Source organism: Cryobacterium gelidum (assembly GCF_004403985.1).
GTDB lineage: Bacteria > Actinomycetota > Actinomycetes > Actinomycetales > Microbacteriaceae > Cryobacterium > Cryobacterium gelidum.
Genome location: NZ_SOHL01000028.1, coordinates 1 through 48446, shown reverse-complemented (window position 1 = coordinate 48446; position 48446 = coordinate 1). Strand labels below are relative to the sequence as shown.

Genomic DNA, 48446 nt, shown 5'->3' with positions numbered 1-48446 from the left:
CAAATCGGCTACTCCGTGGCCGACATCCTCGCCAAGTGCCTCTACGGCCTGATCATCTACCGCATCGCACGCATGAAGTCCTTCTCAGACGATCAGACCTTCGCCGACTCCGAACTATCGCTGGAAAACATAACAGGCCTCAAACGATCCACCACCAACAACTAGTTCACCGAGAGTCCCCCGTCGCAGGGCCTGCCTGGCTGAAACCTGGTCATGCAGGCTCCATGTGAAGTGACTGCTCTCCGCAAAATGTTGCGCAATGTCATATTCTGGCGGCAGACCGCACGAAGGTGTTCATTCGCTGCCTATGCTGGCTGGTGATAACCAAAGTGGACGTCTTGAGGCCGGCGACAACCGACTGCGGAATGCCGGCGTCGACTGTTGTGACACCCTTCGATATATCTGAAACCTCGGCAGATCCCGCCACGGATTCCCTGCCCGATACCGATACCGATACCGATACCGATACCGATACCGATAAATGATGCCCTCCATCACCCGCCGGTGGTCTTAGACCGGACGACGACGGCACCAATGGCTCGATCCGAGACCACTCAGAGTCAGACAACACGGCAATACGAGACAAACGCCAACTCTGCCAGAAACCCTCACCCGGCTTTAGGGGACACGACCTAGACCGGCTCCCCCGACGTCCGGGTCGTCGTGACGTTATCGCCGGCCGCTTCCTCTTCACGCTGCTCGTGGTACGGCGCCGTTCCGGAGAGCCGAAGCGTCGCCAGGAAGCCGAGCACGAGGAACCCAGCCGCGGCGAAGGCCGAGTACCGGGTGCCGTCACTGAAGGCCTCCCGCGCGGCATCCGCCACAGCCGGGCTCTGCGCTTCCAGAGCAGGGATCGCGGAGCCGGCACTGTTCACGACCGCGTCGACGATCTGCGTCTGGGTCTGGGCCGGCAGGCCCGGCACGGAGGACAACTTCGCATCGAGCGATGCGCCGACCGCGGTGAACAGCACAGTGCCGAGCACCGCGATTCCGAGCGCGGACCCGATCTGCCGGGCGGTGCTGGAGGTGCCGGAGCCCTGGCCGCTCTGCGCCACAGGGACGTCCTTCAGCACCACGCCGGTCAGCTGCGCGGTGGCCAGGCCGACGCCGATCCCGTAGACGAACAGGAACGGCACGACCACCAGCCAGGTGGCTTCCGCGGTGATGACAATGCCGAGCCCGGTGACACCGATGATCTCCGCGACGATGCCCATGCGCACGATCGTCTCCGGCGAGGTCTTGTTGCCGAACGCGCCCGACAGCCCGCTGGCCACGAACGAGCCCAGCGCGAGGGCGAGCAGCACGAAACCGGTCTGCAGGGCGTCATAGCCGAGCACGTTCTGCAACCAGAGCGGCAGCGAGAGGATGATGCCGAATTCGCCGAGCGACACGATCATGGCGGCGATGTTGCCGTTGCGGAACGAGGGGATCGCGAACAGGGAGAAGGCGAGCAGGGTGGTCTGCCCGGCCCGCTGCCGGTAGCGTCCCCAGGCGACGAAGGCGATCCCGGAAACGATAGTGAGCAGGAAGACGAACGGGATAATCGACCAGGAGTACGGCCAGGTCCAGTCACCGAACGTCGGGGTGTTGTTGGTGAGCCACCAGCCGTAGGTACGGCCCTCGATCAACCCGAAGACGAGCGAGGCGCTGGTGATGACCGAGAGGATGGCACCGACCACGTCGACGCGGCGGGGCTCCCCGGCATCCCGGGATTCGACCACGAAGACCAGCACGCCGATGATGATGACGATACCGAGGGGCACGTTGATGCCGAACGCCCAGCGCCAGGAGAAGTAGGTGGTGAGCCAGCCGCCGAGCAGCGGGCCGACGGCTACCATGCCACCGATGGTCGAGCCCCAGATCGCGAACGCGATGCCGCGGTCCCGGCCACGGAAGGTGGCGTTGATGATCGACAGGGTGGTCGGCAGCACCATCGCGCCGCCGACGCCCTGGATCAGCCGGGCCAGGATCAGCAGGTCGCCCGACTGGGAGAACGCGGCGAAGACGGATGCCGTGGCGAAGACGATCACGCCGAGCACCAGGATGCGGCGGCGCCCGAAGCGGTCAGCGAGCGTGCCGAACACAAGCAGGAGCGCGGCGAAGACGAGCGTGTAGCTCTCCTGCACCCACTGCACCTGGGTCGACGTGATGCCCAGGTCATCCACGATCGAGGGGATGGCGACGTTGATGATCGTGGAGTCGACGATGATCAGGGCGACCGCGATGCTGATGAAGACGAGGCCGGCCCAGCGACGGCGCGCCGAGGGTGCGGTGGGGGCGGTGCTGGTCATGCAGCCACCAATCCTCGCGTTGACGTGGTGGAGGAGCTTCGGATGCGAATGGTTGCGGTGACCGTGAGAATGACGACCACCGCGACGAGGGCCGCGATCGCGGCCGGGGTGGAAAGAAGAGCGCCCGTGAGGCGGGCGACGGCGATCCAGGCGAGTCCCCAGCAGAGGGATGCGGAGGGGGCGAGCCGGCCACGCCCGGAGAGGGCGATCAGCACGCCGACCAGACCGGCCACCGCGATCACCGCGACTGCCCAGACGTCCGGGCTGATGCCGAAGCCGCCGAAGCCGGCGGCGACGAGCACGGCCGTCACGTTCGCCGCGGTAGCGATGCTGACCCAGCCCAGGTACAGGCCGATCGTGCCGTCGGCGACGATCGTCTCGACCAGGTTCTTCGGCCGCGAGGCGAGGGTGAGCTGGAACGCTCGGATAAGCACTGCCAGAAGCAGCACGATCACGGGGACGCTGAGTGCGAGCAGATCAAACTGGATGCTGAGGATCCAGGCCGCGTTCAGGACCAGCGACGCGGCGACCGGGTAGCCGAGGGTGCGCTGCCGGGCATCTGTTGTCTGCGCCGGCAGGAACTGCCAGATGGCGTAGGCGATCAGGCCGAGGTAGATCGGTGTCCAGATGCCGAATGCCGGGCCGTCGGGGGCGATCGGGGTCGAATCGGCGGCCAAGGCCCCGCCCGACGCGTTCTGGATCGGGGTTCCGCCGGCGGCGCCCGAACCGATGAACGATCCCACGATGGCCAGGATCGCACTGACCAGCACCACGGTCTGGCGCAGACGATCGTTGCTCAGTTTCATCTCAGTCTCCTAGTAATCAGCTAGCTGATTAGTTGACGCTAGCACTAGATTAGGGGCATGACCACACCTGATCCGAAACCCCCGGCGGACCAGAAGCCGAGACCGGCGCCATTGCAGGAGTCCATGGCCTGCTGGCCGACCGGACGCCTGCTTTCGACCGCCGCGCGGCTGGTCGAACACGCCTGGGTGGAGGCGCTGGACCAGCTCGGACTTACCCACGCCGGCATGGTCGCACTGCACCTGCTCGGCTCGGGGCCGCTCAGCCAGACCGAACTCGCTCATGCCGCCCGCGTGCAGACGCAGACCATGTCTCGCACCCTCGAACGACTCGAGCGCGAGGGCTACGTTGTGCGCACCCGGGACGAGCACGACGCCCGGCGACACTCCGTGGTCAGAACGGATGCCGGCACCGCCGTCTGGGAGCAGTCCCGCACGCTCGAGGCCGACCTCTTTCCCGAGCTCGAGAACGCGGGCGCGATGCGTGACGCGCTGCTCACGATCATCTCCGCCTCCTCAGCCCGCCGCTGGTAACCCGGGCCGTCCGACACCCGCCTCGTAGTGTGCTCGAGATGCGTGCGCCAGTACAGTTCAAGTCCACTGTTCGGAGATGCCACGCTGGGGTTGGCCGTGGCGTAGATGATATCTGCGCCAACTGCCCAGACCACTGATGAGATTAGGCCAAGACAAACCCCGAGCACCATCGTGGAGACGACCGCTCCTGGATTGCAGGTAGGCGCGCACGATTGGAGCGACGACGAGGATGCTCAACCTGAGCTTGGCTGCTGCCGCTGCTATCCAAAGCTTCATTGCAGACGCCCATGTGGGCCGGCCAACCCTGTGTTTGATGAATGTTGTCCTGACGGCTAAGTGCAAGGGTAAGAAGCACTAAACGGTTTTGCGCATTTGTACGGCGGTGGTCTCGTAGCCGAGCGAGTCATAGAGTCCACGAGCAACCGTGTTGTAGCCGAACACGTTCAGGCCAAGAGTAGCAGCGCCGTTTTCTGAGGCAGCCTTCTCCGCTAACTGCATGGCAGCCCGGCCATAGCCGGCACCGCGATGATGCTCGTCAACGGCAATATCGAAGACCCACCAAGCGTCTGATCCCTCCGTCAGAGGCGCGATCCAGAGGAAACCCACGACCTCAGCTGCCGATTCCGTCTCGGTCGCCACAATGTCGTAGACGCGGTGACCAAGTGCGGGTGATCCTTCTGGGAAGGACGTCTCGAACGATGTGCGAGCCTTCTCGGCGGCGACCTCCGCAGAATCACCAGCCTTCCGCCGTGACAGCTCGTAAGTCTTGCTGGAATTCATGATCCAGGAACCGAGACGATCATTCGGCATGGAATTCAGTTTTACACTCATTTGCTTACCCTAAATGTGGCTGCGACCAATTTGGGGGTCATCTCGAATGAGCCCCTTCTCTCTTTGCAATGCAACCGCCAGAAACTGGCCATCCTCTCGAGAAGACGCTGTCGTCCGGGCCAGCCCGAATCGACGGGGCCACGCTCCGGAGCCGCCGCCCACACCGCTAGCGAAACAGGTGGCTACCACTAATCCAGAAAACGAAGGCATCGACGAGGGTCTGCGTGCTCTCCGTGACGTGGAAAACGCACCGCCAGTAGACGAGATCAATTCGCCCTCCGAATCGAACTTGCGACTTGCGACTTGCCCATCAGGTGTCGCCAGTATTCCGGGGCACGCAGGGAACAGCATCAGTTTCCCTGCCCGGGTGCGACGGCGGTCACCTTGCGCGGGGATACTGATTCGTGTGCCTCGGCGTCCTCGCCGCCGACCGTGACCGGCACGCCGCCGGAATCTGCAGGCCGGGATGCTGCGGTCGTTGGAGCCGGGGACGGCCCGGTACCGTCCGCTACTTTCTCCACACGTACGGCCGCGTTTTTGAACAGGGGCTGTTTGGATACCGGATCCCACTCCGTCATCGTCAGTTCGTTGGCTGCGGTGGGGTGACCATCCGGGCCGGAACGTCCCAAATCCCAATAGCCGTAATGAAACGGTACGAACACCGTACCCTCACGCACATTGCTGACGCGGGCGGGAACGACAAGTTCACCGCGACGGGAGGTGACTCGTACAGTGTCACCTTCCACGATATCGAGACGGCCAGCATCCAACACCGAGATTTCTAACCACGCCGACGGTGCCGCGTTGTTTAGCTGCCGGGCACGACCGGTGCGAGTGCGAGTGTGGAACTGGTACGCCGTGCGACCGGTCGTGTAGCGCAACGGGAAGTCGGCATCCGGCTCTTCGGATGGTGGCGCGTAGGGTGCAGCCCTCAAAACGGCGCGCCCGTGAGTCTCCAGTGCACGGAACGCCTGCTCACCGGCCGAGGCACCGGTGAGCAGGTCATGACCATACGTTTCGCAATCGTCTGGCTCGGTGGCGAAGACGCCGTCACCATAAAGCCGAACTGTTCCTTCCGGATGCTCGTCGTTGCACGGCCACGGAATGCCGCTTCCTCCTCGAAGTCGCGTGTAGGTGATGCCGGTGTAGTCACACGGGCGGCCTCGGCTGCAGTCCTGCCAGGCGCGGAATCCATCCTCCGGCCCGGCCCAGTCGAGGAGTGGCGCGCCCGACTTCGTGCGGAAATTCATCCGCGCCGAGTAGTCAAGAAAAATGTCCAGGTCGCTCCTCGCCTCACCGGGCGGCTCGACGGCCTTGTCGGAGAGATGCACCGTACGATCCGCGTTCGTGAAAGTTCCCGTTTTCTCGCCCCAGCCCGCGGCCGGCAGCACGACATCGGCATACAGCGCTGTTTCGGTGAGATAGAGGTCCTGCACGACGAGGAAGACGTTCTCTTGGCCGAGGATGGCGCGGATACGTTCCAATTCCGGCATCGAAACCGCCGGGTTCGTCGCCGAGACCCAGAGAAACTCGATGCCGCCTTGCTCGACATAGCGAAAGATTTGCATCGCATGGGTTGGTGGACCCTTGTGCGGAATGATCGAAATATCAACGTCCCACAGTGTCGCGAGCTCGCGGACGTGCTCCGAATTCTCCCAGTTGCGGAATCCGGGAAGGTCTCCGTCCGCCCCGCACTCCCGGTTGTTCTGCGCGGTGGGCTGGCCGTTCATCTGCAGCACCCCGCTTCCTGGCCCGCCGAGTTTTCCTCGCAGCAAGTGCATATTGTTCACCTGACAAGATGCCGCGGTTGCCTGCGCCGACTGGTAGAAGCCCTGCAAAACGGTGGAGAGCACCCGGGCGCTCGTGCCGAAAATTTGTGCAGCTTCTCGCACATCGTCGACCGAGACACCGCAGGTCTCAGCTACTGCCTCTGGCGTCCATGGTTCCACGACGGCCCGCAATGTGTCGACTCCGATGGTGTGGGCCGCGATGTAGGCCTCATCAATCCATCCGTTCATGAACAGTTCCCGGATCAGACCATTCATCAGCGCCTGGTTCGTCCCTGGACGCACCGCAAGGTGCACGTCCGCGACCCGCGCCACCTCAGTCTCACGCGGGTCGATACAGACAATACGTGGCCGGTCGGGCCCGGCGATCCGATCGAGCACCCTCGCCCACAGCACCGTCTGCGTCTCAGCCATATTGTGCCCGAACAGGAACATCGCGTCACACTCGTCGATGTCGGCGTAGCTACCAGGCTGGCCATCCGCACCAAAGCTCTCCTTCATCGCCGCCGCCGCGGTCGCCGTGCACAATCGGGTGTTGCCATCCATGTGCGGGGTACCGATACCGGCCTTGCCGAGAACTGCCAGCGCGTAGTACTCCTCGAGAAACAATTGGCCGCTGGTATAGAACGCGTGGCTCAGCGGTCCCTTGTCCGCCAAGAGCTGCCTGCTTCGCTCGACGATCCGAGACATTGCCGTGTCCCAGTCGGTCTCGACCAACTCGCCACCGATCCGGATGAGCGGACGAGTCAGCCGGTCGCCGTTCGACATACCCTGCCAACTGCCGAAGAGGCCCTTCGGCCCGAGTCGCCCATGATTGACGGTGTCGATGGCTCGCCCCCGCACTCCGACCATCCGCCCGTCTTTCACCGCGATGTCGCACGCGCAGCCATTGCTGCACAGCGTGCAAGCCGACTGCACCCAACGATCAACGTCGTCCTCACCGAGGCCATCAGCCAACTTCTGATCAACACGTACCGGCCACTTCTCGCCTCGGGCAAAGGGCGTCCTGGTGCCCCAGATGTCGCCGATCCTGTCCACCATGACACTGCCCTCTTCCGCTCTGACTTGCAGTCTGCGCCCGCGAGCGGTCCAGATCAATGACACGACGGGATTCATCTCAAGTGATCGGAACCGCCCCGGGTGTGGTTGACTCCTGGCCTGCGGAAATTCGTCTTCGCTGGAAAGATGGCTTGCCCTTCTCGATGCGTGAGCAATTGGAGTACGGACGAAACCTGTGGAGAAACATGGAGCGATCCCAGGAGCCCGCCTACCTGTCGCCGATCCCCAGGGATATGCGTCGTCTCACGTCCGCGTCTTGGCTCCCGCCGGGTTCGCTGGGTACGCCGGAGTCGTGCGGCGCACCGATTCTCATAACTGCGTCGCATAACCGCATGCTCGAATTATGTCGCGCCGACTCTTAATATCCGCGGTTTCCCTTCCGGGAACGAAACAAACCTTTCGTGGCGACCCTGCATCACCCGTTTAGGCTGCCCCGGACACGTCACACCCGCGGAGCAGTCCCCCGCAGCCGTCCTGCTGAGAGTTAAGCGCGGCTGAAGCGCACCCGCCAGAACTCCGGGCCTTGTTCGATGTAGCTCACGTCGAAAGTGTCGGGCTGGCTCTGCTGAAGTTCCGCCAGCATCCGTTGGGGGTCGTGCGGTTCGATCACGTCCAGGGCGAATCCCGACACAACGGCGTCGAGCGCCCCGAAGACGGCCGCGTGCCGGATAGCGTGCGGGATAGTGCGGGCGTCGAGCACGATGGTTTCCGTCCCCGCGGTCGCCCCGTCAACGGCCCCATCTGCCGTCGGCCGGCCGAGTGCAATCGGCTCAGAACGATGCGCCGGAGCGATGAGCTTGGCTACGGTGAGCAGGATGACCGCGTCCTCGACAGCCTCCAGCGAGTTGCGGCCCGGCGGCATCGTGATCAGGTCCCCGCGCCATCCAGACCACGATGCGCCACCCGAGGTGAGAATGACCCGCCCCTCGAGGACCTGCACGGTCGCTTCAGCCAGGTTGTCGTGTTCTCCGAGGCGTTGCCCGGAACGGAGAGCGATCAGCGTTTGCCGGAGGACGTGTACGTGGCCGCCGTACACGGTCTCCGCGCTGCGACCACTGGAGGCGTCCCGTGCGTGATTGAGATGGTGACGCACGAGTGCGGGGAGCGACTTCTTTTGCATGTCGATCTCAACTTTCATTTCCCTCATGCTCCGCTACCGCTGCGCGCGTGTCAACGGTGCTGCGGGTGCCGCGCGTGGCTGGTCGGTGCGCCCGTTCGCAGTTCGGAGTCGGCTACGCTGCCAGCGCGTGGAGTCCGCTGATTTTTGAGCATCTCATATGGGTAGATCTCCGTTTTCCGCGCGGTCTAAGCGCATAGGGACGCGATTCAGTCGAAGGTCCGTTAGCAGTCGAAGGGTGGTCCCTTAGCCTGACCGGAGGGGGCAGGTTGCGTCTCACCGGTGACGAATACGCTCTCGTGGATCGTCTGGTGCCCTCCGTCACGCGCGCGCCGAGACGGTTACCGTCACAGAACGAAATTTCGCCGCAAAATGAAACGGCGCGGGCCTATTTAGTTTCCACAGGAATGGCGGCTCCGCGCGCGCTCCGGTTGCGCAGCCAGGGGATGAGGCCACCGACGAGGAGCATTTCGATCTGCCGGGTCGAGAGTTCGTGGCGCACGGGATAGACCTCATCACGGGTTATATTGCGCACGAGGATCTCCGTTCCGTTCGAGAGAGCCTCCCGGATCCCGTCGAGCACGAGCACGTCATCCTGCGAGATGCGATCGTGATCGGCCGCATCCGCGAACTGGAGCGCCAGCGCGCCGAAGTTGGCCAGGTTCTGCCAGTGGATGCGTGCGAACGAGACCGCCAGCACCACCCGCAGTCCGAGGAAACGCGGGGTGATCGCGGCGTGCTCTCGAGAGGAGCCCTGCCCATAATTGGCTCCGGCGACGATCATGTGGCCGGTCGTGTCTCGGGTTAGGGCGGCGCGAGTCGGGTAGGTCGGGTCAACTTGGTCAAAGGTGAATTCGGCGAGCTTGGGGACGTTGCTGCGGAAAGGGAGCACGCGCGCACCCGCCGGCAGAATCTCATCCGTCGAAATGTCATCGCCCAAGATCAGGGCGACGGGTGCCTCGATGTGCTCGGAGAGCGGTCCGAAGACCGGCAGCGAGGAGATGTTTTCACCCTTGACCAGATGCACCCCGATGGATTCCTCCGGCGGTAGGGGTTTCTCGAGCATGGCCAGGTTCACGCTCGACACTGCTGGAAGTGTGATCTGGGGATATTCCAAGCCGAAGAGCCCGGGCAGGTCCCGCGGATCGGTGATCTGTCCCGTCAGCGCGGCGGCGGCTCCCGTCTCCGGCGAACACAGGTAGACCGAGTCTTCCTGGGTGCCCGAGCGACCGGGAAAGTTGCGCGGCATCGTGCGCAGGCTGATGCTGCCATTCGCGGGGGCTTGGCCCATGCCGATGCAGCCCATGCAGCCGGACTGATGCAGCCGGGCGCCCGCCCCGATCAGATCCAGGGTGGCCCCCATGATGGTCAGGTCCTGCAGAATCTGCCGGGAGCTGGGATTGACGTCGAGGGACAGGCCGGGGAATGCCTGCCGCCCCTTCGTGATCGCGGCAACGATCGCGAAATCACGCAGGCCCGGATTCGCGGAGGACCCGATCACGACCTGTTCCACCGGGCGTCCCGCCACTTCGAGTACCGGCACGACGTTGCCGGGCGAGCTGGGGAGCGCGATCAACGGCACGATCTCAGCCAGGTCAATCTCTTCGGTCACGTCGTAGGTCGCATCCTCGTCCGCGAGCAGTTCGGTGAAATCCTGCTCGCGCTGTTCGGCGCGCAGGAAGGTTCGCACTTGATCATCGGCGGGGAAAACGGTGGTGGTCGCGCCCAGTTCGGCGCCCATATTGGCGATCACGTGCCGATCCATCGCGGTCAGGGCGGCGAGGCCGGGGCCGTAGTACTCGACGATCCGATTGACGCCGCCCTTGACGCCGTGCCGGCGCAGCATTTCGAGGATGATGTCTTTGGCGCTGGTCCACGGCGGCAGTTGTCCGGTGAGCTTCACGCCCCAAATTTCAGGCATCCTGATGTACAAAGGCTCACCGGCTATGGCCAGGGCTACCTCGGTGCCGCCGACGCCGATGGCGAGCATCCCCAGCGAGCCGGCGGCCGGGGTATGGCTGTCGGAGCCAACCATGGTTTTGCCGGGGATGCCGAACCGCTGCATGTGCGTGGGGTGTGACACCCCATTGCCGGCCTTCGAAAACCACAGGCCGAACCGTTGGCAGGCGGAGCGGAGAAAGTCGTGGTCCTCCGCATTCTTGCTGTCGGCCTGCAACAGGTTGTGGTCGACGTACTGCACGGAAACCTCCGTGCGCGCGCGATCCAGTCCCAACGCTTCCAACTCCAGCATGACCAGGGTCCCGGTCGCGTCCTGGGTGAGGGTCTGGTCGATGTGCAGGCCGATTTCGGTCCCCGGCACCATCTCCCCAGAGACCAGGTGCGATGCGATGAGTTTCTGTGCGACGTTGTATCCCACGGTGAGCTTCCTTACTCGATAGCGGTGCCCGCCGGCATTCGTCGGTATGAATTGGCCTCCGGGGCATGCAACTGATACCAAGGTAGGCCAACCGTGGCGCCGGTACTAGCCTTCTCGGGGCGAATCGTCGTGCGCTGACCGAAAAGATGGACCGGGGATACGGAGCTCTGGGACAGGCGAGCTACCGCGAGGAGACGGGTGACACAGAGGCTCGGACGACCGGCACGACGTCGATACAGCCAGCAACGGGCAACCACGGCGGCCGTGACCCGCAGCACCGGCGTGACCACGGAAACCCCGGCCGTAGCCTACGGCTCCAACATCACCGGCCAGTACGCCGGTTGGCTGACTGCCGGACGGAGGATCACCAGCCCTCGACCAGCGGGAGGCGCTGCCGGTCAATTCCGGCATAGTTACTACAGCTTCTGGACGCAAAACGTTCCGCTCGAGCTCTTTTCGGTTCAGGGAATCGCCGTGTCCGACGCGCCGCCGGGCGCACAGATCCCTAGCGTCCCGTCACCAACGCGAGGGCGGGCAATCCCACTGCCGGGTCCGACCTCAGTGAGACATTCCGCTGCAGAAGACGAGACAGATGCAAACAGCCAAGTGACACGGTTTGGCGCAGCTACTTAGAGCGTGGTCATGAATTTCGACTCGAACAAATGCATCGGTGAATTGGCGTCAATGCCGTGGACAAAATCTATGTCGGGAAGGGTGCCGCAAACGATGCGACCGCTGCTTGAAACCGATCGAATATGAGAAGGCGTCGTGGCTCTCGTATATTTAGGACTTCAAAAACAGGACCACATTTCTCGATGTATCCCAGCACCTTCGCTGGCGACCTCTCGTGGCATCGCCGATCGCCGACACGCCACTCATGATCGGACAGATTGCGGACCTCGAGATCGTCCATCGCGCACGGGTCCTGATACTGAATCGACGCTGCGTCCCCATTGTTGTGAGCGATTTGGACCGGCCCTACCTCGACCGACGTCTTGGTGTTGCGGGTGTTAGCTAACATCACGGCTCTATTCGTTAAGAAGGTACGGACCATCATCCGAAACGGCGGCTGGAGCGGGGCGGTTGGCTTTGTGAAGTGCGCTTCATCCAGCTTGCAAGCGGACGCTGCTGCTGCGCCTGCGCGGATGCCAGTTCCGACGACGAAGCTGACGACGGCCCGGTAACGCCTTGGGCTCTCCGGCCCGCGTGCGCGGCCATTTGGGCGCCGAGGAAGCCCGAATAGACGGATGAGCTGACGGCGGTGAACGTGAGGGCGAGTTTCACCGCGGTATTCGCCCGCGCTTCCGGCTGGCCGGCGAGGCGGGCCTCGTTGCCCAAAATTAGCCCCGCATCGCCGACACCGTGTGCAACAAATGCTGCCAACTGCACGGGAGCCCCGCCCTTCCAACCCGCCGTAGCCACCGGAATACGTTCTTTCGGATCCTTGACCGTTGCAGCTGCACCGTTAAGCCCGACCGCACCCATGACCGAGCCGCCGAACCAGGCAGCCAATCCGATGTCATGCAAGCTTCGAACGAGAGTGTTACGTTGCGACAAGATGCTTTCCTCTGAGTCGTCGGGTGTGCGTGTCACGCGGTCATCAGTAAGACGTTTCTTCGTCCGGGAATGTCATGAAAATTCTCAAAAAAAACGCTCCAGGTACTTTTGTGACGAAATCTTGACCTGCGCTGGCCACCCCATTCAAGGTCGACACGTCATCACAGAGCGCGCCGTCGTCCCCGCAAAGAACGTGACCGGTTCCGCTCGCAACCCTTCCGATACTTGCTGCTGAAACGGCTGTGCAACTTGTTCTGTGGAGCACGGCGAGAGTGGCGCTCTGACCTTGACACTGATTAGATGAGCGACGCCAAACCTCGATGTAGCGCCGGAAACACCTCCCCTTTTTCCTTCCTATTTGGAACCTGGTGCTGGTCGCTGGCCGTGATCAACACCCAACTTTTCAACCACTAATCCCCTGGGAGCGCAGTGGCGATAAACACGAGGAAGTGACCCGCATCGAGAAGCGGTCGAGCCTCGACGAGACCGCGCCGCCGGTGCTTCTCGACCTGACGGCAACCTGATTGACCGACGGTACGGTGATGTCCAGTACCGTGCCGCACCTGCCGCCCGGCTCCTCCCACGCCATGCCCTGACCTGACCTGACCTGACCTGACCTGACCAAGAGGATGCTTCACCGACCGGCCCAGACCTCCCCCCGGCGTGCTTGTGGGGAACGCCACAGCGGTCGCCCCGACCACCGTGGCGTTCCGAGACCAGTTGGGACGATTCCACGCACTGTTCCCGCCAGCCGCTCTCGCGGGCCTCGATCAGCCGGGGAACGCTGCGTCGTAGACCGCGCGAAGCTCGGCACTGTCGGCCCCGGTGACGCCGCAGCCGGTGATCGTTCCATTGACTGCACTGATGAGGTAGCTCTGGCCGACCGTGAAGAGCACGCCCGAGGAGTCGGAGGTCATCGCGTCGCCCTGCGCGACCTCCACGCGGTCGGCGACGTCGCCGGCGAAACGCTCCGTGACCTCCAGCAACACGGTGTCACCTTGGGTCGGCAGCACCGTCGCGGCGAACGCCTGCTCCTGCGCTGCGACGGTCGCCGGCTCGAGCGCGGCGCAGCTGCCACTCGCGAGGCCGTCGCCCATGGGAGGTTGCAGCGCCTCGACGGTGGGTTCCGGGCCGCCGAGGACGAGGGGCGCGACGATTGCAGCGGCGATGGCGAGGCCGGCGGCGATACCGACCATCGGCATCCACCGTCGGAAGGTGCCTCGCGGCGCCTCGGGGGTGCGGGTCGTGGTGGTAGCGGACTGATTGGTCATGATCTGCTCCATTCTGTGGTCGAGCCACGTCGGCGAGGCAGGGGGCAGCGCACGGGCCGGATCGGCGGCGCGCAGCCGATCGCGCAGTGCACGGTCATCGTCGTGCATCTTCGCTCCCTTCGTCGTGAGTTACATGTCCGGTCGGGATGCCGGATTTCAGTAGCTCCTGTTTGAGCCGCACCTTCGCACGGTGAAGGCGGATCGCCGCTGCGTTCGCGCTGATGCCGAGCACAACGGCAATCTGCGGGCTCTTCAACTCGTCCCACGCCCACAGCCGCAGTATCTCGGCGTCGTTTCGACGCAGGCCGGCCAAGGCTGTGGTCACGCGGGCCGCCTCGGCGGTGCCATCGACAGTGGATGCTGCGGCATTCTCATCCGCAGCGACCGGCGGCGGGTCGATGGCGATGATGCGGCCGATGAGACGGGTGCGACGACGCTCAGCGCGTCGGGCGTTGCTGAGGCACTGTCGAGCGACGACGATCGCCCAGGGGAGGGCGTCGTCGGGCACCTCGTCGAGGCGGCGCCAGCACACCAGCAGGGTGTCGCCGATCACGTCATCGGCCGTCGCAGCGTCGGTGCGGCGGTACAGGTAGCGGCGCACAGGGTCGGCGACGAGCACGACGAGGTTGCGCATCCGCTTCTCGCGCTCGGTGTCGGTCACAACTCTCATACTGAGGCATGTCCGGCAGGGGCGCGGGGATTTCATGCGAAATGCTCTCGCATCGTTTTACCCTGTCAGCTTCCCGCCCGTGGCAACGTCAATGCCCCTCGACGTGGGCCTTTCGGCGAAGAGCGGCCTGGGTGCTCGATGCGATATCGAAGGACGCATCATCGACAATTTGCTGCCACCGCTCAATGAAATCCGCGCGCAGCGCGGTGACTACTGTTTGTTCATGAGGCCGCGCTGCGCGCTGCGCAGATCGCCCGCGTGCAGTACTCGCGAAACCACGATTATTCTGGGGCGGCCCGGCATAGCCGGGCCGCCGTCTAGTTGGGTCAAGCTACTTCTGAAGGAAGGCCAGAAGTACCTCGTTGACCTCGTCGGCGTGGGTCCAGAGCATGCCGTGAGGCGCGCCGTCGATCTCGACGTACTCGGCTGCAGGAAGTGCCTTGTGGAATTCACGGCCGGTTGCATCGATGGAGAGCATGTTGTCGGCCGTGCCTGAACGATCAGCGCCGGAACGGTGATCTTCTCGACGTCGGCGCGCAAGTCCGTGAGCCAGGTCCCTTGGGCTTTCACAGACGAAATGGGCGAGGCGGGGTACGCGAGAGCCTTGTTGGCCGAGAGTGCTTCCTCGCTCAACCGATTTTCGAGGAAGTCGTTCGTGTTGAAGAAGTTATCGAAAAAGCCCGTGAAGAATGCGTAGCGGTCGGCGGTGACGGCGGCCGTAATTCCATCGAAGACTTTCTGCGGCACACCGGTCGGGTTGTCGGCGGTCTGCAGGAGGTACGGCTCGAGGGAGCCGAGGAATACGGCCTTCGCGATCCGGTCCGAGCCGTAGGTGCCGAGGTAGCGACCGACCTCGCCGGTGCCCATGGAGAAGCCCGTCAAGACCACATCGCGCAGGTCAAGGGAATCAAGAAGAGTCTGCAGATCCGCAGCGTCGGTGTCGGAGTCGGAGTCATGACAGGTACTCGGCTTCGACGACTTGCCTAAGCCGCGGCGGTCATATATGGTAATCCGGTAGCCAGCGCTGAGGAGTGCTGTGGCCTGATCGTTCTTGACGTGCTGCAGTACCGACACCGCTCTGGACCGACGGCGTCGCCGGAGCCGTCGCCAGAGCCAGATCCCCGGTCGCCCGACTGTTAGCTGATCTACGACTACCTACTCGACTGGTTCGATACCCGTACGTTCCATGGTTGCGGATACATCAATGCCTTCGGCGAACTGGGGGCCGTATCGCCGAAGGTTGCCGACGTGGCTCGCGCCCACAAAATATCCTTCCAAAAGTACGTGGCCAACCTCTCCGCCGAAGCCGGCGGAACACCGGACCTCGCCACGCAACTGGCGATCCGCGCCGAGGGAGCCCAAACGACCGCCGCAATCAGCGGAGACAGCGCCGCCGCACAACACGCCCGTCGCGCCGCCGAAATCCTCATCGACGCAGAGACGAACACGCCGAACCCTGGGCAGATCACCGGTTGATGGCGAACGCCGAAACTCTTGCAGCTTGAACCGCGCACGCCTCGAAGAATTCAGCAGCGGCGGGAAAATTCCCCCGGGGCGGGCGGGGCTCCGCCTTGCCCCCGAATCCATTCACGGAAAAAAGGAGGGCAAAGCGAGGGACGTTTCAGTACTTCCTTGGTCCTCGGGGTCGGCTTGGTTGGCGACTCGTTGAGCTTCGGGCCGCGAGGAATTTCCGACATCGTGTCGCACGGGACAGCCCAGTCGCTACCACTTGTCGCACTTGGCGGTGCATCCCTCGGAATTCACAGCACGGTCGCCCGATTCCAGCTGTGCGCGATAACGGGAAATCTCCTTCCTCCGCCGACTCGCTGATCGCAGGAATCTCAGCCCGAAAGATGAATTCTCTGCGAACACTTTCATCTCGTGAAATCGGTGGGTCACCTAGCATGGCCACATGGGCGAGATACAAGCTGGGCAAAGCGGGGGTTCCAGATCAAACCTCTCGCGTCGGATGCGCTTATGCATGGTCGTTCTCGGCGCCGTGGCAGCCGTCATCGGACTCGTGCTCCTTCTACTGCCGAGCGGCCCAGCGAGCTTCGGCTGGTTCGCCTATGCGCCGCTAAGCAACTCGGTATTCATCCCGCCAGGTGTACTGCTCTCGCCACACAGTCAGATCGGGATCGTGCTGTTCGTCATCGGGTTGGCGATGCTCGCATTCGGTGCCGGCTGGATGCTCGGGCACCACAAGGCTGCACGTCATCAACGATTGCCCGATCCGGGCGGCCCGGGCACCTGAGAACTTGCCCCTGCTTCGCCCGCGAGCTCACCACCCAACTGACAGGCTCCCCGGTGAGTCCTTTTGAAGCACGGCGGTCCGTGCGGGTCTGAAAATTATGCCGGCGGAGATTGCACCTACGGCGATGACGATCCCGGCCATCCACATTGGGGTGAGGTCCTCCCCGGTGATTCTCCAGCCGAGGAGGACGGCCATGACACGGCTGAGTAAACCAAGACAGGCCGTGGTACTTGCGGCAAGAGGAGCGTAGTGGCCCGACGACTGAACTAGCCAGCCGATTGCCGGCTTCTATACCTAGTCGAGCACGCGGGAGCGCTGATCGCGTCCCGCTTCGCCGTACGGCCACGCCGAGGGCTCCGGGTCGCTTGCTGTGTTGAGCTTTGCAAGGTCCACTGCGGTGAGCGCGACGTCGACGCTGCCGAGGTTGTCGGCAAGCTGCTCGGTGGTGCGTGCGCCGAGAATGACCGAGCTGACTGCCGGTTGCGCGCTCACCCAGGCGAGTGCGATACGCGACATCGACTGACTGTGAGCGTCAGCCAGACCTTGCAGCGCCTCGAGTACACGCCACGTCCTCGTTTGGGCGGAGCGCAGGTCGTAGGCCTCGACGCCGCGCTGGGGATCCTCGCCCAAGCGAGTCGCGCCGGAGGGGCGCTGGTGCTGTGAGTACTTGCCAGCCAGCCAGCCGCCACCGAGGGGCGACCACGGGAGCACTCCTAGGCCGTTGGCCTCGCAGGCAGGCAAGATTTCCCACTCCACCTCGCGCGCCAGCAGATTGTATTGCGGCTGCATTGAGATGAGCGGGAACCGACCGCGAGCGGCCGACGCTGCCTGAGCAATCTGCCAGCCAAGGAAGTTTGAGAGGCCGGCGTAACTAATTTTGCCCGACTGAACCGCAAATTCAAGAAACCCAAGGGTCTCATCAAGCGGGGTGAGGGGGTCCCACGAATGCACCTGATACAGGTCGATGTGGTCGACGCCCAGCCGCCGCAACGTGCCGTCGAGCGCGCGCCGCAGGTGCCGGCGCGACGTGCCGGAATCGCGCGGGTCCACGCCGACGGAAAACCGCCCCTTGCCCGCAATCACGAGCCGGTCCCGCGCGACAGCACTTTGGCCGCGCAGCCATTCACCAACGATCTCCTCCGACTGTCCACCGCTGTACACATCGGCGGTCTCCAGCATGGTGCCGCCGGCCTCCGTGTACTGATCCAGCTGGGCATGCGCCTGCTCAGCGTCAGTTTCGGCGCCAAAAGTCATCGTTCCCAACGCGAGCGAGGAAACGGCGAGCCCGGAGCGTCCGAGGGTGGTGTACTTCATCCTTGAGTGACCTTTCTAGAGCGACGAAAGCGGAGAGCGTGGCCGAAAAACGCCGACGAATGCTTCCACGTCGGCATCGACCCGCAGGTCAATTGTCCATGATTCGGGTCAGAAAATTGGCGAGGCCGGGTGCGCCGGCGCGCGCCTGGCCTTGCTAAACGGCGAGACAGCACTACGGCGTCTTTGATCGCTGTCTTCGCTTCGACGTCACCGCACGGTTGTCTTCGATATCGGCTCAGCCTACGAATTACATTAGGCACGACACCTGTCGCGACTTGAACATCGAGGTCGATAGGACGCTCCCCCACTGTTCACAGACGAACGGCAGAGTCGAGTGTTTCCACCGCACTTTCGGCGCCTCCCGAATTGGAACCGCTGATCCGGACGGTGTGGAAAAACGCCGTCACCCAGCGGGACGTGACGCCAGGGTTGGTGTCATCGCCAGTAATTGTGGCGTCGTCCCGCACCGGCATGTGGTGGCATTTCAGTCGGTTGCATGTGGCGATTCGGCGCGGCGTGACAAAGCAAACTTCTGGCCCCTGATACCAGTGGGGACAGAATGGTTCAGCGCTCGGCCGCCCAGGCGATACAGGTACCACGCCGCAACTCCGATGGCGAGTGACAAGACCGTCCCGAACCAGGGAGCGCTGGTCTCCCAAGCCGGGTAGACGACCCAATGGGTGAGGTATATGAACAGGGATGCGCTAGCCAGAAGTCGCACGGCCGGCACGAGGGCCCGGTGTATTCGCAGCTGCTGTACCCAGATCAATAACAGTATTCCGCCCACTACCACCGCTTCGCGCGCTGGATCCCCGAAGAAACCGGCCGTGGCGACGATCGCCGCCACGGACACTGCCAGTCGCTTTCCCCGGCTGTCGGCCCGGGCGATGACCCACCCGAGCACGAGAGACCACAGCACAGTGATCACGGCGTAGCGTTCAACACCTTCAGCTTCAATCCCCACGAGGGCGAACCGGAGCGTGACCGCCGCCACAAAGAGGGCAACGGAAAACATCCATGGATGTCGGCGCTCAAGACGATCGATTGGGCGAATGAGGAACAAGGCCGCCAAGCCGAGTATCGTCCAGACGGCGGCTTCGAGGAACCAGAATTGCCATTGCTCGTTCCAGCCACCGTCGCCGGGAACAATGTTGTTGACCAACAAAGTGGTGGTCCAGGTGTACTTGCCGGTGAACACCGCGACGGCACCGATCCACAGCGCGGCCGGGACCGCGATTTGGGCTGCGCTCGTGAACAGGCGGCGAACGCGCGTCGCACCCGCCACGTTGGCAAGCTGGAACCTGGCAAGGTTGTACCCGGCGACGGCGAGCAGCAGATGAGCGCCGCCCTTCAGTGTGATCAGGTCGGCATGGGTGGCAACGATCAGCACGATAGCCACAGCGCGCAGTACGGCCGGAGTCTCTACTCGGGGAAAACGGCCCCACCATCCCCTGCCTGCCGTCGCTTTTCGTTTCTCCGATTCGCCCGCAGCAGTGCGATCAGTAGGTGGGGAAGATCCTTCGGCCAAGGAAGCGAGGGTCTGAGCCGATTGGATGGGCCAATTCCGCGGCAGGGCCCCGAGCAAATCTTCCAGCCGCAGGGTCACCTCAACGTAGCTCAACGAATCCCCACCAAGCCCGGCGAACGAGTCGTTGATCGTGGCATCGGGTCGCTCGAGAAACGCGATGAACAGGTCACGAATCATGTCGGCGGTTGTGCCCGGCCCGTCGTTCACCCCTATCGATGCCTTTTGAGCGTCAATCATTTCGGCGTAACGCACGAGCGCGGCAAAATCGGGCTTGCCAGTGACCGTATGCGGAAACTCACTGATCGAGTAGACACGTATCGCGTGAGCGGGAATGCCGAGTAGTGCAGCGGCCCGGGTTCGTGCGCGGTCAACGAAGCGGGCCGCTCGGACGAATACGAGCACGTCTTCTCCGGTGCTCGCGGTACGAGCTTCGAATCCCTCCTGGTTAAGGGTGCGTTGAACGGAATCGAGGTCGACCCGGAGTCCGTACACCTTCACAAATCGGTTCAGCCGGCCCACGACCTCGAACATGCCGTCGTCGCGGTGCCGGGCAAGATCGCCGGTGCGAAGCTCGTGGACGGTGCGCCCGAGGGCGAAGTCTGCGGGTGTTTCTGCGTAACCGAGCATGACGTTGGGGCCCTGGTAGACCAGCTCGCCGACATCCGTTCCCGGCGCAGCATCGATGCGTAGGCGACCGCCCGGAATGGCGCGGCCGATTGTGCCAGCGAAATGGGAGGCGAACTCCGCGGGGACGTACGCCATGCGCGCGGTTGCCTCTGTCTGCCCGTACATAACAAAGAATTGGAATCCGCGACGTTCCCCGAGGCGCGCAAAGCGGCGCACCGCGTCGGGGGCGAGGCGCCCACCGGCTTGGGTGAGGTAGCGGATGCTCGCGGGCAACCGATCAGTGAACTGGCCCGCCTCAAGAAGCTCGAAGGTATACGGGACGCCAGCTAAGGAGGTGATCCGGTGCGTCGCGGCCTCGTCCCAGAACGCCGCGTCGGCTACCGACCGTTCAGTGAGGACAACGCTCGCTCCCGCCACGAGATGACTGTTCAACACGGAGAGCCCGTAACAGTAATGCCATGGGAGCGTGGTCACTGCCCGGTCAGCGGGGGTGAGACGCAGATACGACGCTATGGCGTGTGCGTTGCTCAACACGTTTTGTCGCGATAAACGCACGAGCTTGGGCGTCCCGGTCGACCCGGACGTGCTCACCAGCAGAGCGAGGTCATCAGCGAAGCTGTGCGCGGAGCCGGGCCGTATCTCCCGCAGAGCCGCGTCACCCCCGCTGCCGGCAAAAAGGACATCAGGATTGAACCGGTCAGCGAGCGACGCGCGAAGAGTCCGCGATGCTTCGTCGTCACCCGGCGGGACTAGAAGTACGGGGTGTCCGCCTTCCAACGCTGCAAGGTACGTGACGATCGACTCGACGGCGTTGGTCGCCTCCAGCATCACCAGTCGCCGGACACTACCCAGCTCGTGTCGACGTGCAGCGGCCAGCCGGGCCACCTGGGCATAGCTGACAGTTTCACTGTCAGTGACGAAGGCGACGTCCTCGTCTGCGCCACTGAGGAGCCTTAGTCGTGGAGCGGGTATGGTCTGGAACACGGAACACTTTCGAACGATACGTGGAAGCTTGTTAGGTAAGGATAACCTACATGCGTCTACAGTCCTCCGTCTTCACAACCCGATCGTCGAGGTCAAATCGGTCGGCCGCCCTGAATCACCTTCGAGTCGCAGAATCGCGTTCTCTGTGTGACAGGCGGGAATCGCCCGCAACCTCGTTGCCCCTGGACCGCCCGTGCCTATCCCAGCCGCGACACAACCGTCTTGATCAGCGGCCAGACGCGTTCCACGGACTTGTGATTCACCCGCTCCGCAGAGGAATGCAGAGCCTGAAGTTCGGTGCCGATCGAGATGATGTCGGTGACCGGCACTCGCCGGCTGAACATACCGAGCTCGAGCGAGCACTGAGACACCTCGACGTTGGGCTCCTTGCCGAGCACGTCACGGTAGGCCTCGGATGCCGTAGCCAGGAGGTGAGATTGAGGACGATACGGGAACTCCGGCGCGTCGAGGCCGTAGAGCTCGCACACGACACCACCACCGGCGAGCGCCACGAGCGCCTGTACGCGTTCGATCAGCTCGTGCTTGCGCGAGGTGAGGGCCGACGTGACCGTCGACATCACACGTGCACCCTCAGGCGTCGACCGCACCGTTCCGACGTTGTTCGACGTCTCGACGCGACCGGGGACGTGCAGGTTCCAACTGATCACCCCCTGGGGGATCAGGCGCAAGATTGACATGAGCCGGAGCCCGGCGGCACGCGAAAACGCAGCATCGGGACGCCGTGCATCCTTGAGCTCGACCCGAATCGCGGGGTCAGAAATCTGGTACTCACTCTTGAGTTCTTTATCTAGCTCGGCGATGAGAGCCTCGACCGAATCCGCGTCCATGTCATTGAAAACGATGACAGCGGATGCATCGGCCGGGATAGCGCTATTTTGAGCGCCTCCGAGAGGATTGGCAATGCGCACCTCGTGCGCACCCGCGAGCCTGTGGACCGCGCGGGCCAGCACCTGCAGGGCGTTCGCGCGCTCCAGCTGAATGTCGAATTCGCAGTGACCGCCATTGAGCCCGCGCACCTCAAGCGAACGCGCACTGGTCAAGGCATCCGGTGTTGACTCGAACTCGCCCGGGACGTCAACCGTGAACGTCACGTCCCCGCTGCAACCCGCGAGGATCTCTGCGTCGGTGATCCAGTTGAAGTCGATCATGCGACGCCCAGAGAGTTGTGAAACGTCGAACTGTCCGGCTCCCACCTTCCCCTTCTCCTCCATGGCTGTGAGCACTGCCTCCAGCGGCGGATGCGGGATGTCCTTCGATTCCAGCAGCGCGAGAATGTAGGACACGCCGATTCCGTTGTCCGCCCCCAGAGACGTTCCTGTCGCCGAGATGTACTCGCCGTCGACCACGAGGCTCAACGGTTGGTTCAGGAAGTCGAACTCGACGCCCTCTGCCTTCTCGCAGACCATATCGAGGTGGCCGTGCAGGATCAGCGGCGCTGCGTTCTCGAGGCCTCCCTGACCGGGCTTACGAACGAGAACGCAGTGCAGATCATCCTTCGTCGCCTCGAGCCCACAGGAATGCGCGAAATCCACGATCCAGTTGGCGACCTGCTCCTCATTGCCTGAGCCTCGCGGGATGCTCGTGAGCACCTCGAAAAATCGGAACACCTCGCGGGGCTCGAGGTTTTTGAGCACGCCAGAGTTGGTCGTCTCCAGGATCTCCGTAGCAGTCATGTGTGATCCCTCTCGTTGGTTACTTGACAATGCTTGACTTGTTGCGCGACATGGTGAGGGCGACCACCGCAATGATGACCGCGCCGTAGACCAGGCTCTGCGCTTGGGCGTCGATACCGACTGCGGTCGTCGCGATGGGGACAAGTGCAACGGTCAGCGCTCCGAAGATTACCGTGAGCGGATTGACTACGCCCCCGGAGATCGACGTTCCTCCGATCAGCGCTGCGGCGATGGCGGGAAGCAGCAGGTCGCTACCAAGGCCGGTGGGCGACGCGGAGCCCGCCTGCGCGATGATCGCGATGCCGGCGAGTCCGGCAGCGAACCCAGAGAGAGCAAACGCCAGCACCTTGAGCGAGCGCGTTCGGACCGCAGAGAAGATAGCGGCGGACTCGTTCTTCCCGATGGCCGTCATCCCTCGGCCTACGCGGGTGTAGCGCAGAAGTACCCAGAGAGCGACCGCAAGCAGCACGCCCATCCAGAACGTCATCGGCACATTCGCGATTCCGCTTTCATACAACGAGTGAACGCCCTCCCCGTTGCTGGAGACATAGACGGTCGTGCGGCCGCTGGCCACGAGCGCGACGGCTTGAAAAATTCCCAGCGTGCCGAGTGTCAGCGCAAAGGACGGTACCTGCGCATAGGCCAGGATCAAACCGTTCACGGCTCCAAAAGCCGTGGTGGCAAGGAGAACGATCAGCGGCGATAGACCCGCTACGGGCCCGAGCGTGAGCGCAAGCAGGATTGCACCCAACAGGCCAATCGCGGCATTCGACAGGTCGATCGACCCGACGTTGAGCACCATTGCTTGCCCGAGGGCAAGCAGGAGGATAGGGGCCGACGACGACGCGATTATCGCCAATCCTCCTCCCCCGATGAAAGCTGGCGTGAGGATCGCAACGACAGCGAGTATCGCGAGGAAGATGACGATCGGGCCAATCGCATGCCAGCCGCCAATGCGCTTCACGGACGGCAATTTAGCGCGGGCGGGAACGGGGACGGAGACGGGGACGGCAACCTTAGTTGTCTCGTCGTCAATCTTGGACATCAGAGCATCCTTTCGAGCAGGTCCAGAGTCGCGGGATTATCGTGGCCGAGGTCGAAAACCCCTGAGATTCGACCGTCGCGCATCACCACGATGTCATCGGCGATATCTAGCGCCTCATCGATCGTGTCGGGTATGAGGATAATTGCGGTGCCGTCATCGCACACCGACCGGATCTGCGCATTGACTGTTTCGGCCGCGCCCGGGTCGAGGCCTCGGAGCGGGTGGTCCAGCACGAGCGCCTTCAAATTTGAAGAGTTCAACCACTTGGCGAGGACAACCTTCTGCTGGTTGCCGCCAGAAAAGTCTTGCAGCATATGCTCGGGTTCCCTCGGCCGGATGTCCAACTTCTCAAACCACATCCGTGCCAGAGACAGCCTGCGTCGGGGAAGCTCGAACGGCCCAAGTGCCGCGGAGCCGGGATGCGTGAGCGTGATGTTTTGATCCGCCGGCATTTCCCCCACCATTCCCTCGGTCTTGCGCTCTGCAGGGACGTAGCCCACACCAAGGGCGACGGCCTTCTTAATGGACAACTGGCGTCCGGAGTAGCCCGCGATCGAGACCGATCCGGAGTCAAAGCCTTCGGCCCCGAATATCGCTCGAGCCACGGACTCTCGGCCAGAGCCACTGGTGCCCAGAATGGCTAGGATTCGGCCGGGGTAGGCATCGATCGACACGTCCGCATAGGAGCCTGCCCTGGTGAGGTCGTGAATCGAGATTACTGGACTGCTCGTCGGCTCAATACTGCGCCGGTTGCGAACAGCAGCGTGGGTCTCCCGACCAACCATGAGGTGGAAGAGTTCCTCTTCGGTCACGTCGTCGACGGGGCGATCGGCGATTAATTCACCATCGCGCATGACGACCACGCGGTCGCAGATACGCATGACCTCGTCGAGTCGGTGCGAAACGAAGATTACCGAGCCGATGTCGCGAAGCTTGGAGATTTCCCTCTCCAAAATCGCGGTCTCGGTCCTCTCCAGGATCGCGGTCGGTTCATCGAGGATCACGAGAGGAGTCGTGTGGCTGGCAGCACTTACCCGGATGGCCCGTGCGATCTCGACCATCTGGCGGTCAACGAACGACAAGTCGCTGACCCGCGTTTTCGGATTCAGGTGCGATCCGATGAGGTCGAGAGCCTTGGCGGCGTCCGCATAGAGGCGTCGCCAGTTGTATAGCCCGAGGCGGTTGACCCCGCCCCGGCCGATCGGGGTGTTCACCTCGATGTTTTCGGCGACGGTGAGGTTCGTGAACAGCGATTGCTCCTGGTGAACGACCCCAATCCCCGCACGCAGGGCATCGGCTGGTCCGCGGAACTGGACTGCCTGCCCGTTTACCGCGATTGTTCCTTCATCGTGGCGATAGTTGCCCGAGAGGATCTTCAGTAGCGTGGACTTGCCAGCGCCGTTTTCTCCGATAAGGCCGATGACCTCACCCGATTGGATATTAAGCGACACCCCGCGAACGGCACGATTCGATCCGAAGCTTTTGGAGACGCTGTCGAGGCGAAGCACTGCGGGAGTTGTGATGACGTCGTTCACTTTGCCACCTGCAATCTGTCGCGCTGCGACCACGCGGCGAACACGATGGCGGCGACCAGGATCGCGCCGGTAACAGCCGACTGATAACTCGACTCAACGCCGGAGAGTATCAGGCCGTTGTTGAGGATCGTGAGCAGGAATACGCCCAATACCGTGCGCAGGATCCCCCCTTTTCCGCCGCCGAGGTGCGTTCCTCCGATGACAACGGCTGGGATGACGATGAAGAGCACACCGGAGCCGACGGTGGGTGACCCGATGTCGAGTTGAACAGTGGCCAGGATGCCGCCGAGACCGCTCAGCAGAGCGGCGATGGCGAAGACGGCGACCTTTACACGGAAAGCGGGAAGACCCGCCGAGCGCACGATGGTCTCGCTGTTTCCAATGGCGAGAGTCACTCGGCCGATCCGGGTGTTGCGGAGAAGAAGTATGCCGAGGCCAATGACGAGGAGCGCCACCCAGAACGAATTAGGGAGCCCGAAAGTAATGGTGGAGGTCCAGCCCTTGAGCCCCTCGTCCTCGAGGCGAGGGAGGAGGTCGGTCCCATAGAGCATGGTGGCGATTCCGAGCCCGACGTACCACATTCCCAGAGTGACGATGAATGAGGGAACCTTCAGCGCGGTGAAAATGAGGCCGCTGGCCACACCGAGCACGAGTGCCACGCCGAGCGCGATGACCCATGCCCATGGTCCCAGGTCCACTCCTCCGCGCGAATTGGCACTGAGGAGGATCCAGGTCATTCCGGTTGCCCCCATGACCCCCTCTACGGACAAATCGATCGATCCGAGGAGGATGACCAGGGTCGCCCCCACAGCAACGATCAAGGGGATGGCGGACTGGGTCAGTACATTCTGAAAGTTGGAGGCAGTCAGAAAACGTTCGTTGAGCAAGGAAAACACACCGATGAGAACGGCCAGCGCCACGAGTAGGCTCAGTGGCTCGGCGAGACCGCGGAACCGAGCACGGCGCTCAATGCCGGATTCGCGGATCCTGATCGCGGTGGTGCTTATACTCCCAGCGCCCTGTTCCGATAAAACTTTGTCAACCATGAGAATTCTCCTCGCAGAAACCGATCGCATAGTGGTGATGCGCCTGTTCCCGGCCCTCATCGAATAGACGAGGGCCGGGAACAGACTGGCCGTGATGCTATTACGGCGTGGGCAGGACTTCGGGTCCACCGCCGCCGGTGAGGGTCGCCGGCTCGGTGTCCCACGGGCCCTTCTCAACGAGCTGGTCGACGAAATCGGCTGCCGCCGTGGGAGTGTCGTACTTGAGGTACTCGCCAAGGGTGTCGGGCGTCACGCACTTGATGTCAAAGAAGCTCGTGCGCTTTTCCTTCGGCAGTTCGGACGGAACGATCTCTCCGGTCGCGGCCAGGTAGGCCGTGTACAGGCCGATGGCGGAGGCCATGTAGCCGCGGTGGAAGGTTTCACCGACAATAGCGTTGTTGCCGTAGCCCTCCTCCATCATCTTCACCGTGTCGGGGTACAGGCCATCGGAGGCGAACTTCGTCTTTTCCAGCAAACCCGCGTCGTCGAAGGCCTGGATCGCGCCGAGCTGCATGCCGTCATCGGCGCTCCAAACGCCATTGATCTGATCTCCGTACTTGGCGATCAGATCCTTTGCATTCTGGTTGGCGAGCTGCGGGTCCCAGTTCGAGGGCTGGTTCTCGAGGATCTTAATATCGGGGTAATTTTCACGCATTTCAGCCTCGAAGCCGGCGACACGAGTCTGGCTGGTCGTGCTGTCTTGCACGCCGGGGAACATGATGACGTTACCCTTGCCGCCGAGCGCATCGCCGAGCGCCTGAGCGTTGCAGCGGCCTGAGTCCACACCGGGGTGCTTCTGGAAGGCCACAAAGTTGTCGCCCGAATCCCAGGGTTCGAAGTTATCTGGCTTGTTCCACCAAATTGATACGTAGCCGCCGGCACGCTTCACCGCGTCCACGATCGTCGGAGCGTCCGAGCTCGCCACGGTGTTGACGAACATGACGACCTTCTTGCCCTGCGCCAAAATCGCTTGGATCTTTGAGATTTCAGTCTGCGACGAGCCCTGCGAGTCGATGATTTCGAGCGGGATGTCAAGCTTTTTGGAGAGAGCCTTCGCCCCTTCAATGTTGGCAATGAAGTAGGGGTTGGTAGTATTAATGACGGATGCCACGAGGACGAGATCCTCTTTGGCGATCGGCCCGGAGGAACCGGTGGCGGTTCCACCCGCGGTCGACGTGCATCCGGCGAGTGCGAGCGCAGCGACAGCCGCGAAGGCGGCGAGTCGGAGCGCACCGCGTTTGTTTCTGAGAGACATCTTTGACTCCTTTGTCGTGGGTAAGGCTTGAATTCAAGTTGCTTGCATTTTTATTCAATAAATAAATTTTGATTCACTGTGAGGATAAGGGTACTTACGCGTGTGCGCAAGCGGTTTTCACCGGTCAGCCCACACGTGACCGATTCGTTACGATGTGGCGCCGGGAGATCGTGCGTCAGCGCAAAGTTCGGAAAAAATCCCGAACGTCAGTTACGTAGATATCCGGTTCCTCCAGAGGAGCAAAGTGTCCACCGCTGCCGTGGACCCGGTACTGCTTGAGGTTGAAATACTTTTCCGTCCAGGTTTTCGGAGGCTTGTAAATTTCTCCCGGGTAGATCGAGACCGCAGTCGGCGCTCCCACAACGGGGAAGCGGCTGTGACTCGGCGTCCAGGGATTTCCGCGGCACTCCCAGTAGTACCGGGAAGAGGTCCCGCCCGTTCCGGTAAGAAAGTACACCGCGGCGGTCGTGATCAAGTCATCTTTTGGCCAGACATTCTCGAATGCCGCAGTGCCGCTGCCACGTTCCGCGAGTCCCCAAAAGTACCGCTTCTCGGTGATCCACGCTAGCTGTGCTGCCGGGGAGTCGGCGACGAGCGCCGCGAGTGTCTGGGGCTTCGTCAATTGGAGTTCCCCGTAGCCGCTTTCATTCTCGACGAACAGCTTGCCGCGATCAAACCACCCGGCTTCGTCCGCGGAGTACTCGCTCGCCGCCGGTAGTCCCAGAGCAGAGTCGTACCTGACGCCTTCCGGCTGGTCGGGATGTTCCGCGAGATAATGCGACATCTGCGCCGGAAAGTGCGTGTAGACCCCGATGACGTCTGATTCGTACTTGTGACCGTGCTGTTGGGCGATCAGCGCTCCCCAGTCGCCCCCCGCCGTAGCGTAGCGGTCGTACCCAAGAATCTGTTTCATGAGCACGTTTTCGAGATCGGCGGTCTTCCAGAAGTTCCACCCCGTCTCGGTCAGCGGTGACGAGAACCCATAACCGGGCAGTGAGATGAGAATCACGTCGAACGAGTCGGATTCCTTGCCGCCGTACTTCACCGGGTCTGTCAGAGGCTCGATGATCTTGCGCACGTCCCAGAACGTCCAGGGCCAACCGTGGTGGAGCAGCAGCGGCATCGGGTTCTTCCCTTTGCCACGCACGTGAATGAAGTGAAGGGGAACGCCCATCACATCCACTGTGAAGTGTGGGAGTTCGTTCATCTGGCGCTCCACGGCGCGCCAGTCGTACTCGTTGATCCAGTAGTCGATAAGGGTGCGGTGATACTCGGTGTTGTAGCCGTAGCGCCAATCTTCGTTCCCGAAGTCCTGGGGAAACCGTGTCCGCTTCAGCCGCTCCATCATGTCGTCAAGATCTGCGTCGGGGATGCGGATCTCATACGGACGGACCTCAAACGAATTCGACAATGTAGAACCTCCTTGTTCCGTGTCGCATCAGCGCTGCGTTGTATATTCAACCTGTGCGTACATATTCAGTGTATATCTTGACCGGGTCTGCGTGTCAACGAAATGTGTCAATTTGCTCAAATCCGCGTGTGGCGCTCTGCGGTTGCCTCGCTTCGAGACTCTGTCGAATGCGTGAAATTGGGGCCCAGAACCTGCGCTAGAGTCTGCGGACAGGGATCAAATGCCGTCGTCGGGTCTTGCCGATGCGTCGGATCGCTGCCGATGCAGTCTTCACGAGAAAGCGAAGTGGATCATGGGCACTGCCCTCGACAAGTACGCAGATATGAAGCCGAACTGGGATTACCCGGTCATCATTGAGTCTCACATCAATGGGATCCGTACCAAAGAAATGAACCCGAACACCCCCATTTCTTACGAGGAGATTGCCGAAGACGCGATACGCTGCTGGGAGGCCGGCGCCGGCGCGATCCACGCCCACAACACCAGTTTTGATCTCATGGGCGAAGACGCGTACAAGGATTACATGCGCACGTGGGACAAGGTACTGCAAAAGCACCCTGACATAACGTGGTACCCCACCACCTGTAACAATCTTCGTCTCAAGGGCGACGAGAACGGGCTCCAGCACGTACCCTTTCTCATCGAGAAGGCAAACGTTCGGATCGCCTGTGTCGACACCGGACTCACGCTCTTCGCTACGCAAGCGGACGCCGAGGGCTACCTCGCCGGCCCCGAATTCGGGTTCAACTACGAGCGCGTCGGCAGCCAAATCAAGATGCTGCGTGAGCACAACACCCCCATGGTCTTCGGCGTCTACGAACCCGGGCACCTTCGCCACGCCATGCACTACGTCAACAACGGGCTCTCCACGCCCGGCTCCATGTGGGATTTCTACCTCATCGGAGACTACGGCCTCACCGCCACGGATCCTATCGGGACGAACGGAATGAAGCCGAGTCTTGAGAGCTTGTACTACTACCTCTGGATGATCGAGGAAGCGAAGGTGAAGCACCCGTGGTACATCTCGATCTGGGGTCAGGGGGCACTCGATGACACCGCAATTCTGCGCAGGGCGATCGAGCTCGGGGGTCACATCAAGACCGGCCTGGAGCTATTCTATGATCCGGCCCGCAACCCGACAAATCTTGAACTGCTTCAGCAGGCCCAGGAGATCGCTCGGGAGGTCGGCCGGCCCATAGCGACCGCGGACGAGGCGAGAGCGCTGTACAACATCCGCTGATCCGCGTCCGACGGAACTACTGTGCCGGTCAAGACCACGATGAATGGCGAGCATCCGGCGGAGTCGTCTGCGACGGTTGAGGGGCTACTCACGCAAGCGCACCTCGAACGGGGGTTGTCTGCGGCAGCGCCCATGCGGCGTGTCGTTGTTGGAGCCCCGTCACAAGCGCGTGCACGATTTCGTCGGGTGACCCTTGCACCCCCTCGTCGCGCACGCTTCCCAGGCTCTCTGGCGACCAGTCAAGTTTCATGGCGCTGTAAACCGCGTCCACGACTGGACTCAGTCGCCCGGGTGTCTCAAGCACGATGCAAGCGGTAAGAAGCCGGGCTCGGCGCATGGCGCGCTGAGCGATTCCCACGATCTTCACTTGCCCCCGCGCGTTTACGCTATGGATACCCGCACAGTATTCGCCGGCGACTTGCCCTATTCGTGCGTCGATGCCCAGGTCCATCAGTACGTCCCGAAAAGAGGCAGCGCCGGCATCAAAGGCCGCAATGTGATTATTGAAGAGCGCCAGCGGTGCCATGAGATCGATGACGAGGCAGGTCTGGTCATACGCCACCGCCCGTCCTCCCGCGAGGCGAATCACCGGGTCAAAGCCGTGCTCACGAGCCGCTGCCGACGCGGCGGCGAATTCTGGCATCAAGCTCTCACGCCGGCTGAACGCCACGGTGGGAACAGGGCGGTAAGCCCTGATCCGAGCATGATCGTTGAGGTCTTCCTGCATGCCGCGGAGCACACGCAAGCTCTCGTCGATGTCATCTTGCGCTGTGGTGCCGACCCGACCCAGTGATAATTCCGGTATGCGAGCGGGCAGCTGTTTCGCATCGGTCATGACGTGCGAGACCTATTTTCTGTATTCATGGACAGGAGACCGTTCGCTTGACTGATCAGCTGGCAGTTCTGTCTGCACGCCACGAGGTGCGGGTGCCGTCCTGGTTGCTGTCGCGCCCAGGATGCAGGGCTGGACGAATTCGACACGGGCCAACACGCCGTGGGATCGCCATCCGTCGGCCTCCTCACGCATTGATTCAAATTTATCGCTTCCAGAAATAGCCTAGATCGTGCTGGATATTCTTGCAATTGACGAATCTTGATACACTCAAGTATCTTAGCGAAAGGAAAAGCCTTGGCTGCTGATTCTGAACCGCGCCGCTTCATGACGAAGGTGGCGCGTATGTATTACACGCACGGCATCCGCCAGATCGAGATCGCGGCGAACCTGGGCATATCGCAAGCCCGCGTTTCCCGGCTACTGCAGGCCGCCGAGCAAGCGAAAATCGTGCGAACGATTGTTGTCATCCCGGAGGGCCTGCACGCAGAGATCGAAGAAGATCTTCAGGGGCGCTATGGGTTGTCCCAGGTTCACGTCGTGGAGGCGCTGGATCCGAACGACGAGGCCGGCATCAATCGCGACCTCGGCGAGGCCGCCGCGCTCATCCTCTCGGCAATGCAATTATCGGGGAAAACTATTGGCTTTACTTCGTGGAGCCGGTCACTGCGTTCACTCGTGGCTACCCTTGAACCGTCGAAAAAGAAGTCCGACGCCACTCGCATCGTCGAGATGCTCGGGGACGTCGGCCCGCCACAGCTGCAGCATGATTCCACCCGTTCCACGCAGCGCTTTGCCGACCTGATCGGTGGGACTCCCCTGTTCATCCGCGCTCCGGGGGTTCTCTCTTCTGCGGAAGTGCGTGAAGCAATGATTAGCTACGACGCACACACCCGCGAAGCGATCGCGGCGTTAGATGAGTTGGACGTGGCCCTTGTCGGTATTGGTACCTGTAGTATCGACGCACCGTTGGAGCCGGGCGGCAACTTTTTCACAGTAGAACAATTCGAAATGGCAAAGTCGCTCGGCGCCGTTGGACAGATCAACCTCAGGTTCATCGACGCGGAAGGAATCCCGATCGAGAGCGAGCTTGACTCCCTTGTGATCGGCGTGACCCTGGCCCAGCTTCCCGCCAAGGGCGGACGATTTGCCGTCGCTGGTGGAAGGTCGAAGTACGAGGCTGTGCGCGCGGCCCTGCGCGGTCACTGGATCGACACCCTGATCACGGATATGGAAACGGCAGAGCGACTCCTGCGGGAGTAATCGCAGGTGAGCGGCGGCCCGCACCGCGAGCCGCCGCCGCCGTCACCGCATGCACTCTGTTAGAGCGGCGCTTCCAGTTTCGCCTTTAACGCCGCGAGGAACTCGGCCGCAACCGCGCCATCCAGGGCACGGTGATCCGACGTCAGGGTCAGTTCGGCGATCGGCCGCCACCCCCCGCCATCCTCAGTCCAGACATTTCGGCGAATCGTGGCTCCAACCGCCAGGATCGCGGCTTGGGGCGCATTCACGATGGCATCGAAGCGGGTCACCCCGAGCATGCCGAGATTCGAAATCGTGAACGTCCCTCCAGTGATGTCGTCGCGTCCCAGTCCGCCGGAACGTGCACGGCCGACGATGTCGCGCCTGCGCTGAGCGATCTCTTCAAGATCCAACTGATCGGCGTTGTGGATAATCGGTACTGTCAGACCCTTATCTGTGGCGACCGCTATACCGACGTGAGCTCGGGGGAAAGATACGACCGCTTCGCCGTCGACGTGGACGTTCACCGCCGGCACAACGGTCAGCGCATGCGCGGTTGCGCGAACAAGCACGTCCGTCACTGTCGCCCCCGGCACGACGACCTTGGCACGCGATGCCTCCGTCATGTCGACCTCCACCGTGAGGTGGAACACCGGCGCTTCCCACGCCGTGACCATGCGCCGCGCCGCGGTTCGACGCATACCCTTCAGCTCGGTGCGCTGACCCTCGTCGAGATCCAGTGGTTGCGTCATCACGCCCGCGCTTCGGTCAAGACGGCGGTCGTCGAGGCGCCGGCACACCCGTACTCGCGCATCTTTGCGATCGTCGCGACGATCATCTGGCGCTTTCCTTCAGACATGGCATCTTCGAGCTGGCGGTCACCCTGGGCCCAGATCTCTTCAATTCCGCGGCGAAAGGCATGGCGCAGATCGGTATCGGCGTTCAGCTTGTGCACACCAGCCGCGATCGCGGCGCTGATATCCGACTCCGGTACTCCCGACGCTCCGTGCAGAACGAGAGGAACGCCCGTGACATCCCGAATGCGCTGGATTCGTTCGATGTCCAGGGGCAGGGGGTCACCGGAAGTGATGCCGTGCATCACACCTGCCGAGATCGCCAGGAAGTCGACACCGGTTTCCGCGACGAATCTTTCGGCTTCGTCGACGTTAGTGTAGTGAGCCGACCAGTCGATCCCGTTGGATGCATCGGGAATGCTGCCCAGTTCGGCTTCCACTGGAACGCCGAATGAATGGGCGACCTGAACGACGTAGCGGGTAGTTTTCAAGTTTTCTTCGAATGGCAAGTGCGAGCCGTCGAACATGATCGAGTCAAATCCGAGACGCAGCGCTTCGAACACCTCGTCGTACGTTCCGTGGTCGAGGTGGACAACCGCATCCGCTCCCCTGCCGTCAAGTTCACGACGGGTCATGCGGTAGGCGGCCTCGAGGCCCATGTGAGGAACGATCGCCCGCCCAACCTGCAGGAACACTGGTGATTGAGCGCGAATTGACGCTTCGATCAGTGCTTGCGTGGTCTCAGGGTTGTGCATATTGAAACCACCTACTGCATAGCCGCCTGCTCGGGCGCGGGCAACGTAGTTTTCGGCTGTCTTCGTGGTCATCATGATCCTCTCGATTGATTCTGTTGTTGGACCAGCACGTCAGTGTGCGGCCAGTATCGGGACGGAATCTGGGACCGTCCCGTTAGTCGGGTGAGGTGGTGCCGGCGGCATCATGCGCGCGGATCGCACGGCGGCCTGCCAACCGCCGTAGAGCTGGTCGCGACGATCGCTGCTCATACGGGGCTCGAATACTCGCTCCGCGCGCCACGTTTCGCGCACGAGATCTTGCGCGTTCCAAAGACCCACCTCCGCTCCGGCAATATAGGCAACTCCGAGAGCGGTGCGTTCGAGGCCCTCCGGCCGAACGACGGGCATGCCGAGGATGTCTGCTTGGAACTGGCACAGGAAGTTGTTGCAGACCGCTTTTCCATCTACCTTCAGCGACATCACGTTCATACCGCCGGCGCGCAAAGCATCAAGGTTGTCGCGCGTCTGGTATGCCATGGCTTCGAGCGCCGCGCGAACAATTTGGTCGATGCCCGTGTCAAGGGTCAACCCAAAAATTGATGCGCGGACGTCTTTGTCCCAGTAAGGGTCGCAGAGGCCGGCGAACGCCGGAACAAAGTACACGCCCTGGGTATCCGTGACCCGTTCTGCGATGCGCTCCATCTCCGCTATGGATCCAACTGCCCGCATCTTGTCACGCAGCCAATGAAGCGTCTGCCCGCTGTGGAATACCACCCCTTCGACTTCGTAGCTGGTGAGTCCAGGAATGTTCATCGCCACGCTGGTAGTCATTCCGGCCAGGAGCAGCGGGCTGCTTCCGACGTTGGCGACGAGCACGCCAGCGGTTCCAAACGTGTTCTTGACTGAACCCTCGTCGAAGCATCCCTGCCCAAAGAGCCCGGCCTGTTGATCAGCGATGATCGCGTGGATGGGTATGTGATGGCCGGCGCCGCCGGGCAGAATGCTGGGGTCAAGGTAGCCGAAGTGCGAATTGGAAGCACGCACCTCGGGGAGCAGCTCCTGAGGGATTCCGTACACGTCGCACAGTCGGTCGTCCCACACGAGTTGGTCGATGTTGAGCAATGCCGTTCGCGACGCCGATGTCGCATCGGTGACGTGCTCACGCCCGCCGGTGAGGTTCCAGACAAGCCAGGTGTCGACCGTTCCGGCAGCGTAGGCGCCTGTGCCTGCAAGCGCTTTGAGCCCCGGGACATTCTCGATGAACCAGGCCAGTTTGGGGGCTGAGAAAAACGAGTCGTTCCGGAGGCCGGTGCGCGTGCGGATCTCGGCGTCGAGTCCCATGTCGGACCAGCGCTGCACGATCTCATCGGTCTGGTGGGAAGACCACATGATCGCATTGTGTACGGGGATGGAGGTGGATCGGTTCCAGATCAGACAGGTCTCCCGGTGAGTTGTCACCCCGACCGTTGCGATATCGCGCGCCGTCAACCCCGACCGGTCCATTACCTCGTCGATCGCTGCCCGCATCGCAGTCCACAGCTGGGCCGGGTCAAGTTCAACCCAGCCGTGGTTGGGAAAAAGGGGCGTGAGCGAATTTGATGCCTCGGCGACGATCCGCCCGTCCGTATCGACGAGTACCGCCCTCGCGCTGCTCGACCCTTCGTCGAGCGCGAGGACATAGCGGCCTGTCATAGGTCTGCCCGGCCGGCGTGGACGCCGACGTCGCCGACGGTCAACCCACTTTCACGTGCACCGGATGTCGTACGACCCGGAATTTGCGCTGTGGGTCGGCCGGGGACGGCTAGGTGGCCGAGCCACTCAACGTAGCCGTCGATCTCATTCTGGATACGGTTTTCATCCCAGCCGTTGATGGCCGCCATGATCGTCGCGATCCGCTCGGCACCCTCAATGCCGTGATCCGGTTCAAACGCCAGCAGAAGACGTCTCGCCATAACGTCTGTGAGAGTTCGCGCAAATTCTTCATTGATGGCGAAGACCACTTCAGCGGCCAGAGCCCCCGACTTCTCGTCGACGATCTCAGCAAGACTGGCGTCGTTACTCACGAGAGCCACTATGTTCGCTGCCCGCACTCCGTACAGAGCGAGGAGGCGCTTCGCCACTAATGGTGGCAGAGCACCGTTCGCAATGAACGCCTTCGAGAACGTCTCATAGTTCGCGACTCGAGCACCAGGAAGTGGGCTCGTCAAAGTGATTGTTTTGACCTTTTTGGCGCCCAGGCTGCGAAGCGCCAAGTCGACGGCGTCCTCTGAGAGCTGCCGGAACGTCGTGAGCTTGCCCCCGATAACGGAGAAGAGGCCTTCGACGCCGTCTTTAGCGTGGTCGTGGATGATGTGGCTGCGCGGAATCTTCCATTCGGGCACACCGGGCGCGTAGGGCAATGGTCGAACGCCGCTATAGGTGTACAGAACGTCGTCGGTGCTGAGTTTTGCGCCCGGCACGAGAGTGTTGACCTCGTTGAGCAGGTAGTCGATTTCCGACTGTTCTGCGCGAGCAGAGTCCGGCTCCTCGTCGTAGAGGTTGTCGGTGCACCCGATGAGGTATCTGTCCATCCACGGTATGACGAGGACCAGACGGCCATCCGCCTGCGACTCGTAGTACACGACGTCACGAGGAGCCCCGGGGAAGGGAGCCACGACGATATGGCTGCCTTTGGAGCCGCCGATGAATCGGGGTGAACTGACTCCCCCAAAATCAGCCAGCAGGCGGTCGACCCACGGGCCAGCGGCGTTCATGACCACGCGTCCGCGCACGGAATGACGTTCTCCGGTGATCGAATCGGTGTACTCGACGCCGGTCACTCGCGAATCGGACTTCAGGAGCCCATCGACTCGGGAGTGGGTGACGATGTCGGCCCCGTCACTCTTTGCTGCCACCGCGAGTTCAACACAGAGGCGCTCAGCATATTCAACCTGCCCGTCGATGAAGACCGCGGAACCTGTGAGTCCGGCAGGCTCCATCCCGGTGAAGCGGGACAGCACCGCGCGCTTCGTCAGAATGCTGTGATTAGGTTGCTTCTTGTCCCACGAGAGTACGTCGTAGGCGATCATGCCGAGGCGGATCAACCACGACGGCCGCTTGTTGCGGGCGTAGAAAGGCATGAGAAGCGGCACAGGCTTCACGAGGTGCGGAGCGAGCTTGAAGAGGCGCTCGCGCTCCTTCAGGGATTCGCGCACCAGGGCGAAGTCCTTATGCTCCAGGTATCGGAGGCCACCGTGAATGAGTCGCCCCGACCACGCGGACACACCACTGCAAATATCTTCCTGGTCGATGACGATGGTTCGCAAGCCACGCGCGGCAGCGTCGCGCGCTATGCCGAGTCCATTTATACCGGCACCCACGACGATGAGGTCATAGGGTGCGCGGGTGTCGCCGGCGTTCACTAAAGATGCGCTCATGGCTCCTCCTCCTTCGTTGTTTTCGTCTACGCTCGCGTTTAGTCGGTTTCGATCACAGCAAGAATGGTGCGGACCTCGACTGAGGCACCTTCCTCGACCAAGATCTCCACCAGGGTTCCCGTGGCGGGTGACTCGAGGGTTTCCTCAACCTTCTCCGCCTCAACCTCCGCCAGGGGTTCGTCTTCATCGACGTGGTCGCCCACCTTCTTGAGCCACTCGACGATTGCCCCTTCACTCATTCCCATTCCCCACTGGGGAAGCAACACATCTATACGCGCCATTTGATCCTCTTTCGTAATTAAACTGCGGCTGCGACCGGCTGAAGCGCCGGCAGGTCGACGACGCGCCGGATGGCGGCCGCAATGGTGACCTTCGTCGGATACATCTGCTTTTCGAGCGAGGGACTAAAGGGAATTTGCATGTCCGGTGCCGTTACACGAATGATCGGGGCTTTAAGCGAATCAAAGATTTCTTCCGCGACGAGCGCACTGATCTCCGCCGCTGCACCGCAGGTGCGGTGCGCCGGCTCGGCAACGACCAATCGACCCGTCTTCGCCACCGACCGCAAAATGGCATCACGGTCGAGTGGAACGAGCGTCCGTGGATCAATGACCTCGACGGACACGCCTTCCTTTGCGAGTTCTTCCGCTGCAGCCACGGCCTCCGGCACTGAGCTCGAGATAGCTACGACGGTGACATCCGTTCCTACCCGCGCCGTGCGTGCGACGCCCAGCGGCACCCAAAACTCGTTCTCGTCTACGTCCTCCTTCGCGCTCCACAGGAGGCAGGCCTCGAAGCTGAGGATTGGGTCGTCGGAATCGACCGCGGAGCGGAGAAGCCCTTTTGCGTCCGAGGGCGTGGCGGGGGCAATTATTTTCAGTCCGGGGACGTTCATGAACATCGGATACGGACGGTCCGAGTGATGCGCGCCGGTGTTCAGTCCATAGAACATGGCGGAGCGGAAGACCACGGGCATCGAGGCCTGGCCGCCGAACATGTACCGGTTTTTCGCCACCTGGTTCACGAACTGGTCCATGGCCATGTAGAGGAAGCTCGAGTAGGAGAGGTCGACTATCGGGCGCAGCCCGGTCATCGCAGCACCAGCGGCCGCGCCGACAATGCCCTCCTCGGAGATCGGGGTGTTGCGAATGCGGTTCTTGCCGTAGCGCTGCAAAAAATCACCCTTGTCGCTGCGGGATTTGCCGCCGCCGGTCGTGCCATAGACATTGGCTTCGACGTCTTCGCCGATGATTATGACGCGCTCGTCGGCGTCCATGGCTTCGCGCTGGGCTGCGCCGATAGCACCCAGATAGCTCATCACAGTCATGCTGCGGACTCCTTGTCGGTGTAGAGGTCGTCAAAGGCGACCGAAAGATCGGGGTAGGGACTCGCGTCCGAGAATGCGACAGCCGCGTCGACCTCGGCGAGCGCAGTAGCTTGGAGGCCATCGAGTTCATCGTCAGAGAATCCGTGGGATGCCAGATAGTGGCGAAAGAGCATGATCGGATCTTTTTTCAACCAGGCGTCGCGCTCTTCGGCGTTTCGGTAGTCCGTACCAAGTCTCAGCCCTTCGGAGTGTTCGTTGTACCGGTAGGTCATGACCTCCACCAGTGTGGGGCCGTCCCCGGCGCGCGCCCGTGCTACCGCTTTGGAGACCGCGTCGTAAACAGCCAGAACGTCTTGTCCTTCTTCAACTCTGATTCCGGGCATCCCGAATCCAGCGGCACGTTCGGAAATGATGCCCGATGTCACGGTGTGAGCCGGGGTGCTCAGCGCGTACTGGTTGTTTTCGCACAGGAAGATCATCGGGAGGTCCCACACGCCGGCCATGTTCATCGACTCGTAGAGGACGCCCTGATTGGCGGCTCCATCGCCGAAGAACGCGAGCGCTACTTTGCCGTTGTTCAGCACCTTCGACGAGAGGGCTGCTCCATTGGCGATCGGGATCGACGACCCCACGATGCCGGACTCGCCGAGGCTTCCCACCGCGAAGTCAGCAAGGTGCAGCGAGCCGCCCTTGCCTTTGCAGACGCCCGTCGCCTTGCCTACAAGCTCAGCCATGAGCGGGCCGAGCGGTGAGCCTTTTCCGATGGGGTGGCCATGGCTGCGGTGGTTTCCACTCATGTAATCACCGGCGCCAAGGGCCATGGTGGCGCCGACAACCTGCGCTTCTTGCCCGATGCTGGTGTGAACAGTGCCGGGAATGTGGCCTCGTTTCACCATCTTGGATGCACGCTCATCGAACGCGCGGATTCTCAACATTCGCAGCTGCATTTCACGCAGGGTATCGCGTGCCAGTTCGGCCATTGGGAACCGCCTTTCTCTCGACGTCTTCGTCTGCGTTCGCGAGTGAATATTCATTCGCGTTATGAAACTCTATGCTACGCACTTCTGTGTCCCACTGCAAGCGAATCCGATGGGACATCAGACCAACCGAGTTGATGCCGTACAGCCGCTGGAATGACATGGTCCACTCGGTCAAGAATGTAGGTGGGCTGGTCCGCTGCAGCGGTGCGCGCCACCGAGTCGAGGTCGGCGTCTCCGGTGAGAACGAGCGCGGAGTCCATCCGGGCATCCACGGCCATTTTCACGTCCGTGTAGAGCCGATCGCCCGTCATGAGGCATTGCTCAGGCCGTAGCCCCAGGGTTGCCATCACCGTTTCAAGCATGATCACGCTGGGCTTTCCGGCGTTGGCGACGCAGGACACACCGGTGCACGCCTCGATCGCCGCGACAATCGCCGCCGCGTCAGGCTCGCCGCGGCCACCAGGAAACGGGCAATAGCGATCAAGGTTGGTCGCCACCAGGATCGCATCCCGCTTCCACAAAGCGTCGAATGCTATTTGAAGCTTGGAATAGTCGAACCCTCGGTCATAGCTCGCCAAGACGATCTCTATCTCGTCGGGGTTGGACGACGTAGGGATGCCCGCATCCCGCAGCGCCGTAATCAGCGGTTGTTCAGCGATCGGGTAAACCGTTTTACCGGGGTGTTCGCGACTGAGCCAGGCGACCATGCTCACCACGGAGTTGACAACCTCCTCGGGTGCAACCTGAATGCCGAGTTTCGTGAGTTTGGATACGTACATTGCCCGGTCGAGCGTTGGGTTGTTCGAGAGGAACACCACCCGACGTTGCGTCTCGCGGAGGTGCGCCAGGAGCTGAAGCGCTCCTGGAAGAAGCTCCTCGCCCAGATAAATGGTGCCGTCCAGGTCGAACAGGTAGGCGTCGTAGACCCGTTTGGGCAGCGCCCGCAGTGCGGTGCCCCCCGTCGGCGCCGCTGGCAGGCCGAGGCTGGTCGCTGTCGTTTCACTCACGCCATCACTTCGATCCGGTCGTGGAAAAAGGAGCGGAACGCGGGGTAGATCGCCGCGTATCGGCGATAAAGCGCTTCGTAGTCGTCGGCCGCTTTCGGGTCGGGTTCATATCGGAAATCGGTGGCACTCATGGCCTCGGCGGCGTGGCGAATGCTGGGAAAAAGTCCCGCCCCGAAGGCTGCGAGCATACCGGCGCCGAGACAGGTTGTTTCCCTCTGGCGCGACAATACAACGGGCCGGCGCAGAACGTCCGCGATTATCTGGCACCAGAGCGGGCATTGCGACCCGCCACCCATGGCGACGAATTCTTCCACGGTGTCCCCCGTGGCCTGCTCGACCTGGTCCTGGCTCAGCCGCAGTTCGAAGGCAACGCCCTCGAGCACGGCACGGTAGATGTGGGCACGACGGTGCACACCCTGCAGCCCCACAATGATTCCGCGGGCCTCATGGTCCCAGTAGGGCGTGAGCGCTCCGTTCCAGTAGGGGACAACATACAGGCCGTCACTGCCCCTGGGCACCACCGAGGCTTCGGACTCCATGGCCGCCTCGACCCCGCCGCGAGACTTCTCCGAGGAGTGAGTGAACGTATCGATGAACCAGGAAATCATGTACGTGCCGGCCCCTACGAAGGTTTCGTACGCGAAGCTCCCTGGAATGGTACCCATCATCGCCCGATACGCCCTGTCGGGCTGATAGTGAGAGGAGTAGGTGCCGGAGATCAAGCCCGTGCCGATATTGAGGTACGCCCGTCCCGGTGCCGCGACCCCCGCCCCGAGGCCGGCGCACTGTCCGTCACCGGCTCCCGCGACGATGAGCGTGCCAGGGAGCAGGCCAAGAAGCTCGGCGGCATCGATCGTGAGACCCCCGATGACGTCTCCGGGAGAGTGCAGGGCGCACAGTTGAGAACGGTCGAGACCGAGGTGCGTCAGGACAGCTGCATCGTAGTCGCCGGTTCGAATGTCGACGAGGCCGGTGGGGTCCATGCTCGCGGTCGAGGTTGCCCAGAGGTCGGTCATGCGGTGCACCAGATAGCCGTGCACCTCGACGATGTGCGCCGTTCGGCGCAAAACCTCGGGTTCATGCTCGGCCAGCCACAGCAATTTATAGTACGAAACGGTCGTGTTCGGCGGCTTCCCTGTGCGGTCGTGCACATCAGCCGAACCAAACTGGTCCACCTGCTCACCGGCCCTGGAATCGAGCCAGAGCATCGCGGGTCGCACGGCTTCGCCGTCGACGTCGAGGCATACGAAACTCTCGCGCTGGTGGGTTACGGTCAGGGAGACAACACGGCTGACGTCGAGGCCCTCGACGGCACTGCGCACCGCGCTTTGCATAGCTGTCCACCATTGGCGCGGATCTTGTTCACCGCGCCCCGGCGCGGGGATACTCAAGTCGAGCTCGGCCCGCCCACTGGCAACCTCGGTGCCATTCGCGTTCCAGACACTCGCTTTCGCGCCGGTGGTTGAGCAGTCCACCGCGATGACCACGCGATCATCGCTCATGACGTCGGCTCACTCTCCGTCTGAAAGGCCTGCTCAATCACCACGTCCACGTCGGCCGGCGTCCACCAACCAAGGAGGAAGAGCAGGTCGATGACCGTGAACCGGTCGCGCATGAAAAGACAGTTCGCGACAGCCCACCGCCAGATATCCGGGGTGACCCATTCGACAAGGTCGCCCGGGGTGGTGGGTGAGCCCGCGGCGAGCAGACCGGCCGATAATGACGCGGGCGTGGGGACGGCGGCAGCGATAGCGACACCATCGGAAATCGCGTTGGCGACGAGGCCCTTCATACGCTCGGGGTCGGCGTTCCACGCCTTGATCTTGCGGGCGTAATCGGACCAGCATTCCTCACCGCGACCGCCGGTCTCGTCGCACACATCGAACGCTCGCTTCACGTGCTGTTCAAGGTCGCTCGCTGCGGGGAAACGTAGGGTGAACTCACCCTCGGCGACCCGGCGGCGCAGTAGGTCCCACGCTGCGGACGCGACCTGAGTTGCAACGCCAACCTGGGCTCCGTGGAGGCCGGTCGGCAGGTTGTGGGCGGCGGCGTACATGTCGAGCATGTGCGAAACGACGTGCTCAACACCGGAGAGGCAGGCCGTGGTACCCGCAATCCCTGTGCCCATTCCGCGGATGGCGAGCATCCGGGTGAGGTCCAGCACGGCTCCGGGCGCACCATTGGCGAGACCGTCTGCCCAGGTGGCGGGGTCGCCGGCGAACTCGAGCAGGAAATCCCGGGGGGTCAGCCGAAAACTATTGTCAAAGCCCAGGCGGTTGGCGAGTTCCCAGTCGGCAGGAGCGGTGTACAGCGAGAGCACCTCACCGAAACCGGCAGTGTTCATGGCAACGGGTGCGTCTGCGATTGTCGTCGTGTCGGCGAGCACGACGTCGGGCCACCGGGACGGGATAGTGCGCTTCACCCCATTGCGCAAGACCACCGAGACGTTGTCGGTAAAGCCGTCGACGGATGCTGCGGTCTGCACGATCACGAGCGGGATTCCACCTTGGCGTTCGGTGGCCACCTTTCCAATGTCCGAAATCGTGCCGCTACCGATCGCCACGGCGCAGTCATATCCTTCAATGGCAGCCGTCGCAGTTTCGAGCGCGTCTTCGTTGGCGTGCAGCTGTCCCGCGTGACCAAGCACGACAATCTGGACCGCGAACGCCTCGGCAAGGAGTTCGCACAGTTGCTGCTTCAGGTCGCGGCCGTCGCGCAGGATGGTCGTCTCGTCGACGAGCACTACAACTCGTTGCATTCCTGTAGATCCAACGGCTATCAGGCCCTTCACCGCTGGGACCAAGCCGAGGCTCGCTTCGGGCGATATCACCAGTGAGCGGATGCCGAGTGGCACCAGTTCGACCGCGTCGGGTGTTGAGGCGATGACCGCGCGGATCGCGTCGAGGTCGGTGGGATCGGTGATCGTGGCGAATGCACTCATGTGTGTCTCCTGCTCGACTTTCGGTCAGTAAGTACCGCGGCGGCGATGACGGCGCCAATAACCACGGGCTGGAGGTTGGCGGAGACGTTCAGCAGCGACATTCCGTTATTCAGGACTCCGATGATGAGGAGTCCGACGAACGTGCCAAGGAGGCTGCCCGATCCGCCAGAGAGGCTGGCTCCGCCGATGACAACTACGGCGATAACGTTCAGGAGGTCGGCAGCGCCAGCGGTGGGCTGAGCGGAGTCGAGTCGCGATGTGACCAGAAGACCGGCTACTGCGGCTAGTAATCCGGCGATGGTGTAGACCAAAATTTTGGCGCGCCGCACGGGAAGTCCAGATAGGCGAGCCACCTCCTCGTTTCCGCCGATCGCATAGAGCGCACGGCCCGACGGCCTGAACTTGAGCCAGAATGCCGCAGTGGCGAATATTGCGACGAGAATAACGCCTTCAATAGGAACGCCAAGAATGCTCGTCGCTGTGATCGCAATGAACCAGTCGGGGAACCCCGTGATTGGGTTGCCGTTGGTGATGAACAACGCGAGGCCAGCCGCTGCCGACATAGTTGCCAGCGTCGCGATGAACGGTTGCAGTTTGCCGTAGGCGGTGAGGATGCCGTTGATGAGGCCGACGAGGGCGCCCACGATAAGGCCCGCGAGCAGCGCGACTTCGAAAGGCCACCCGGCCATTTTGTACATCGCGGCCATGGACATGGAGCTGAGCGCCAGTACGGAGCCAACCGACAGGTCGATGCCTCCCAGGAGGATGATCAGAAGAGCTCCGACCGACATGACGCCGACAGCTGAGACTTGGCTCAGGATGTTGAGCAAGTTGCGAGGGGTCAGGAAGTACGGGGATAGGAATGAGAGTGCGACGAATATAACGATCAGGCCGATCAGGGGACCGGGAATCTGGCTCATTATTTGCCGGACTCGACTCGTGTTGCCGGACGCAGCAGACCGCGGCGCGATCTCGCTCTGCGTGGGCGGAGAGTCTGGCCGAGGTGGGGTGACGTTGCGGTCGACTATGGCCATGATTCAGTTCTCCTGCGTGCTGATCGGCGTTCGGAACTCTTCTTCGCCGTCGATTGGCGACTCGAGTGGGGATTCTCTTGGGACGTTGCTGAGCGCAAGGGCCATGACTGCTTCCGGTGTCGCGTCCGCACGGTCGAGAATCGCACGCTGGCGGCCACCGGACATCACGAGCACGCGGTGCGAAAGGCCGAGTACCTCTTCGAGTTCTGATGAGACGACGATGACGCCGACGCCGGTTTCGGCTAGTGCTCTGATGGTCTCGTAGATCGTCATCTTCGCTCCGACGTCGACCCCCCTGGTGGGCTCGTCGAGGATGAGCACCTTGGGTTCGTTCACCAGCCACTTCGCCAGCAGGACCTTCTGCTGATTTCCGCCGGAGAGAGAGCCCACGGGAATGTCGAGTCGTCCGCGGATGTCCAGGAAGTCGCGCAGCTTGTTCGCCGTGGCCGTCACCTTCTTCTTCGTGATAATTCCGGCTGAGCTCATCTCTTTCTCCCACGGGAGAGTGATGTTTTCGGCACCGGTGCGGTCCAGGTTGAGTCCTTGGCCCTTCCGGTCCTCGGGAACCATCGCGATCCCAGCGTCGATGCCAGACCGTGGGTTTCTGATATGAACGACCCCGCCGCGCACGCTGATCTCTCCGGCGTCGGCTTGATCTGCCCCGGCGATGGTTCGCACGACCTCGGTTCGGCCAGCCCCCACGAGGCCAGCGAAGCCGAATATTTCTCCGCGACGAACATCGAAGTCGATGCCCTCAAATACTCCGGTTTTGCTCAATCCTGTGACCGATAGTGCGATCTCGTCGGTAGCGGGCTTGGGCGCCCGGTGCGAAAAGACAAAGTCGCGGCCAACCATTGCCTTGACCATTTCGTCTTTCGTGATCTCACTCGCTGGCCAATTTCCCACCAACGCGCCATCCCTGAGGCACACGATCGTGTCCGCGACTTCTTTGATCTCGTCGAGGCGATGGGAAATGTACACGATTCCCACGCCACGTTGTCTCAACGCTGCGATCTGGGCGAAAACGTGTTGCGTTTCGGACTGTCCGAGGGAAGCCGAAGGCTCATCGAAAATGATGTATTTCGGTTCTCGGGAGAGGGCGCGTGCAATCTCGATTTCCTGCTGCGCCGCAATGGAAAGTCCGGCGACGGGGCGGCGTGGGTCAGTCTGTGAACCGACGAGCTCGAGGTATTCCCTCGCCTCGTCGTTGATGCGATTCCGATCGATCACTCCTCGGCGACGAGGCAGCCGCCCGATAAAAATGTTTTCCGCTACCGACAGCTCCGGAACCATACGAATCTCTTGGTGAATAAGCGCGACGCCATTTTTTAATGCGTCTGAAGGCCGAGCTGGTTCGTAAGGGACGCCGTCAATGGTCATCGACCCGCCGTTGGCTTCAACTATGCCCGCGATAATCGACGACGTTGTCGACTTTCCGGCCCCGTTCTCGCCGATGAGTCCAATAACGTTTCCGGGCCGGAGCGTAATGTCAACGTCCTTGAGTACGGGAATTCCCCAGTAACTTTTGGACAGCCCCGTGCAAATGAGACCCGCAGAATCTCCGTCTGCCCGGCCGTCGTGAGTTGTTTGTGCAAGTGTCTGTACCACTGTCATCCATTCATCGCGATCGGAATAGAGGCCGGTGGGAGACGGTCCAACGTGGCTACCACGTCTCCCACCGGCAGCTGTTCGATTACTTGAAGTCGGGACCGTAGAACTTCGCGGGATCGTTGTCAGCGACGTTCTCACCGGTGACGAGCACCGTGTCCTGGTACTGCAGTGCGGGAATGTCGCCGCCATTTCCCTCGGCAATTTTCACCGCGTCCTGGACCGACAGTTGCCCCATAAGGTACGGCTGCTGCGCCATCGTGGCTTGGGTGAGTCCGTCTGCAACCGCCGTGAACATCGTCGGAAATCCGTCGATACCGACGAAGACCAGGCCGGTGCGACCTTCCTGCTGTGCAGCCTTAGCTGCGCCCAGAGCCATGGCGTCGCTTTCGCCGAAAATTGCCTTCAAGTTGGGATTTGCCGTCAGGATGTTCTGCGCGGCGGTGAATGCCTTGGTCTCGTCCCAACCGGCTGATTCCTGAGCGACGACTTTAACGTCGGGATAGTTCGCCAGTGCGTTCGCGCAGCCTTCGCTGCGCTGCAACTCCGCGGTGGAGCCGAGCGGGCCTTGGAGGATCGCTATGTCGCCGGCGCCACCGAACTGGTCAAACATCCAGGTGCACAGCTTCTCGGCTGCCGCGACACTGTCCGTCGCGATGTAGGTCGCAAGTTTGCCGTTGCCAGACTCAGGCTTTTGGTCGACGGCAACGATCGGGATACCGGCGTCATTGGCCAGCTTGACGCCGGCTGCTGCTGACGTCGCGTCCTGGGCGATGAAAATGATCACATCGACCTGCTGGGTGATCAAATCCTGAACCTGGTTGACCTGCTGACCGGAATTGTTGTTGGCGGAGAGCGTGACGAGCTTATAACCGGCCTCGTCTGCAGCCTGCTTCATTCCGTCCACTGCTGCGACGTAGAACAGTGATTTTTGGTCCGCGACTGCGATCCCAATCGTTTTGCCATTCTCGCTGCCGTTCCCGGAAGCGTCTGCCGGGGCAACAGTCGCGCTGCAGCCGGTAAAAAGCAGGGCGGCCGACAGCGCGGCTGCGGAGGCGATCATACTTTTCGGTCGAAATTTAGTCCTGTGCATGCGTTTCTCCTTTGAAACTATTCACAATGAGTCAAATATTTATTCATAAGTTGATCGACCATTCGGTCTAGGGTCGAGTGTGGCATGCTGCCGGAAATGTGTCAAGAACCGACATCGTCATGCCGCGCCTGATTGCGACTCCTTAGACCACAGCAGCCCATGGGTATCTCGCACCCCTGATCCCGTTCGATATAGCGACGAGATGCTGGTTCAGCTGTCAAGCGCAGTGAGACCCTCCAGCCATCGGGGAGGCACGGATCGGTGCGGCGCCACCGGCGAGACCGCCCCGTAACCAGGTGAATCCACCCCCAGCACAGACCATGTTTGCGGACAAGTCACGGCAATAGCCTCGATGAAAGGACACACTGCACCCGGTTTTGCGGCCGGGGTCTTGAGCGACGGTCGACTCGTTGCCCAGCTGGACATAGTTGTCACCGGGTACGACCACGTGTTAATAAACGATTTTGAGGTCGGGGACCCTGTCAGGATTCCGTGTCGTTCCTGAAAGCAGCGGAGCCTTCAGCCAGCGGTGCACGATTTGATCATGAGACCGCTGACTGGCACAGTGCCACGTCTGCCATTGCCCGGGCCTGCCACGCTGCTGGGTCCTCCGTCACTATGCCCGCTGGGTCCGGCGGTTATGCCGCGTCTGACCGAGACGATGAATGATCACACGCCTCGCCCCAGGCCGATGAAGGCAACTGCGAAGCCCCCGTTCCGGGCCGGAACATCGGCAGTGCGTCGCTCTTCTTCGGTGCGACGGCAGGCCGTCGGCCACAGCAGAGTCCGCTCCGGACGCCTCAGGTGCCACGGTCACGATCTTCTCGTTGACTGCTACCCGTGTTTTATTGAAGTGACCGGATATGTCAGCGAGGCCCGTCCTCTCCACTACACCGCGAGGACACGGTGAGCGATTCCTTGACACCACCAACGCTTGTCGCCGTGCTCCGCCGGAAGTCGTTCGCTGCTCTGCAAGCGGCCGGCACCGAATGCGTACGTCCCACTTTCGGCTGCACCGGCGGCGCTGTTAGCTCCAGCGCCACCTACGATTTGGTGGTGGATCGTTTGAGGCCTGTTATGTTTTCCAGTGATAGTTCGGAGTCGGCGAAGGTCTGATCGTCTGAGAAGGACTTCATGCGTGCGATGCGGTAGATGATCAGGCCGTAGAGGCACTTGGCGAGGATGTCGGCCACGGAGTAGCCGATTTG

Annotated in this window: 36 protein-coding genes and 1 pseudogene; 5 read left to right on the top strand and 32 right to left on the bottom strand. The window is 62.1% G+C overall.

Features of this window, described 5'->3' with window-relative positions; all coding sequences use genetic code 11:
- Nucleotides 1-632: 632 nt before the first annotated feature.
- Nucleotides 633-2291: an MFS transporter gene (locus E3T50_RS15220; protein WP_134553159.1), complete on the bottom strand. Its 1659-nt coding sequence runs from the start codon at nt 2289-2291 to the stop codon at nt 633-635.
- Nucleotides 2288-3097: a TspO/MBR family protein gene (locus E3T50_RS15215; protein WP_134553157.1), complete on the bottom strand. Its 810-nt coding sequence runs from the start codon at nt 3095-3097 to the stop codon at nt 2288-2290. The genes E3T50_RS15220 and E3T50_RS15215 overlap by 4 nt, the downstream gene beginning before the upstream one ends.
- A gap of 57 nt (nt 3098-3154) precedes the next feature.
- Here E3T50_RS15215 and E3T50_RS15210 point away from each other — a divergent pair, with 57 nt between their 5' ends.
- Nucleotides 3155-3628, top strand: a complete 474-nt coding sequence (locus E3T50_RS15210; protein WP_241990964.1) for a MarR family winged helix-turn-helix transcriptional regulator — start codon at nt 3155-3157, stop codon at nt 3626-3628.
- A 354-nt stretch (nt 3629-3982) separates the two neighbouring features.
- On the opposite strand, the gene E3T50_RS15205 is transcribed toward E3T50_RS15210, so the two are convergent.
- The 8 genes and pseudogenes from E3T50_RS15205 to E3T50_RS15170 all read right to left on the bottom strand — a co-directional run.
- Nucleotides 3983-4459 (bottom strand): GNAT family N-acetyltransferase, encoded by a 477-nt coding sequence (locus E3T50_RS15205; RefSeq protein ID WP_134553155.1) that lies wholly within the window; start codon nt 4457-4459, stop codon nt 3983-3985.
- Between the two features lie 350 nt (nt 4460-4809).
- Entirely contained in the window at nt 4810-7287 is a 2478-nt protein-coding gene (locus tag E3T50_RS15200; protein WP_134553153.1) for a molybdopterin oxidoreductase family protein, read from the bottom strand.
- A 502-nt stretch (nt 7288-7789) separates the two neighbouring features.
- Nucleotides 7790-8443: a DUF2249 domain-containing protein gene (locus E3T50_RS16875; RefSeq protein ID WP_166784324.1), complete on the bottom strand. Its 654-nt coding sequence runs from the start codon at nt 8441-8443 to the stop codon at nt 7790-7792.
- A 367-nt stretch (nt 8444-8810) separates the two neighbouring features.
- Nucleotides 8811-10799 carry an aconitate hydratase gene (locus E3T50_RS15190; RefSeq protein WP_134553151.1) on the bottom strand — a complete coding sequence of 663 codons (1989 nt, stop codon included), beginning with the start codon at nt 10797-10799 and terminating at the stop codon, nt 8811-8813.
- Between the two features lie 1053 nt (nt 10800-11852).
- Nucleotides 11853-12356 carry a hypothetical protein gene (locus E3T50_RS15185; protein ID WP_134553149.1) on the bottom strand — a complete coding sequence of 168 codons (504 nt, stop codon included), beginning with the start codon at nt 12354-12356 and terminating at the stop codon, nt 11853-11855.
- 770 nt (nt 12357-13126) lie between these two features.
- The gene (locus E3T50_RS15180) at nt 13127-13735 is read right to left on the bottom strand and encodes a hypothetical protein (protein WP_134553147.1); all 609 of its coding nucleotides are present in this window, start codon (nt 13733-13735) and stop codon (nt 13127-13129) included.
- A complete protein-coding gene (locus tag E3T50_RS15175; protein WP_134553145.1) occupies nt 13722-14288 on the bottom strand; it encodes an RNA polymerase sigma factor in 567 nt (188 codons plus the stop codon). The genes E3T50_RS15180 and E3T50_RS15175 overlap by 14 nt, the downstream gene beginning before the upstream one ends.
- Before the next feature lie 340 nt (nt 14289-14628).
- Nucleotides 14629-15341: pseudogene (locus E3T50_RS15170) on the bottom strand (alpha/beta fold hydrolase); the annotation flags it as partial.
- A 204-nt stretch (nt 15342-15545) separates the two neighbouring features.
- Here E3T50_RS15170 and E3T50_RS16870 point away from each other — a divergent pair.
- A complete protein-coding gene (locus E3T50_RS16870; RefSeq protein ID WP_134553143.1) occupies nt 15546-15773 on the top strand; it encodes a hypothetical protein in 228 nt (75 codons plus the stop codon).
- Nucleotides 15774-16278: 505 nt separating this feature from the next.
- Nucleotides 16279-16551 (top strand): hypothetical protein, encoded by a 273-nt coding sequence (locus tag E3T50_RS15160; protein WP_134553141.1) that lies wholly within the window; start codon nt 16279-16281, stop codon nt 16549-16551.
- A gap of 294 nt (nt 16552-16845) precedes the next feature.
- On the opposite strand, the gene E3T50_RS15155 is transcribed toward E3T50_RS15160, so the two are convergent.
- The 8 genes from E3T50_RS15155 to E3T50_RS15120 form a co-directional block, all read right to left on the bottom strand.
- Nucleotides 16846-17865, bottom strand: a complete 1020-nt coding sequence (locus tag E3T50_RS15155) for an aldo/keto reductase (protein ID WP_134553139.1) — start codon at nt 17863-17865, stop codon at nt 16846-16848.
- Between the two features lie 484 nt (nt 17866-18349).
- A complete protein-coding gene (locus E3T50_RS15150) occupies nt 18350-21004 on the bottom strand; it encodes an AMP-binding protein (RefSeq protein WP_134553137.1) in 2655 nt (884 codons plus the stop codon).
- A 197-nt stretch (nt 21005-21201) separates the two neighbouring features.
- A complete protein-coding gene (gene pepD, locus E3T50_RS15145; protein WP_134553135.1) occupies nt 21202-22698 on the bottom strand; it encodes a beta-Ala-His dipeptidase in 1497 nt (498 codons plus the stop codon).
- Nucleotides 22699-22717: 19 nt separating this feature from the next.
- Nucleotides 22718-23743, bottom strand: a complete 1026-nt coding sequence (locus E3T50_RS15140) for an ABC transporter permease (protein WP_134553133.1) — start codon at nt 23741-23743, stop codon at nt 22718-22720.
- Nucleotides 23743-25278, bottom strand: a complete 1536-nt coding sequence (locus E3T50_RS15135) for a sugar ABC transporter ATP-binding protein (protein WP_166784323.1) — start codon at nt 25276-25278, stop codon at nt 23743-23745. Before E3T50_RS15135 ends, E3T50_RS15140 begins: the two co-directional genes overlap by 1 nt.
- Nucleotides 25275-26324: an ABC transporter permease gene (locus tag E3T50_RS15130; RefSeq protein ID WP_134553129.1), complete on the bottom strand. Its 1050-nt coding sequence runs from the start codon at nt 26322-26324 to the stop codon at nt 25275-25277. The genes E3T50_RS15135 and E3T50_RS15130 overlap by 4 nt, the downstream gene beginning before the upstream one ends.
- 100 nt (nt 26325-26424) lie before the next feature.
- On the bottom strand, nt 26425-27579 hold the full coding sequence (locus E3T50_RS15125) for a sugar ABC transporter substrate-binding protein (RefSeq protein WP_134553127.1): 1155 nt from the start codon (nt 27577-27579) through the stop codon (nt 26425-26427).
- A gap of 175 nt (nt 27580-27754) precedes the next feature.
- On the bottom strand, nt 27755-28990 hold the full coding sequence (locus tag E3T50_RS15120) for an epoxide hydrolase family protein (RefSeq protein WP_255454297.1): 1236 nt from the start codon (nt 28988-28990) through the stop codon (nt 27755-27757).
- Between the two features lie 292 nt (nt 28991-29282).
- On the opposite strand from E3T50_RS15120, the gene E3T50_RS15115 reads away from it, so the two are divergent.
- Complete coding sequence (locus E3T50_RS15115) at nt 29283-30230, top strand: beta-keto acid cleavage family enzyme (protein ID WP_166784322.1); 948 nt, start codon at nt 29283-29285, stop codon at nt 30228-30230.
- Nucleotides 30231-30318: 88 nt separating this feature from the next.
- Here the strand turns inward: E3T50_RS15115 and E3T50_RS15110 are convergent, their stop codons facing one another.
- Entirely contained in the window at nt 30319-30957 is a 639-nt protein-coding gene (locus E3T50_RS15110; RefSeq protein ID WP_134553121.1) for a lipoyl protein ligase domain-containing protein, read from the bottom strand.
- Nucleotides 30958-31359: 402 nt separating this feature from the next.
- On the opposite strand from E3T50_RS15110, the gene E3T50_RS15105 reads away from it, so the two are divergent.
- On the top strand, nt 31360-32325 hold the full coding sequence (locus E3T50_RS15105; protein ID WP_134553119.1) for a sugar-binding transcriptional regulator: 966 nt from the start codon (nt 31360-31362) through the stop codon (nt 32323-32325).
- 59 nt (nt 32326-32384) lie between these two features.
- On the opposite strand, the gene E3T50_RS15100 is transcribed toward E3T50_RS15105, so the two are convergent.
- From E3T50_RS15100 to E3T50_RS15040, 13 genes are all read right to left on the bottom strand, one after another.
- Entirely contained in the window at nt 32385-33104 is a 720-nt protein-coding gene (locus E3T50_RS15100; RefSeq protein ID WP_198418003.1) for a 2-oxo acid dehydrogenase subunit E2, read from the bottom strand.
- Nucleotides 33056-33925 carry a class II fructose-bisphosphate aldolase gene (locus E3T50_RS15095; RefSeq protein WP_134553163.1) on the bottom strand — a complete coding sequence of 290 codons (870 nt, stop codon included), beginning with the start codon at nt 33923-33925 and terminating at the stop codon, nt 33056-33058. Before E3T50_RS15095 ends, E3T50_RS15100 begins: the two co-directional genes overlap by 49 nt.
- A 39-nt stretch (nt 33926-33964) precedes the next feature.
- Nucleotides 33965-35524 carry an FGGY family carbohydrate kinase gene (locus E3T50_RS15090; RefSeq protein WP_134553117.1) on the bottom strand — a complete coding sequence of 520 codons (1560 nt, stop codon included), beginning with the start codon at nt 35522-35524 and terminating at the stop codon, nt 33965-33967.
- Nucleotides 35521-37248: a glycerol-3-phosphate dehydrogenase gene (gene glpD, locus E3T50_RS15085; RefSeq protein ID WP_134553115.1), complete on the bottom strand. Its 1728-nt coding sequence runs from the start codon at nt 37246-37248 to the stop codon at nt 35521-35523. Before glpD ends, E3T50_RS15090 begins: the two co-directional genes overlap by 4 nt.
- Nucleotides 37249-37286: 38 nt before the next feature.
- Nucleotides 37287-37529, bottom strand: coding sequence for a biotin/lipoyl-containing protein (locus E3T50_RS15080; RefSeq protein WP_092341282.1), 243 nt, complete (start codon nt 37527-37529; stop codon nt 37287-37289).
- Between the two features lie 17 nt (nt 37530-37546).
- Nucleotides 37547-38575 carry an alpha-ketoacid dehydrogenase subunit beta gene (locus E3T50_RS15075; protein WP_134553113.1) on the bottom strand — a complete coding sequence of 343 codons (1029 nt, stop codon included), beginning with the start codon at nt 38573-38575 and terminating at the stop codon, nt 37547-37549.
- Entirely contained in the window at nt 38572-39555 is a 984-nt protein-coding gene (locus tag E3T50_RS15070) for a thiamine pyrophosphate-dependent dehydrogenase E1 component subunit alpha (RefSeq protein WP_198418002.1), read from the bottom strand. The genes E3T50_RS15075 and E3T50_RS15070 overlap by 4 nt, the downstream gene beginning before the upstream one ends.
- A gap of 74 nt (nt 39556-39629) precedes the next feature.
- The gene (locus tag E3T50_RS15065) at nt 39630-40562 is read right to left on the bottom strand and encodes an HAD-IIA family hydrolase (RefSeq protein ID WP_198412045.1); all 933 of its coding nucleotides are present in this window, start codon (nt 40560-40562) and stop codon (nt 39630-39632) included.
- Nucleotides 40559-42064 (bottom strand): xylulokinase, encoded by a 1506-nt coding sequence (locus tag E3T50_RS15060; protein WP_134553111.1) that lies wholly within the window; start codon nt 42062-42064, stop codon nt 40559-40561. Before E3T50_RS15060 ends, E3T50_RS15065 begins: the two co-directional genes overlap by 4 nt.
- Nucleotides 42061-43503: an iron-containing alcohol dehydrogenase gene (locus tag E3T50_RS15055; RefSeq protein ID WP_134553109.1), complete on the bottom strand. Its 1443-nt coding sequence runs from the start codon at nt 43501-43503 to the stop codon at nt 42061-42063. The genes E3T50_RS15060 and E3T50_RS15055 overlap by 4 nt, the downstream gene beginning before the upstream one ends.
- Nucleotides 43500-44423 carry an ABC transporter permease gene (locus tag E3T50_RS15050; protein ID WP_241990963.1) on the bottom strand — a complete coding sequence of 308 codons (924 nt, stop codon included), beginning with the start codon at nt 44421-44423 and terminating at the stop codon, nt 43500-43502. The genes E3T50_RS15055 and E3T50_RS15050 overlap by 4 nt, the downstream gene beginning before the upstream one ends.
- A gap of 117 nt (nt 44424-44540) precedes the next feature.
- Complete coding sequence (locus E3T50_RS15045) at nt 44541-46151, bottom strand: sugar ABC transporter ATP-binding protein (RefSeq protein ID WP_134553105.1); 1611 nt, start codon at nt 46149-46151, stop codon at nt 44541-44543.
- A gap of 79 nt (nt 46152-46230) precedes the next feature.
- A complete protein-coding gene (locus E3T50_RS15040; protein ID WP_134459519.1) occupies nt 46231-47208 on the bottom strand; it encodes a substrate-binding domain-containing protein in 978 nt (325 codons plus the stop codon).
- Nucleotides 47209-48446 lie beyond the last annotated feature (1238 nt).

What these genes read in the sequence shown, in the direction of transcription:
- glpD (WP_134553115.1), bottom strand. Translation starts at nt 37,248, where the DNA reads ATGAGCGCATCTTTAGTGAACGCCGGCGACACCCGCGCACCCTATGAC.
- E3T50_RS15220 (WP_134553159.1), bottom strand. Translation starts at nt 2,291, where the DNA reads ATGACCAGCACCGCCCCCACCGCACCCTCGGCGCGCCGTCGCTGGGCC.
- E3T50_RS15130 (WP_134553129.1), bottom strand. Translation starts at nt 26,324, where the DNA reads ATGGTTGACAAAGTTTTATCGGAACAGGGCGCTGGGAGTATAAGCACC.
- E3T50_RS15155 (WP_134553139.1), bottom strand. Translation starts at nt 17,865, where the DNA reads ATGAAGTACACCACCCTCGGACGCTCCGGGCTCGCCGTTTCCTCGCTC.
- E3T50_RS15075 (WP_134553113.1), bottom strand. Translation starts at nt 38,575, where the DNA reads ATGACTGTGATGAGCTATCTGGGTGCTATCGGCGCAGCCCAGCGCGAA.
- E3T50_RS15200 (WP_134553153.1), bottom strand. Translation starts at nt 7,287, where the DNA reads ATGGTGGACAGGATCGGCGACATCTGGGGCACCAGGACGCCCTTTGCC.
- E3T50_RS15060 (WP_134553111.1), bottom strand. Translation starts at nt 42,064, where the DNA reads ATGAGCGATGATCGCGTGGTCATCGCGGTGGACTGCTCAACCACCGGC.
- E3T50_RS15090 (WP_134553117.1), bottom strand. Translation starts at nt 35,524, where the DNA reads ATGACAGGCCGCTATGTCCTCGCGCTCGACGAAGGGTCGAGCAGCGCG.
- E3T50_RS15140 (WP_134553133.1), bottom strand. Translation starts at nt 23,743, where the DNA reads ATGTCCAAGATTGACGACGAGACAACTAAGGTTGCCGTCCCCGTCTCC.
- E3T50_RS15045 (WP_134553105.1), bottom strand. Translation starts at nt 46,151, where the DNA reads ATGACAGTGGTACAGACACTTGCACAAACAACTCACGACGGCCGGGCA.
- E3T50_RS15055 (WP_134553109.1), bottom strand. Translation starts at nt 43,503, where the DNA reads ATGAGTGCATTCGCCACGATCACCGATCCCACCGACCTCGACGCGATC.
- E3T50_RS15215 (WP_134553157.1), bottom strand. Translation starts at nt 3,097, where the DNA reads ATGAAACTGAGCAACGATCGTCTGCGCCAGACCGTGGTGCTGGTCAGT.
- E3T50_RS15095 (WP_134553163.1), bottom strand. Translation starts at nt 33,925, where the DNA reads ATGACCACGAAGACAGCCGAAAACTACGTTGCCCGCGCCCGAGCAGGC.
- E3T50_RS15110 (WP_134553121.1), bottom strand. Translation starts at nt 30,957, where the DNA reads ATGCAGGAAGACCTCAACGATCATGCTCGGATCAGGGCTTACCGCCCT.
- E3T50_RS15040 (WP_134459519.1), bottom strand. Translation starts at nt 47,208, where the DNA reads ATGATCGCCTCCGCAGCCGCGCTGTCGGCCGCCCTGCTTTTTACCGGC.
- E3T50_RS16875 (WP_166784324.1), bottom strand. Translation starts at nt 8,443, where the DNA reads ATGAAAGTTGAGATCGACATGCAAAAGAAGTCGCTCCCCGCACTCGTG.
- E3T50_RS15080 (WP_092341282.1), bottom strand. Translation starts at nt 37,529, where the DNA reads ATGGCGCGTATAGATGTGTTGCTTCCCCAGTGGGGAATGGGAATGAGT.
- E3T50_RS15115 (WP_166784322.1), top strand. Translation starts at nt 29,283, where the DNA reads ATGGGCACTGCCCTCGACAAGTACGCAGATATGAAGCCGAACTGGGAT.
- E3T50_RS15160 (WP_134553141.1), top strand. Translation starts at nt 16,279, where the DNA reads ATGGTCGTTCTCGGCGCCGTGGCAGCCGTCATCGGACTCGTGCTCCTT.
- E3T50_RS15180 (WP_134553147.1), bottom strand. Translation starts at nt 13,735, where the DNA reads ATGCACGACGATGACCGTGCACTGCGCGATCGGCTGCGCGCCGCCGAT.
- E3T50_RS15125 (WP_134553127.1), bottom strand. Translation starts at nt 27,579, where the DNA reads ATGTCTCTCAGAAACAAACGCGGTGCGCTCCGACTCGCCGCCTTCGCG.
- E3T50_RS15210 (WP_241990964.1), top strand. Translation starts at nt 3,155, where the DNA reads ATGACCACACCTGATCCGAAACCCCCGGCGGACCAGAAGCCGAGACCG.
- E3T50_RS15050 (WP_241990963.1), bottom strand. Translation starts at nt 44,423, where the DNA reads ATGAGCCAGATTCCCGGTCCCCTGATCGGCCTGATCGTTATATTCGTC.
- E3T50_RS15205 (WP_134553155.1), bottom strand. Translation starts at nt 4,459, where the DNA reads ATGAGTGTAAAACTGAATTCCATGCCGAATGATCGTCTCGGTTCCTGG.
- E3T50_RS15070 (WP_198418002.1), bottom strand. Translation starts at nt 39,555, where the DNA reads ATGGCCGAACTGGCACGCGATACCCTGCGTGAAATGCAGCTGCGAATG.
- pepD (WP_134553135.1), bottom strand. Translation starts at nt 22,698, where the DNA reads ATGACTGCTACGGAGATCCTGGAGACGACCAACTCTGGCGTGCTCAAA.